This window comes from Pseudothermotoga sp. (assembly GCA_025060105.1).
Lineage (GTDB): Bacteria > Thermotogota > Thermotogae > Thermotogales > DSM-5069 > Pseudothermotoga_A.
In genome coordinates this window covers 42282-99952 of record JANXCS010000001.1, presented here as the reverse complement: position 1 = coordinate 99952, position 57671 = coordinate 42282, and the positions used below count along the sequence as shown (strand labels likewise).

At 44.0% G+C, this 57671-nt stretch carries 56 protein-coding genes, 2 tRNA genes and 1 pseudogene (1 of these 59 only partly in view); 37 read left to right on the top strand and 22 right to left on the bottom strand.

The features are described from left to right. A protein-coding gene (locus tag NZ875_00520; protein MCS7174224.1) for a VWA-like domain-containing protein crosses the window boundary here: on the bottom strand, window positions 1–684 show its 5' portion. Its footprint begins 492 nt before the window's first position; the window shows 684 of its 1176 coding nt (coding positions 1–684); the start codon lies at window positions 682–684; the stop codon falls past the left edge of the window. Beyond that, window positions 684–1751, bottom strand: coding sequence for a MoxR family ATPase (locus NZ875_00515; protein ID MCS7174223.1), 1068 nt, complete (start codon window positions 1749–1751; stop codon window positions 684–686). Before NZ875_00515 ends, NZ875_00520 begins: the two co-directional genes overlap by 1 nt. A 165-nt stretch (window positions 1752–1916) precedes the next feature. On the opposite strand from NZ875_00515, the gene rlmN reads away from it, so the two are divergent. The 8 genes from rlmN to ltaE are packed head-to-tail and all read left to right on the top strand — an operon-like array spanning window position 1917 to window position 10629. Beyond that, window positions 1917–2930 (top strand): 23S rRNA (adenine(2503)-C(2))-methyltransferase RlmN, encoded by a 1014-nt coding sequence (rlmN, locus tag NZ875_00510; protein ID MCS7174222.1) that lies wholly within the window; start codon window positions 1917–1919, stop codon window positions 2928–2930. 41 nt (window positions 2931–2971) lie between these two features. Next, the gene (locus NZ875_00505; protein MCS7174221.1) at window positions 2972–3409 is read left to right on the top strand and encodes a PASTA domain-containing protein; all 438 of its coding nucleotides are present in this window, start codon (window positions 2972–2974) and stop codon (window positions 3407–3409) included. Next, window positions 3384–4283: a ribosome small subunit-dependent GTPase A gene (gene rsgA / locus NZ875_00500; GenBank protein MCS7174220.1), complete on the top strand. Its 900-nt coding sequence runs from the start codon at window positions 3384–3386 to the stop codon at window positions 4281–4283. Before NZ875_00505 ends, rsgA begins: the two co-directional genes overlap by 26 nt. Beyond that, window positions 4280–4936, top strand: coding sequence for a ribulose-phosphate 3-epimerase (rpe, locus tag NZ875_00495; GenBank protein ID MCS7174219.1), 657 nt, complete (start codon window positions 4280–4282; stop codon window positions 4934–4936). Before rsgA ends, rpe begins: the two co-directional genes overlap by 4 nt. Further along, entirely contained in the window at window positions 4924–5508 is a 585-nt protein-coding gene (gene rdgB / locus NZ875_00490; protein MCS7174218.1) for an RdgB/HAM1 family non-canonical purine NTP pyrophosphatase, read from the top strand. The genes rpe and rdgB overlap by 13 nt, the downstream gene beginning before the upstream one ends. 14 nt (window positions 5509–5522) lie before the next feature. Next, on the top strand, window positions 5523–7970 hold the full coding sequence (gene leuS / locus NZ875_00485) for a leucine--tRNA ligase (protein MCS7174217.1): 2448 nt from the start codon (window positions 5523–5525) through the stop codon (window positions 7968–7970). Window positions 7971–8006: 36 nt separating this feature from the next. Then, window positions 8007–9587: a D-aminoacylase gene (locus NZ875_00480; protein ID MCS7174216.1), complete on the top strand. Its 1581-nt coding sequence runs from the start codon at window positions 8007–8009 to the stop codon at window positions 9585–9587. A gap of 7 nt (window positions 9588–9594) precedes the next feature. After that, window positions 9595–10629 (top strand): low-specificity L-threonine aldolase, encoded by a 1035-nt coding sequence (ltaE, locus tag NZ875_00475; GenBank protein ID MCS7174215.1) that lies wholly within the window; start codon window positions 9595–9597, stop codon window positions 10627–10629. Window positions 10630–11250: 621 nt separating this feature from the next. Here ltaE and NZ875_00470 read toward each other — a convergent pair. From NZ875_00470 to NZ875_00460, 3 genes are all read right to left on the bottom strand, one after another. Further along, window positions 11251–12021 (bottom strand): glucose 1-dehydrogenase, encoded by a 771-nt coding sequence (locus NZ875_00470; GenBank protein MCS7174214.1) that lies wholly within the window; start codon window positions 12019–12021, stop codon window positions 11251–11253. Next, window positions 12015–13106, bottom strand: coding sequence for an agmatine deiminase (gene aguA, locus NZ875_00465; GenBank protein ID MCS7174213.1), 1092 nt, complete (start codon window positions 13104–13106; stop codon window positions 12015–12017). The genes NZ875_00470 and aguA overlap by 7 nt, the downstream gene beginning before the upstream one ends. 167 nt (window positions 13107–13273) lie before the next feature. Further along, window positions 13274–13531, bottom strand: coding sequence for a cupin domain-containing protein (locus tag NZ875_00460; protein MCS7174212.1), 258 nt, complete (start codon window positions 13529–13531; stop codon window positions 13274–13276). Between the two features lie 141 nt (window positions 13532–13672). Between NZ875_00460 and NZ875_00455 the strand changes: the two genes are divergently transcribed. From NZ875_00455 to NZ875_00445, 3 genes are read left to right on the top strand one after another with little or no spacing between them, the layout of a single operon-like run. Beyond that, window positions 13673–14008: a cupin domain-containing protein gene (locus NZ875_00455; GenBank protein MCS7174211.1), complete on the top strand. Its 336-nt coding sequence runs from the start codon at window positions 13673–13675 to the stop codon at window positions 14006–14008. Beyond that, complete coding sequence (locus NZ875_00450; GenBank protein MCS7174210.1) at window positions 14005–14661, top strand: DUF429 domain-containing protein; 657 nt, start codon at window positions 14005–14007, stop codon at window positions 14659–14661. Before NZ875_00455 ends, NZ875_00450 begins: the two co-directional genes overlap by 4 nt. Window positions 14662–14699: 38 nt before the next feature. After that, window positions 14700–15674 (top strand): acetylxylan esterase, encoded by a 975-nt coding sequence (locus NZ875_00445; GenBank protein ID MCS7174209.1) that lies wholly within the window; start codon window positions 14700–14702, stop codon window positions 15672–15674. Window positions 15675–15722: 48 nt separating this feature from the next. Here NZ875_00445 and groL read toward each other — a convergent pair whose 3' ends face one another. Both groL and groES read right to left on the bottom strand, forming a co-directional pair. Then, a complete protein-coding gene (groL, locus tag NZ875_00440; protein ID MCS7174208.1) occupies window positions 15723–17342 on the bottom strand; it encodes a chaperonin GroEL in 1620 nt (539 codons plus the stop codon). 15 nt (window positions 17343–17357) lie between these two features. Further along, complete coding sequence (gene groES / locus NZ875_00435) at window positions 17358–17627, bottom strand: co-chaperone GroES (protein MCS7174207.1); 270 nt, start codon at window positions 17625–17627, stop codon at window positions 17358–17360. 186 nt (window positions 17628–17813) lie between these two features. On the opposite strand from groES, the gene NZ875_00430 reads away from it, so the two are divergent. Genes NZ875_00430 through NZ875_00415 form a run of 4 tightly spaced genes read left to right on the top strand, consistent with a single transcriptional unit; the run spans window position 17814 to window position 20641 of the window. Continuing rightward, on the top strand, window positions 17814–18704 hold the full coding sequence (locus tag NZ875_00430) for a YitT family protein (protein MCS7174206.1): 891 nt from the start codon (window positions 17814–17816) through the stop codon (window positions 18702–18704). 53 nt (window positions 18705–18757) lie between these two features. Continuing rightward, complete coding sequence (locus NZ875_00425; protein MCS7174205.1) at window positions 18758–18919, top strand: hypothetical protein; 162 nt, start codon at window positions 18758–18760, stop codon at window positions 18917–18919. Window positions 18920–18968: 49 nt separating this feature from the next. Then, window positions 18969–19979 (top strand): rod shape-determining protein, encoded by a 1011-nt coding sequence (locus NZ875_00420; GenBank protein ID MCS7174204.1) that lies wholly within the window; start codon window positions 18969–18971, stop codon window positions 19977–19979. Next, complete coding sequence (locus NZ875_00415; protein MCS7174203.1) at window positions 19979–20641, top strand: hypothetical protein; 663 nt, start codon at window positions 19979–19981, stop codon at window positions 20639–20641. Before NZ875_00420 ends, NZ875_00415 begins: the two co-directional genes overlap by 1 nt. On the opposite strand, the gene NZ875_00410 is transcribed toward NZ875_00415, so the two are convergent. Genes NZ875_00410 through NZ875_00380 form a run of 7 tightly spaced genes read right to left on the bottom strand, consistent with a single transcriptional unit; the run spans window position 20589 to window position 26885 of the window. Next, window positions 20589–21422 carry a tetratricopeptide repeat protein gene (locus NZ875_00410; GenBank protein ID MCS7174202.1) on the bottom strand — a complete coding sequence of 278 codons (834 nt, stop codon included), beginning with the start codon at window positions 21420–21422 and terminating at the stop codon, window positions 20589–20591. The two genes, NZ875_00415 and NZ875_00410, sit on opposite strands and share 53 nt — an antisense overlap. A gap of 11 nt (window positions 21423–21433) precedes the next feature. Then, complete coding sequence (locus NZ875_00405; protein ID MCS7174201.1) at window positions 21434–23800, bottom strand: alpha/beta hydrolase; 2367 nt, start codon at window positions 23798–23800, stop codon at window positions 21434–21436. Window positions 23801–23804: 4 nt separating this feature from the next. Continuing rightward, window positions 23805–24647 (bottom strand): polyprenyl synthetase family protein, encoded by an 843-nt coding sequence (locus tag NZ875_00400; GenBank protein MCS7174200.1) that lies wholly within the window; start codon window positions 24645–24647, stop codon window positions 23805–23807. Then, entirely contained in the window at window positions 24631–25182 is a 552-nt protein-coding gene (locus NZ875_00395) for a bifunctional nuclease family protein (protein MCS7174199.1), read from the bottom strand. Before NZ875_00395 ends, NZ875_00400 begins: the two co-directional genes overlap by 17 nt. Before the next feature lie 5 nt (window positions 25183–25187). After that, the gene (locus tag NZ875_00390; protein ID MCS7174198.1) at window positions 25188–25931 is read right to left on the bottom strand and encodes a 1-acyl-sn-glycerol-3-phosphate acyltransferase; all 744 of its coding nucleotides are present in this window, start codon (window positions 25929–25931) and stop codon (window positions 25188–25190) included. Beyond that, entirely contained in the window at window positions 25928–26596 is a 669-nt protein-coding gene (locus NZ875_00385; GenBank protein MCS7174197.1) for a HesA/MoeB/ThiF family protein, read from the bottom strand. The genes NZ875_00390 and NZ875_00385 overlap by 4 nt, the downstream gene beginning before the upstream one ends. A 1-nt stretch (window position 26597) precedes the next feature. Beyond that, window positions 26598–26885 (bottom strand): hypothetical protein, encoded by a 288-nt coding sequence (locus NZ875_00380; protein MCS7174196.1) that lies wholly within the window; start codon window positions 26883–26885, stop codon window positions 26598–26600. Between the two features lie 30 nt (window positions 26886–26915). Here NZ875_00380 and NZ875_00375 point away from each other — a divergent pair, with 30 nt between their 5' ends. From NZ875_00375 to NZ875_00345, 7 genes and pseudogenes are all read left to right on the top strand, one after another. Continuing rightward, a complete protein-coding gene (locus NZ875_00375) occupies window positions 26916–27716 on the top strand; it encodes a PfkB family carbohydrate kinase (protein ID MCS7174195.1) in 801 nt (266 codons plus the stop codon). A 177-nt stretch (window positions 27717–27893) separates the two neighbouring features. Continuing rightward, window positions 27894–29603 carry an NAD(P)/FAD-dependent oxidoreductase gene (locus NZ875_00370; protein MCS7174194.1) on the top strand — a complete coding sequence of 570 codons (1710 nt, stop codon included), beginning with the start codon at window positions 27894–27896 and terminating at the stop codon, window positions 29601–29603. Between the two features lie 11 nt (window positions 29604–29614). Beyond that, window positions 29615–30481 (top strand): annotated as a pseudogene (locus NZ875_00365) (NAD(P)/FAD-dependent oxidoreductase). Window positions 30482–30820: 339 nt separating this feature from the next. After that, window positions 30821–31228 (top strand): DUF1667 domain-containing protein, encoded by a 408-nt coding sequence (locus NZ875_00360; protein MCS7174193.1) that lies wholly within the window; start codon window positions 30821–30823, stop codon window positions 31226–31228. Next, complete coding sequence (locus NZ875_00355) at window positions 31218–32777, top strand: FGGY-family carbohydrate kinase (protein ID MCS7174192.1); 1560 nt, start codon at window positions 31218–31220, stop codon at window positions 32775–32777. The genes NZ875_00360 and NZ875_00355 overlap by 11 nt, the downstream gene beginning before the upstream one ends. Before the next feature lie 14 nt (window positions 32778–32791). Then, on the top strand, window positions 32792–34507 hold the full coding sequence (locus NZ875_00350) for an FAD-binding oxidoreductase (protein ID MCS7174191.1): 1716 nt from the start codon (window positions 32792–32794) through the stop codon (window positions 34505–34507). Between the two features lie 10 nt (window positions 34508–34517). Further along, window positions 34518–35231: a GntR family transcriptional regulator gene (locus NZ875_00345; protein ID MCS7174190.1), complete on the top strand. Its 714-nt coding sequence runs from the start codon at window positions 34518–34520 to the stop codon at window positions 35229–35231. Between the two features lie 5 nt (window positions 35232–35236). Here the strand turns inward: NZ875_00345 and NZ875_00340 are convergent, their stop codons facing one another. Genes NZ875_00340 through NZ875_00315 form a run of 6 tightly spaced genes read right to left on the bottom strand, consistent with a single transcriptional unit; the run spans window position 35237 to window position 39544 of the window. Beyond that, a complete protein-coding gene (locus NZ875_00340; protein ID MCS7174189.1) occupies window positions 35237–35728 on the bottom strand; it encodes a hypothetical protein in 492 nt (163 codons plus the stop codon). Between the two features lie 51 nt (window positions 35729–35779). Further along, a complete protein-coding gene (locus NZ875_00335) occupies window positions 35780–36346 on the bottom strand; it encodes a hypothetical protein (GenBank protein ID MCS7174188.1) in 567 nt (188 codons plus the stop codon). Between the two features lie 56 nt (window positions 36347–36402). Beyond that, window positions 36403–37026, bottom strand: coding sequence for an HAD family phosphatase (locus NZ875_00330; GenBank protein MCS7174187.1), 624 nt, complete (start codon window positions 37024–37026; stop codon window positions 36403–36405). A 6-nt stretch (window positions 37027–37032) separates the two neighbouring features. Next, complete coding sequence (gene uvsE, locus NZ875_00325; GenBank protein MCS7174186.1) at window positions 37033–37947, bottom strand: UV DNA damage repair endonuclease UvsE; 915 nt, start codon at window positions 37945–37947, stop codon at window positions 37033–37035. Then, the gene (locus NZ875_00320) at window positions 37944–38777 is read right to left on the bottom strand and encodes a methyl-accepting chemotaxis protein (GenBank protein ID MCS7174185.1); all 834 of its coding nucleotides are present in this window, start codon (window positions 38775–38777) and stop codon (window positions 37944–37946) included. Before NZ875_00320 ends, uvsE begins: the two co-directional genes overlap by 4 nt. Before the next feature lie 5 nt (window positions 38778–38782). Next, window positions 38783–39544 carry an FprA family A-type flavoprotein gene (locus tag NZ875_00315; GenBank protein MCS7174184.1) on the bottom strand — a complete coding sequence of 254 codons (762 nt, stop codon included), beginning with the start codon at window positions 39542–39544 and terminating at the stop codon, window positions 38783–38785. A gap of 131 nt (window positions 39545–39675) precedes the next feature. Here NZ875_00315 and cysE point away from each other — a divergent pair, with 131 nt between their 5' ends. The 9 genes from cysE (at window position 39676) to NZ875_00270 (ending at window position 49082) form a co-directional block, all read left to right on the top strand. Further along, window positions 39676–40275 carry a serine O-acetyltransferase gene (gene cysE, locus NZ875_00310; GenBank protein ID MCS7174183.1) on the top strand — a complete coding sequence of 200 codons (600 nt, stop codon included), beginning with the start codon at window positions 39676–39678 and terminating at the stop codon, window positions 40273–40275. Next, on the top strand, window positions 40205–41080 hold the full coding sequence (gene cysK, locus NZ875_00305) for a cysteine synthase A (protein MCS7174182.1): 876 nt from the start codon (window positions 40205–40207) through the stop codon (window positions 41078–41080). Before cysE ends, cysK begins: the two co-directional genes overlap by 71 nt. Beyond that, the gene (locus NZ875_00300; protein MCS7174181.1) at window positions 41077–41466 is read left to right on the top strand and encodes a DUF123 domain-containing protein; all 390 of its coding nucleotides are present in this window, start codon (window positions 41077–41079) and stop codon (window positions 41464–41466) included. The genes cysK and NZ875_00300 overlap by 4 nt, the downstream gene beginning before the upstream one ends. A gap of 15 nt (window positions 41467–41481) precedes the next feature. Continuing rightward, entirely contained in the window at window positions 41482–42615 is a 1134-nt protein-coding gene (locus tag NZ875_00295; protein ID MCS7174180.1) for an anhydro-N-acetylmuramic acid kinase, read from the top strand. A 3-nt stretch (window positions 42616–42618) separates the two neighbouring features. Beyond that, window positions 42619–43701: a radical SAM protein gene (locus NZ875_00290; protein ID MCS7174179.1), complete on the top strand. Its 1083-nt coding sequence runs from the start codon at window positions 42619–42621 to the stop codon at window positions 43699–43701. A gap of 84 nt (window positions 43702–43785) precedes the next feature. After that, the gene (gene ggt, locus NZ875_00285) at window positions 43786–45492 is read left to right on the top strand and encodes a gamma-glutamyltransferase (protein MCS7174178.1); all 1707 of its coding nucleotides are present in this window, start codon (window positions 43786–43788) and stop codon (window positions 45490–45492) included. A 114-nt stretch (window positions 45493–45606) separates the two neighbouring features. Then, window positions 45607–47292: a 2-oxoacid:acceptor oxidoreductase subunit alpha gene (locus tag NZ875_00280; GenBank protein ID MCS7174177.1), complete on the top strand. Its 1686-nt coding sequence runs from the start codon at window positions 45607–45609 to the stop codon at window positions 47290–47292. Next, window positions 47293–48123, top strand: coding sequence for a thiamine pyrophosphate-dependent enzyme (locus NZ875_00275; GenBank protein ID MCS7174176.1), 831 nt, complete (start codon window positions 47293–47295; stop codon window positions 48121–48123). Next, complete coding sequence (locus NZ875_00270) at window positions 48120–49082, top strand: nitroreductase family protein (GenBank protein MCS7174175.1); 963 nt, start codon at window positions 48120–48122, stop codon at window positions 49080–49082. Before NZ875_00275 ends, NZ875_00270 begins: the two co-directional genes overlap by 4 nt. Window positions 49083–49189: 107 nt before the next feature. On the opposite strand, the gene NZ875_00265 is transcribed toward NZ875_00270, so the two are convergent. Continuing rightward, on the bottom strand, window positions 49190–50401 hold the full coding sequence (locus NZ875_00265; GenBank protein ID MCS7174174.1) for a GGDEF domain-containing protein: 1212 nt from the start codon (window positions 50399–50401) through the stop codon (window positions 49190–49192). Between the two features lie 265 nt (window positions 50402–50666). Between NZ875_00265 and aglA the strand changes: the two genes are divergently transcribed. From aglA to NZ875_00245, 4 genes are all read left to right on the top strand, one after another. Further along, window positions 50667–52070, top strand: coding sequence for an alpha-glucosidase AglA (gene aglA / locus NZ875_00260; protein ID MCS7174173.1), 1404 nt, complete (start codon window positions 50667–50669; stop codon window positions 52068–52070). A gap of 74 nt (window positions 52071–52144) precedes the next feature. Beyond that, window positions 52145–52237: transfer RNA gene (locus NZ875_00255), tRNA-Ser, on the top strand. 4 nt (window positions 52238–52241) lie between these two features. Beyond that, window positions 52242–52318, top strand: a tRNA-Arg gene (locus NZ875_00250). 382 nt (window positions 52319–52700) lie between these two features. After that, complete coding sequence (locus NZ875_00245; GenBank protein MCS7174172.1) at window positions 52701–53051, top strand: hypothetical protein; 351 nt, start codon at window positions 52701–52703, stop codon at window positions 53049–53051. Between the two features lie 112 nt (window positions 53052–53163). Here NZ875_00245 and NZ875_00240 read toward each other — a convergent pair whose 3' ends face one another. Then, window positions 53164–54669, bottom strand: a complete 1506-nt coding sequence (locus NZ875_00240; protein MCS7174171.1) for a helix-turn-helix domain-containing protein — start codon at window positions 54667–54669, stop codon at window positions 53164–53166. 142 nt (window positions 54670–54811) lie between these two features. Between NZ875_00240 and NZ875_00235 the strand changes: the two genes are divergently transcribed. Continuing rightward, window positions 54812–55123, top strand: coding sequence for a hypothetical protein (locus NZ875_00235; protein ID MCS7174170.1), 312 nt, complete (start codon window positions 54812–54814; stop codon window positions 55121–55123). A gap of 323 nt (window positions 55124–55446) precedes the next feature. After that, a complete protein-coding gene (locus NZ875_00230; GenBank protein MCS7174169.1) occupies window positions 55447–56415 on the top strand; it encodes a hypothetical protein in 969 nt (322 codons plus the stop codon). Window positions 56416–57671: the final 1256 nt, after the last annotated feature.

The window sequence follows — 57671 nt, the reverse complement described above, 5'->3', positions numbered from 1 at the left end:
AAACCTTCTGAGAGTATCTTTCCAATTCAAGAAAGGCCTGAGAATGGAAAGTTCAACCATTCTGCGCACACCAGATGGGAGTTCACTTCCATAAAGGTTGAAAGCTTTTGAAATGAGACTCTGACTGAGTTCAAGGATCATGTCTGTATCATGCTCCGCAAACATTTCGCTGTGGGAATCGAATCTGTTCTCCCTCATTTTTGCTACAACTACAACATCGAATCGACCAAGTTTTTCCATCTCTTGCACGATCCACTCGTGGTACTCTTCAGCACTCTTATTGGGCATCCAATCAGGTGGAAGCACGAACAAATTCTCATTGTCCACACCGTGACCTTCTTCTACGAGCAAGTTTAATGGTACTCCAAACGCTGCCAGCTCAGGAATGTGTTGATTGATCGCTGCGTCCATGGCTAGATCCCATATCGCTCTATCGCGATCATCCTTCGGTTTAATGAGAAAATGAAGATTTATCAGATGCATGAGTTGATGGATCAAAAAAGCTTCAACGAACTGTTCTGGCTTTTGTTCGACCCATCTCGGATTGTACACAACAGTGAATTTGCCATTCTTCAAGGAAATATACAATTTCTCTGCTTCAAGCGAGGGACGTCTAGACATGTTCAAAAACAAGTACATGTAGAAAGGTGAACGTTTCGCCAGTTTAGCCAGTATCTTGTCCATCATAGATCCTTCAAAGCCGTCCTCGTGCTGTCAAAAGCAGAAAGTTTCTCCAGCAAAAGCTCGAAAAATTGTGAGTGGTGCTCACCATTGTTGGCTTTATCTGTTATGAACCTTATCAACGCGTAGAAGGAATCTCTAGGTAATATTGAGGATAACCTATCTATATTCTGAGCCACTCTTGTAACGTGCGATGATAAAAACTCTACTTCCTGATCGCTCAATTTTGAAAGATAATCTATCAATCTCACGACGAGCGAGTTTGATTTGTCCACATCCTCGATCGCATACGCCTTTTCCAAACCTTCCAATAGTACCTTGCGCGGCATGGGTATTGATTCTGAACCACTGAACTCGATGAACGCTTTCGCAGCTTCCGGTCCAACGATGGCTGACGCGAGAGTGTAACCATACCTAGCGATTTCCTCTTCCGAAAGCAGTCTCAAAACGTTGCTCAGTTTGTACCAGCTCCTCGGACTTGGCTTCAGTTCAACGCGTAATGACATTGGAGAATTCACATAAAGAAATTCAGGATAATTACCGATGAACTCTATAACGCATCGATCGACTCCATTGATCTTCGCCCATTCTTTCCATTCTTCCACCGTCGGGCTCACATGGAGAACGAAAAAACGAGATATGAACGCTGGATCTGTTATTAGATCTGCTTGGTCGTATTCTTCGTCTGGTGGATTCATCGTAGCCATGATCCAGACTCCCTCTGGGAGGATGTGGTTGTGTATACGACGGTCTATGAGCAATTGCATGATTGCATTTCTTATCGATCTGTGGGCACGGTTTATCTCGTCCAAGACGATGAGACATTCACCACTTTCTGGCCACCAATCTGGTTTCAGAAAGACTGTTCTATCCTCCTGGCGCGAAGGAAGGCCTATCAAGTCACCAGGTTCCATCTGCGAAAGGATGAGTATGATGATCTTTCTACCAGTTTCCATGGCGATTTGCTTTGCTATATCTGTTTTTCCTACACCGAAGTGCCCTACGAGCAGTGGAACTTCTCCAGCCTCCATGATCTTCTTGCAGAGAAATTTTGCTTCATTGATCGTCAAACGCATCACTCCCGACTGAAACATTATAGAACAATTCTTGCAAATTGTAGTGATCTCGATATCCAATGTGAGATTTTTGTTTAAAACATCTCGGATAAAATTTCATGGTGTGTTCTTCACAACAGTCTATAATTTGTTTGAGGTGATACGTTGAATTTACTCGACATGAGCTACGAAGAAGTTGTGGATGCTGTTATAAAAATGGGACTCGAGAAATACCGAGCTGACCAACTGCTCGATTGGATTTACAAAAAACGTGTTTTTGCATTCGAAGGTATGACGAATCTGTCAAGAGAGCACAGAGCTTTATTTCGAGAGAAGTTCGTTTTGAGATTACCAAAATTGCTCGAGAAAAAGGTTTCAAAAATAGACAAGACCACAAAATTTTTGTACGAGCTTGAAGATGGAAACACGATCGAATCGGTTCTATTGTTTCACGAAGGCTATGCTACTGCCTGCATCTCTACACAAGTGGGCTGTCCCTTGAGATGTTCTTTCTGTGCGACCGGACAAAGCGGTTTTGTAAGAAATTTGACGGTTGGGGAAATCGTTGGACAAGTTTTGGCAATAGAGAACGATTCTAAGAGGAATATCAGAAACGTAGTTTACATGGGTATGGGTGAGCCTTTCCTGAACTACGACAATGTTGTCAAAAGTTTGAGAATTCTTGTTCATCCAAAGATGAAGAATGTGGGCGTTCGAAGAATAACTGTGAGTACTGTGGGAATACCTGAAAAAATAGTTAAATTCGCAGACGAAGGACTCGAAGTCAGGCTTGCCATATCATTGCACGCAGCGAGCAACGAGAAAAGAGATGTGCTTGTTCCATTGAACAGGAAATACTCCATCGAAGAGATCCTTCAAGCAGCCAAAGTTTATCAAGAAAAAACGAATAGACGCGTCACCATCGAATACATTCTCATCAAAGAATTCAACGATTTCGATGAAGACGCTCGAAGACTCGCGAGAGCATTGAAGGATTTGAAAGCTTTCGTAAATTTAATCCCTGTGAATCCTACCAATGGCGAGTTTGAAAAACCCTCCCAATGGAAGATGAACAGATTCAAAGAAATTCTACTCGAAAATGGCATAGAAGCAGAGCTGAGACAAGAGAAAGGAGCGGACATTGAAGCGGCATGCGGGCAACTCAGACTGAAAAATTTGCGAGCAAAATCGTGAGAGGTGCTTTCAGCTTCATTGCTTTTTTCCTCCTTGGTTGCATGGCTGGTGCCCTAGTCTTCTTTTTCTACTTTTGGGTCAAACCAACCGAAGTTGTTGTCCCAGATGTGACGAGCATGGACATTGCTCAAGCTGAAGGCATACTTCGGGGTGCTGGTTTGAAAATTGGCCAGATCCATGGTGAAGGTCGTGTTAGCTTCACTGTTCCAGCTGCCAAAACTCGCGTGAAAAAAGGTAGGACCGTGAACGTGTTTTGTGAGGAACCACAGAATTTGAGCGTACCGAATCTAATTGGTTCACCCAGAGAAACGGCTGAAATCATTTTGCAGAATATGGGATTCAAAGTTAGAATAGTTCAAATGCCATTCAAAGGATCCGATGGTAGGGTTATGGGTGTTTATCCACCGCCAGGTACAGAAATGAAAAAAGGCGATGAAGTATCCATCTTGATCGATGTTGGCGAGCCAGGGAGGGATTGACATCAGAAACAGGGGTATAGTGGTCAAATTCATGTCGAATGCGTTGCTCATCGAAGACGTTAAGACTGGTGAGAGGATCAGGTGTGTACTCAGAGGCAGATTCAGATTGTCCAACCTTAAACCACTCGTTGGCGATGTGGTGGAATATGTGCGTGTGCACGATACGGGTGTTGTGGAGTCCATACTCAAGAGGAAGAACGAATTGGCCAAGCCTCGAATCGCGAATGTTGATCAAGCAGTGTGCGTTTACACCATCAAAAAACCCGAGGTGCCATTGTTAATACTGGATAAGTTGTTGGTACTCATCGAAGAGGCTGGGCTGAACGCACTCATCGTTTTGAACAAAATCGATCTATTAACTCAAGAAGATGAAGAGAAAAAGAAACAATTCTTAGAGACTTATTCCAAAATGTATCCTGTCTTAATGACGAGTGCTAAAACGAAGGAAGGCATAGATCAATTGATGGAACACTTCAAGGATAAAATCTCAGTTTTTGCCGGACCTTCTGGTGTTGGAAAAAGCAGCTTGCTGAACATCATCTGCCCCGGAGCGAACCTAAAAACGCAGGAGGTTTCCGAGAAGCTCGAACGTGGAAGACACACGACCACATCCGCCGAACTGTTGCACCTCCCTTTCGGTGGTCTTGTTGCCGACACTCCGGGCTTTTCGTTGATAGAAATAGATCACATAAAGCCTGACAAGTTGAAACTTTATTTCAAAGAAATCAGAGAGAATGGAGATTGCCTCTTCAAAGATTGCAAACATTTGGATGAACCAGGATGCAGGATAAAGGATCTCGTTCAAGCTGGTGAAATATCCAAGACACGTTACGAGAATTATCTAGAGATACTCAGGGAAGTGAGTACAGAATGAAATTGATCTCTGCTTCCATACTTGCCTGTGATCTTTCGAAGCTCGCTGAAGAGATCAAGAGAGTAGAATCTTACATAGACATGGTACATCTAGACGTGATGGATGGGATCTTTGTGCCAAACATCACGTTTGGCTTGCCTTTACTTGAAGCTGTTCGATCGTGTACCAATCTACCCGTAGATGTTCATTTGATGATCGTCGATGCTGACAGGTACGTGGAAAAATTCGCTCGAGCTGGTGCCTCGTGGATAGGTGTTCACTACGAAGCGTGTGTTCATCTCCATCGGACTGTTCAGAGAATAAAAGAGAATGGAGCCAAAGCTTACGCTGTTTTGAATCCCCATACTCCTGTGGAAGTTCTCAGCGACATCCTTGTTGAGCTCGATGCGGTGCTTCTGATGACTGTTAATCCTGGGTTCTCCGGCCAAAAATTCATAGATTGGACTGTTGGCAAGATTGAAAGACTCAGGCATATCATAAAAAATCGATCTTTGAATGTTAAAATCATGGTCGACGGTGGTGTGAACGAAGAGACGTTGAAAAAGGTTGTCTGCGCGGGTGCAGATATTCTCGTGATGGGTTATGGCATCTTTAAAAACCCTGATCCGGCATCGATCAGAAAAATGTTAGGAGAGATAGAATGCTCTTGTTAGCAACAAAGAATAAACACAAAATGGAGGAAATCAAGCGATTCGTCCCAAAAGATCTGAAGGTAGTTACACTGGACGATCTGGGGATCGATCAGGAAATAGAAGAAAACGGTGAAACCTTTATGGAAAATGCTTCGAAGAAAGCTGTTTTCTATGCGAATCTTTCCAGTTTACCAACAATTGCCGACGATTCGGGCTTAGTGATAGACGCTTTGAACGGTTTTCCAGGTATTCGCTCGGCTCGGTTCATGCCAGGTACCAGTTACAACGAAAAAATGCAGATGATTTTGAGAATGCTCGAAGGTAAGACAAACAGAAATGCGCGTTTCGTTTGTGCCGCTTCTTACTACGATCCAAAAGAAAAACTCCTTGTATGCGTCGAGGGAACTGTGGAAGGACACATATCCAAAGAGATTCGAGGCAACTTTGGTTTTGGTTACGATCCCATTTTCGTTCCCGTAGGTTTTTCAAAAACTTTCGGTGAACTTGGTGAAGAAAAGCACACCATGAGTCACAGATACAAGGCTTTTTCCAAACTTTTTTCTATTCTGAATGTTATAATTTTAGCCAAGTAATTGGAGGTGGTCTCGTGCTGAGATATGAACCGAGTGAGATAGAACCAAAATGGCAGAGATATTGGGAAGAGAGAGGCTTGTTCAAAACACCTCAACGCTCTGAAAAACCAAAATACTACATGCTCGTTATGTTCCCATATCCTTCTGGGACACTGCACGTAGGTCATGTGAAAAACTACGTCATAGGAGACGCCGTGGCGAGGTACAAACGCATGCGTGGTTACAACGTGCTTCATCCTTTTGGTTACGATGCCTTTGGACTTCCAGCAGAAAATGCTGCGATAGAAAGAAAGATCCACCCAAAAGACTGGACTCTAAACAACATCAATACTATCAGAAGGCAGATAAAACGTCTTGGGATCAGTTACGATTGGGACAGAGAAGTGATCACTTGTTTAGAACCTTACTACAAGTGGACAGAATGGGTCTTTCTCAAACTCTACGAAGCTGGGCTCGCTTACAAGAAAAAGGCTGCTGTGAATTGGTGCCCCAAGTGCATGACTTCGTTAGCGAACGAGCAGGTGAAGGATGGCCGGTGCGAGCGTTGTGGAACGTCCATCACGATTAAGCATTTGGAACAATGGTTTTTCAAGATAACCGATTACGCTGAAAGACTCTTGAAGGATCTGGATAAGCTCACTGGCTGGCCAGAACACGTGAAAATAATGCAAAGAAATTGGATCGGTGAAAGTAAAGGGGCGAAGTTGAAATTCAAAGTTGAAGATCTCGACTTAAGCATAGAGGTATTCACCACGAGGCCTGACACACTCTGGGGAGTAACCTTCATGGCACTTGCTCCCGAGTCTCCACTCGTTGAGCAGATAGTCCTTCCCGAGCTGAAGCACGATTTAGAAAAATTCCTCACGCACGTGAGTAAACAAGATAGACATCGAAGAAGTGCACTTGAAGCTGAAAAAGAAGGATTTTTCACAGGTAGATATGCAATAAACCCAGTCAACGACGAGAGAGTTCCTATCTATGTGGCTAACTACATCCTGATGGAGTACGGTACAGGCGCGATCATGGGTGTACCGGCGCACGATCAGAGGGATTATGAATTTGCAAAGAAGTATGGCATTAAGATAAAACAAGTCATACAGCCAGTTGAGCCTTTCAATGAGGATAAAGCCTATGACGGCCCAGGGGTGATGGTGAACAGTGGACCATTGAATGGAACGAAAGTTCCGGAAGAAATGGAAAAAGTGATCGAGTGGCTCGAAAACAAGAAAATTGGTACACGCTCCGTACAGTACAAACTCAGAGATTGGCTCATCTCGCGACAGAGATACTGGGGTGCTCCCATACCGATCGTGTATTGCGAAAAGTGTGGTATCGTTCCGGTACCGGAGAAAGACCTACCGGTAACACTGCCATACGATGTTGAGTTCCTCCCGACGGGTCAATCACCGCTCGCACTGAAAGAAGAGTTCAAAAGAACAACTTGCCCAAAGTGCGGTGGCCCAGCCACGCGTGAAGTTGACACGATGGACACTTTCGTCGACTCATCTTGGTACTTCCTCAGATATGTGAATCCTGATCTGAATGATGCGCCATTCAAAAAGGAAGATGTTGACTATTGGTTACCAGTTGATCAGTATGTTGGTGGCGTGGAGCATGCGATATTGCACCTGCTTTACTCGAGATTCATCACCAAGGTGTTACACGATCTTGGTTATCTCAGTTTCGATGAGCCTTTCACCAATTTGTTCACCCAGGGCATGATATACAAAGATGGCGCCAAGATGAGCAAAAGTAAAGGTAACGTGGTCTCACCGGATGACATGATAGAAGAATATGGAGCTGACACGCTGAGACTCTATATCTTGTTCATGGGACCACCCGAAAAGGATGCTGAATGGAGCGATGCCGGCATCGAGGGCGTACACAGGTTCATCAAGAGAGCGTGGAATTTACTTGATAAGATCATTTCCTTACCAGATTCGCCTTCTTCAGAACTTGGCTCGAGAGAAAGAGAACTCAGAAGAAAACTTCACACAGCCCTTTTGAAGATAACTCAAGACATGGAAGGCGGATTCAAATTCAACACTGCCATCAGTGGCTTAATGGAACTCGTCAACGACGTGTCTAGCTATCTTCAGGACGTTCCGGAAAAGGAATGGAACGTCAAATTGCTCAAGGAATTCGCAGAAAAGTTCGCTCTCATGATATCTCCTTTTGCACCGCATTTTGCAGAGGAACTCTGGCATGCTATGGGAAAGACAACATCGGTTATGGAAGAATCTTGGCCACTGTACGATCCAGAAGCTCTGAAGGTTGAAGAAATAGAAATCGCAGTGCAGGTGAACGGCAAACTGAGAGATAGGATAAAAGTTCCGATAGATGCAGGTAAAGAAGAGGCACTGAAAATAGCACTTCAAAGCGAAAAAATTAAAAAGTTTGTGAACGGTTCTCCAAAAGATGCCGTATATGTACCTAAAAGGCTGCTGAACATCATAGTGTGATCACGCGATCGCACATTTTTTAACTGAGGTGGTCTCATGTTCGACGTGCTTTTGATCAATGGCATGGTGGTGGATGGGACTGGTAGTCCTTGGTTTCACGCAGACGTAGCTGTAAAGAATGGAAAAATCGTCGAGATTGGCAATTTGAGAAGAAAAAAGGCAAGACTTGTTATCGATGCAAAAGGTATGTTTGTCTGCCCAGGTTTCATCGATATACACAGCCATTCTGATTTTTCACCGTTCGTAAATCCTTTCTGTGAAAGTAAGGTCAAACAAGGTGTAACCACGGAACTCGTGGGAAACTGCGGTTACTCATTGGCACCCTTACTCGGAGAAGCGCTCGAAGAAGCAAAAAAATACCACAAGGAAATGTATGGAATGGAAGCTGGCTGGCAAAGCGTTGAAGAGTACTTGGCTGCACTTGAAAACACTCGACCTGCCATAAATTACGCTATGCTCGTGGGCCACGGCACGATAAGAAAATCAGTTATGGGATATGAGAATAGGAAACCAACTCCCGTTGAGATGAGGTATATGAAAAAACTCGTCGATGACTCGATGAAACAAGGAGCGTTTGGGCTCAGTACGGGATTGATATACCCTCCTGGAAGTTACGCGAGTACGGAGGAGATTTTCGAATTGTGTAAAGTGGTTGCGAAACACAACGGCTTTTATGCGACTCACATGAGGAACGAAAGTTCAAAGCTCGTTGAATCCGTGGAAGAGGCGATAGAAATTGGAAAGAAAAGCGCCGTTGCTGTGCAAATATCTCATCACAAAGCTTGTGGTCAGAAATACTTCGGAAAGGTGAAAGAAACTCTCAAACTCATAGAAGAAACAAGATCAAAAGGTTATGACATCACCTGTGATGTGTATCCTTACATTGCCACTGCCACTGATCTCGACGCAATCTTGCCTGATTGGGTCCACGAAGGCGGCATTGAAAAGATGATCGAAAGACTCAAAAATGGAAATACAAGAAAGAAAATCGAACAACAAATCGATTCAGTCCAGAGGGACATGGGAGGTTACGAAAAGATATACATAACTTACGTTTCCAGTGAAAAGAACAGAGTTTTTCAAGGAAAAAGCTTGGCAGAGATAGCAAGATTTTTGAACAAAACCCCACTAGAGGTGGCCTTCGATTTGATCGTTGAAGAACGCGCGAAAGTTGGCATGATGCGATTTGCCATGGATGAAGAAGACGTGAAATTGGTCATCAAAAGTCCTTATTCCATGATAGGTTCAGACGGAAGTGCGCTTTCAACCTCTGGAATTCTGTCGAAAGGACATCCTCATCCAAGAAATTTCGGCACATTTCCAAGAGTTTTGGCGCACTACGTGCGAGAATCGAAACTCTTGAGTGTTGAGGAAGCTGTTCGGAAGATGACCAGTTTTCCCGCAAGCAGAATAGGGTTGCTTGATAGAGGGGTCTTGAGACCCGGAATGGTTGCAGATTTGGTCGTTTTCGACCTAGAGCATGTCCAAGATCTCGCCGATTTTGAAGATCCAAAATGCTATCCAAAGGGCATCGTTCATGTACTGGTGAACGGGATACCAGTTGTACGCGATGAACAACTCACTGGTGAAAGACCGGGAAAGGTTCTGAGAAAGTAGGGATAAAATGATAGATCTACGCTCGGACACCGTCACAAAGCCAACGGAAGAAATGCGACGAGCCATGGCTCAGGCCGAAGTTGGAGACGATGTCTATGGCGAGGATCCAACGGTTAATGAACTCGAAAGAATCTCGGCAGAGATGTTTGGTAAAGAGGCCGCCCTATTTGTTCCATCTGGAACAATGGGCAATCAAGTGAGTATAATGGCCCACACTCAGCGTGGGGACGAAGTGATCCTGGAAGCGGACAGTCACATCTTCTGGTACGAAGTGGGTGCTCTCTCGGTTCTTTCAGCCGTCATGCCTCATCCCATAAAAGGAAGAAACGGGGCGATGGATCCAGAGGATGTGAGGAAAGCTATCAGGCCAAAGAACATTCATTTTCCAAGAACATCTTTGATAGTGATTGAAAACACACACAACCGTTCCGGTGGAAAAGTAATCCCTATAGAGAACATAAAGGCTATACGCAACATCGCTAAGGAATACGATGTAAGTGTTCATATAGACGGAGCCAGAATATTCAATGCCTCTGTTGCTTCAGGTATACCGGTTAAGGAATATGCCAAGTACGCAGATTCTGTGATGTTTTGCTTATCGAAAGGACTCTGTGCACCTGTGGGATCCTTGGTCGTAGGAGAAAAACAGTTCATAGAGAAAGCCCGAAAGGCTCGAAAAATGCTCGGTGGGGGCATGAGGCAGGCAGGCATTTTGGCTGCCGCTGGTATTGTAGCTTTGACGAAGATGGTAGACCGTTTGAAAGAAGATCATGACAACGCTAAGTTCCTCGCCACGAAACTGAAAGAGATTGGTTACATGGTGAACCCAGAAGAAGTTGAAACGAACATGGTGATCTTGGAAACGAGTAATTTGAGTGTCGATGCATCTCGATTCGTGAAAATAATGGAGGAGAATGGAATACTTTCGAATACAATCTCTGAATCTTCAATAAGGCTCGTCACTCACAAGGATGTTTCGAGAAAAGACATAGAAGAGGCTCTGAACATATTCGAAAAACTCTTCAGAAAATTCAGCCGATGAACCTTTCGCTTCTGAATCGAACACTGCCGATTTGACAGTGATTCGCACATAACTTAACCTTTGTGCTCTATTTCAAGAGCGTTGTGATCAATGTGAAATTTTATCTTCTTCTTGGAAACCTTACTCGCGTTTGGAAAGTGGAAGGCCCATCTTCTATGATCGTCCCCGCGCACGACTCAGGATCGGAAGACAAAAATGAGTCCATAGATCTCAACAAACTTTTCAAAAGAATCGCTTGGAGTCTGGTAAATCGTGACATACACAAACAAATACGTCAAAGTTTATAACGAAAAACTTTGAGATGGGCAAGACATCCACAACGCTGGATGAAACAATAAAGATGTCATTGTGGCGATGGGGTCTTTTAAAAACCATTCCAGTGCAGCCTGAGAAAGGTCTTTTTGGTCGTTCACAATCTCGATGGAGCACTCACACCACGCATTGTAAAACATTCTAGGCGAATAACATTTGCTTGCGCTTGTTTAGAAGGGCTTCTCCATGGACGGAGAAGAAAAAATCAAAGATCAAAAGACTGAATCGAGTTAGGAATCGTGAGCTCGATGAGCTTGAATCACTTTTCGCCAAACGATGTGGGAACAATTGAAGATGTGAACCAAAAATCTATTCTGCATAGATCATTTTCACTGTCATGCCACCATCGACGATGATGTTGACACCAGTTATGAAACCTGCTTTTTCATTATCTGCGAGGAACAAACACAGATTGGCTATGTCCATCGGATCACCAACCCGACCAGCCGGATGTTGCTCATGGTCGATGGTTCTTAATTGTGGTTCTCTCCTGAGGGAGTCTTTTTTCCAATGGGAAGTTTCGATCCAACCTGGGCTTATGCAGACAACTCTTATTCGATATTTCGCCAAACTGATCGCGAGTGAATGCGTCAATGCAACGACACCACCTTTCGATGCAGAGTAAGGTTCTGTATCCGGCTCAGACATGAAAGCCCTTGTACTAGCAATATTGATTATCACACCTTCACTTCTTTTGATCATCTGTTCCGCACAGTAGCGAGAACACAAATAAGGGCCTGTCAAATTCACTCTGATGACCTTTTCCCACTCTTCCAGTGTTCTTTCGAAAATACTCTTTGTAGAGCTGATCGCCGCATTGTTCACCAGCACATCGATCCCACCGTACAACGAAACAGTTCGTTCAACCATGGATCTGACAGAAGACTCATCGGAAACATCGGTTTTTATGAAACTCACCTCGTAACCATTCCTCTTCAGCATCCTTTCACGCTCGCTTCCGGACTCCTCATCTATTTCAGCGATCACCACTTTCGCACCTACCTCCGCAAAAGACTGTGATATCGCGGCACCTATGCCTTGCCCACCACCCGTGACGATGACCACTTTATTTTTCAACATCTTTTCACCCCCAAAGGCTGTTGAAGTGTTATACAATGGATCGCTCCTCCTCCAAGCAAAATTTCTTTTGCATACACCCCAACGATCTTCCTTTCTGGAAAAATCTCCCGAAATTTCGCCAGAGCTTCCTCATCTTTCGGATCGTTGTAGATCGGAACAATCAACGCACCGTTCGCAAAGTAGAAATTCACGTAGGAAGCGGGTAATCTGTACCCAGGAGGCTTTCTGAGAGTTTTCTCTGCGAAATCTATTGTAGAAACATCTTCTTCCGTTAGATGAATCGGAGAAGGCTGATGAATCATATGAATCTTGAATTTTCTTCCCTTCGCGTCTGTTTCTTTCAAAAGTATTTCGTAGTTTTCTCTACTTATTTGGTACTGTGGATCGTTCTTGTCAAAGGTCCACGTCAGAACGACTTCGGCGGGTTTGACAAATCTACACAGATTGTCCACGTGCCCACTGGTTTCGTCGTTGTAAACCCCGCGTTTCAACCAGATGATTTTTTCAACACCGAGATAATCTTTCAACACCTGTTCTATCTGCTGTTTGGTAAAACCCGGGTTCCTGTTTGGATTGAGAAGACACTCTTCGGTGGTTATGAGCGTCCCTTCACCGTCGGTGTCTATGGAACCACCTTCGAGCACGATAGGTGCTTCATAGCAATCAATATTTTCAATATCTGCTATTTTCAACGCGATCAATTCATCCTTATCCCAAGGAAAATATATCCCACCCCAAGCGTTGAACTTCCATCGTACGGCACGAACCTCACCATCATCGTTCACAACGAAAGTTGGACCGACGTCCCTCATCCACGCATCGTTACTTGACATTTCAAGGACTCTAATTTGCGCAGGCAATTTCATCCTCGCGTTGAAATACTGATTGTGAGAAACACACATGGTGACTTTTTCAAATTGGCTTATAGATTCAGCAACCTTCACGAAAACTTCTTGAGCAAGTTTCGCTCCACAACGCCAGATATCCGTTCTCTCAGGCCAGATCATCCAACAACCTTTGTGTGGTTCAAACTCGGCGGGCATTCTAAAACCATCACACCTGGGCGTCCCCTTGAGGATGTTCACAGTGAGTCACCTTCCAGTTCACAACGAATTTACAAACGCAACCTGAACTCGCCAATAAACGTGAACGTCTAAGTTGTGGAACCAGGGCAAGACCCCCCACCCTCCTTTGACGACATAGATGCACGGATAAAAGTGTACTTGGGCGATCGAAAGATCGCCCATATTTTTCAACCCAACTTGTAATGTTTGAAGATGTCCCTTTTCACGTTCCAAACACACCTCGTTCCAGCCTTGAATCTCACCATGTCTCCTGATCCAAACTCAACCTTCGTACCATCGTCGAGTATGACTTCCACTTCACCTTCAACCACGTAGAACTGTTCATCCTCATCGTAGTACCAATCAAAAGTGCTTTTCTCTTTCGACCACGTAGGCCATTTTCTTGCTTCTTCTATCTCTTTCTTTGTGGGTTTCCAAACTCTCACTTTTTCCAAGATTTTCACCCCCTGTGAGTATTGTACTGTTTTTAACCCAATCTGTGATGGGTGTCAGATCACACCTTTCAAAATTTTTCTGACGCCGAAATCCAAACTTGCTCTTCTAAAATATCCTTGGGAGGGATCATTGTGAGGATTAAACATGTGAACGAAGTTGAAGTTCAAAAACTCATGAATGGTAAGGTCCTGAAAAGAGTTTTCATAAGCCCAACTGAGGCACCAAACTTTGTGCTCAGATTGTTCACATTACAGCCTAACGCAAGCACACCCTTTCACTCACACAGTTGGGAACATGAAGTGTTCGTCATCGAGGGCAAATTGAAAGTCGTTTCTCAAGACGGTGAGGTAACGGTAGAACCGGGACACTTCGTTTACGTAGCTCCCAACGAGCAACATCAGTTCATCAACGTTTCAAATGCCCCATCGTCTTTCATATGTGTCGTTCCAAAGGAAGGAGAATTTTGAGGAAGGATTTTTCCCACTTTTGTGGGATCGATCCATCTTGGACAGGTAAAAATCCAACGGCACTCGCGATCATAGACAAAAATTTCAACTTGATTGAATCGTTCTACGGTGATCAGCTGGAAGATATGATCAAGATATTGAAAACATATGAAAATGTCCTCATCGGTGTGGATGCACCTTTGATAGTCAAGAATGAATCAGGCCACAGAAAAAACGAAAAAGAATTTCTCAGATATTTCTCTAAATTTCGATTATCGTTGTATCCTGTCAATAAAAAAAGATATCCATTTTTCTTTCCTGAATTGATTTACCAACGTTTGAATCAGTGGGGATTTTCTTTCGAAGCTGGTAACATTTTCGAAGTTTATCCACACGCAACGATCATGGTCCTATTCAGTGGTATGAGAGTTTTCCAATACAAACGAATAGGGAAACTCAAAAAAATTGAGAGACTATCTTGGTTGGAAGAAAGAATAAAAAGCTTCGTTAAAATGTCAGAGTACTACATACCGAGGGGGAACGTGAAAGCGTACGAAGATTTCTTAGATTCGGTGATCTGCGCCCTCACTGTGAGATTGGCACTCGAAAAACCGTACATGATATTTGGTGACGAAAAAGATGGTATCCTGTTAACTTTAAAACCAGAAACTTGAATCTTGATTCATAAACTGCTATACAGGAGGGATCTTCTGTGGCTTACTTCGATATGCCGCTTGAGAAACTTTTAAACTATCTTCCTGAAAGGAGCGAAGAAAAGGATTTTGACGAATTTTGGAGAGAAACTCTTGAAGAGTCGAAGATCTATCCACTGAACCCTGTGTTCGAAAAGGCCGACTATTTTTTGAAAAGCGTTGAAGTTTACGATGTTACTTATTCGGGCTACAAAGGTCAGAGAATCAAAGGTTGGCTTCTGGTCCCTACCCAGAGAGACTTTGAAAAACTACCGTGCGTGATTCGGTATGTCGGTTATGGTGGTGGTAGGGGATTCCCGTACGACTGGCTCGTTCATTGCTGCGCAGGCTATGCATATTTCGTTATGGATACGCGTGGACAGGGAACTGGAAGAACGAAAGGTGATACACCAGATTACTGCGAGGAACCGATCAACCCGCAGTTTCCAGGTTTCATGACACGCGGTATACTTAATCCAAAGGAATATTACTATAGACGAGTGTTCGTAGATGCCGTTCGGGCTGTGGAAGTTGTCGAGGGCTTCCCACTTGTTGATCCAAATAAGATAGTCGTGTCCGGTACCAGTCAAGGTGGGGGAATCGCACTGGCCGTTGCTGGATTATCCAGTAAAATAAAAGCGCTTCTGTGTAATGTGCCTTTCTTGTGCCACTATAAAAGAGCGATTGAGATAACTGACAACCAACCTTATTTCGAACTGACACAGTTTTTGCGAACACATCGAGATAAAGTTGATACGGTATTCAGAACGCTCTCATATTTCGATGGTGTAAACTTTGCAGCCAGAGCGAAAGTACCAGCACTGTTTTCGGTTGGATTGATGGATAAAACATGTCCTCCATCCACCGTCTTCGCTGCTTACAATCACTACGCTGGTCCAAAGAGGATAAAAATCTATCCCTACAACGACCATGAGGGAGGAGAATCTTTCCACACTTATGAAGAGCTGAAATTCTTGAACGAGATTCTCGCTTAAAGAAAAGAGGAGGGCGGGCGGCCCTCCTCTCATTTTCGTTGTTCGGTATCAGTATTCAGGTGGGACGTGAGGCGTCGTTTCTTTCTTCTCTTCAGGTTTCTCAACCACAAGCACTTCGGTTGTCAGAAGCATTCCGGCGATGGATGCAGCATTCTGCAGGGCACTCCTTGTGACTTTGGCTGGGTCTATGATTCCAGCTTTGAACATATCGACGTATTCACCTTTGAGCGCATCGAAACCGTAACTGAAGTCTTTAGAGTTGGCTATGCGCTCCACGATGACTGCTCCGTCGTAACCAGCGTTCTCAGCGATCTGTCTTATGGGTGCCTCGAGCGCTTTGTAAACGATAGAAGCACCAATCTTCTCGTCACCTTCAAGTTTGTTCATGAGTTCTTCCACAACTTTTTTGGCCCTCAACAGCGTTACTCCACCACCTGGAACTATTCCTTCTTCAACGGCAGCCCTCGTTGCACTCAGAGCATCTTCGATCCTGTGTTTCTTCTCTTTCAATTCTGTTTCGGTAGCGGCTCCGACTTTTATGACAGCAACTCCACCAGCAAGCTTTGCCATCCTTTCTTGCAACGTTTCTTTTTCGTATTCGGATGTGGTCTGCTCGATTTGTGATTTGATCTGAGCGATCCTCTTCTTGATCTCCTCGGGCTTACCCTTGCCACCTATGATGATAGTGTCATCCTTCTTAACTCTGACAAGGTCGGCTCTTCCAAGATCTTCAAGGGTGACATCTTCAAGATTTATACCCAACTCATCACTGATCACAGTTCCACCGGTGAGTATCGCGATGTCCTGCAACATAGCTTTCCTTCTATCGCCAAAACCAGGAGCTTTCACAGCACAAGCCATCAAGGTACCTTTAAGTTTGTTCAAAACGAGAGTGGTCAACGCTTCTCCTTCAACGTCTTCTGCTATGACAAGTATTGGCCTACCTGTCTGTGCTACTTTCTCAAGTATGGGTATCAACGGCCTCACAGCACTCAGCTTCTTGTCGGTGATGAGTATGAACGGTTCTTTGAGCTCGACTTCCATTTTTTCGGCGTCCGTTACGAAATATGGCGAGATATAGCCCCTATCGAACTGCATACCTTCAGTGAACTCTACATAGGTTTCGAGCGTTTTGGAATCTTCAACAGTGATGACGCCATCTTCACCAACTTTGTCCATGGCCTCTGCGATCAATTCTCCAATGTCAGGATTGTTTGCGCTTATTGCGGCAACGTGAGCTATATCTTCTCTACCGGAAAGTTTTTTCGAGTGCTCTTTGATGAATTTGGCAACAGCTTCTGTAGCCTTGTCAATACCACGCTTGAGCAATATTGGATTAGCACCAGCAGCGACATTCTTCAAACCCTCTTTGATCATCGTTTGTGCGAGCACTGTAGCAGTTGTCGTGCCGTCACCAGCGACATCGTTAGTCTTAGACGCAACTTCTTTTACGAGCTGAGCTCCCAGGTTTTCAAATTTGTCCTCCAGTTCTATCTCTTTGGCAATTGAGACACCATCGTTAGTGATGGTTGGAGAACCCCAGCTCTTCTCGATGACCACATTTCTACCCTTTGGTCCAAGCGTGATTCTGACAGCATCGGCAACTTTGTTTACACCTCTTTCAAGCGCTCTGCGGGCTTCTTCGTTGAACTTCAACAGTTTGGGCATAACTCATCCCTCCTCTCAGTTCTCGATTTTCGCCAGAATATCATTGGCATCAATTATGATGTACTCAACTTCATCGATCTTAATTTCAGTACCAGCGTATTTGGAGTAAATGACCTTGTCTCCCGGTTTCACATCGATGTTTTCAACCTTTTCCCCAACAGCGATGACTTCTGCTTTCATGGGTTTCTCTTTTGCTGAATCTGGCAGAACTATACCACCTTCCGTCTTCTTTTCTTCCTTGATGGGTTTAATCAAGAGCCTTTCACCGAGTGGTATAACCTTCACAGCCGCGACCTCCTTTCAGATTTTTATCACTCTTTATTGTCGAGTGCTAACTATAGCATACACCACTTTTCACGGCAAATCAAGATGTGATTTTTAAAACTTAATCAGAAATAACGGCGTTTATGACCGTTTATCTCGAAATAAGTCCCATTTTTGCTTCTTTTTCTCACGAAGACTAACAATTTGATGGTAGAATTTGACTCATGTGGAGGTGAGATTGTGAGTCGCAAGTACATCTTCAAAGAGTACGTACTAGCAACGTTGGGAGTGATCGTCACTTCGATAGGTGTGGTCTCGTTTTTGATACCTAACGCCATCGCTGCTGGAGGGGCGAGTGGACTCGCCATTGTTCTGAACAAGCTCATCGGTCTTCCCGTAGGCGTGTGGATGTATATCGTCAACGGACTACTTTTTCTTGTTGGATTCATCGTTGTAGGACGTGACTTCAGTATAAAGACGATCTACTGCACCTTTTTACTCAACTTCTTGGTAGATTTCTTTGATAGAATTGTGCCAATTCCAAAATATACGGAAGATCTCATCATTGCTGTTCTTTTTGGAGATATCATAACGGCTGTCGGTATGGCCCTCACGTTCACTCAGAACGCCTCCACTGGTGGTACAGATATCGTTGCCAGGATTTTCAATAGATTCTTTGCTTCACCGATGGGAACCACGTTGCTCATAGCCGATCTTTCCATCGCCATATTCGCAGGTGTAATAATGGGAGCCAAACTTGGTATGTACGCCATCTTGGCGATAATCATCAATGGTATGATGATAGACTTCGTCTTGAAGGGTATTGAGTCGTCAACCCAAGTGATAGTGATATCGGATAAACATGAAGAGATTGCCAAGTTTGTCTTGAATGAACTCGAAAGGGGTGCCACATACATAGAGGGGAAGGGTGCCTACACAGGAAAGAACAGAAAAATCTTGCTCGTTGTGCTGAGGAGAAGAGAACTCGGCGAATTGATATCTTTCATCAGGAAACTGGACAAGAGCGCATTCATAATTATTAGTGAAGCCAGACATGTGATTGGCGAGGGTTTTCAAAGCATAGGTAATGTGTTTTGAAGGGAGTGAGGAACTTGAGAACCCTTTCCAATGTTTTATTCTATGTAGGTTCCGTGATTTTTCTTTTTGCCATAATAAGCTTTGAACTTGGCTTGAAAGCGATGAAAAATCGAGAGGATGAGAAAATGAGGGGACACAACAGAAGAGGATGGAGAGCGCTTTTTTTAACTGCTGTTTTGTATGGGCTTTCTTTTCTCACAGCATACTTAGCTTGAATCATCGTGATAAAATCGAACTAGTGTTGGAAAAGGACGGTGCGCATCCGTGGTGAGGAAGGATTTAGGAATAGACCTTGGTACTGCGAACACCCTTGTTTATGTACGTGGTAAAGGTATCGTCATAAATGAACCATCGGTCGTCGCTATGAATGCCGATACAGGTGAGGTGATCAAAGTCGGATTGGAAGCAAAGATGATGCTCGGTAAAACACCGGCTTCCATCATCGCAGTGAGACCACTTCGAGATGGTGTGATAGCAGATTACGACGTGGCACTGGCTATGCTGAAATATTTCATAGGTAAAACGAAGACATCCTTCGCGTTTTTCAAGCCCAGAGTAGTCATAGGTGTTCCCATAGGAATCACCGACGTGGAGAAAAGGGCAATACTCGAAGCAGGGTTAGAGGCTGGAGCTGCTCGCGTGTTTCTCATAGATGAACCCATGGCGAGTGCTATAGGTCTTGGTCTCGATGTTGAAGAACCCAACGGGAACATGATCGTCGATATAGGTGGTGGAACAACTGAGGTAGCCGTCATTTCACTGGGAAGCATCGTGGTTTGGGAATCGATAAGAATAGCCGGAGATGAGATGGACGAAGCGATCGTTCAGTACGTACGTGAGACTTACAGGGTGGCCATCGGAGAAAGAACTGGCGAAAGGATAAAGATCGAGATAGGTAACGTTTTTCCATCGCCAGAATATGACACCTTAGAAACGATAGTCACCGGTATAGATCTATCGACAGGTCTACCTAGAAAGATCACCATAAAGGGAGGAGAAGTGAGAGAAGCACTGATGGTACCAGTCAGCGCTATCGTGGATGCGATCAAATCAACTTTGGAAAGAACCCCACCTGAACTCGTTACGGACATCGTTGAAAGAGGTATTGTAGCCACCGGTGGTGGTTCACTCACGAGAGGCATCGAAAAACTCATAGAGAAAGAAACTGGCATCAAGGTTGTTCGAGCTGAGGATCCTCTCAGTTGTGTGGCGGTGGGGGCAGGAAAGGTTCTAGACAAAGTCGATATTTTGAAGAAACTACAGCAGGTAGATTGATGAGCTATCGTCAGGTAAACCTCTTCGTTGCTTATTTTGTGATATTCTCTTTGATTTTTACTCTGAACGTTGCCTTCCATGGGAAGCCGGCAAAGATTTTGTTTTACCTTGTTCGGCCCATCGTGTATCCCGCAGACGTAACACGACACTTTTTGCACAACCTCAGTCAGGCGATATCTACGATTTACCATGGCGGCAAACCAGTGGACACAGTTAGAATCAACGACGTCATCTTCGAACAATCACAGGTCGTTTTAGGTTACAGACAGTATTACCTAGTTGCAACGGGACAAGCCAAGGTTGGTGACGTAGCCATCGATCCAGAGAACAAACGCTTCGTTGGTGTAGTCAGACAAGTCAATGCTCATCTGTGCTGGATTGAGAGATGGGATTCTCCGACTTTCTCCATGCCAGTAAAAGTTGAAGCAAATCAAATCAGCTTAGAAGGCGAACTGCTTGGTGGAACAAGGTTGAGGATCTATGAAGAAATCGATGTGACAGGATTCGTAGTAAAAATTTCCGAACATTTCACCAACGGTACTTTGTTAAGAAAGATGGAATGTGATCTTCTTGGAACGGTCGTCGGCAGACACGGTGAATTTTTCCTCGTCAAGATCGATCCTGTTCGTCCGTCTCGCTTGGTTTATCTGTCGGGGTATTGACGAGTTGCTGCATGATTTGTGACAAAAGTTTGGCGTCTTCTTCGCTGTATTTCTCTTTCTCTTCCATCCTCTTCAATATGTCGAACGGATCTTCTCCCACAATGATTTCGTTTTCTTTCTTCTCGCCTTCTTTCGAGATTATTTCCCGAACTATGTTATCTATCTGTGCCTCTAATTTCTGCAACTCCTCGTCAGTTTCGAAATCAACCGTTCTCGCACCCTGTTCTACACTTTTGGAAACCATCCCAATCTCTTCGAGTTGACGTTCAAGCTTTTCTTCAACCGTGAGCTCCCTCTCCTCAAGAGATTTTTTCTTCCTCATCAGGATCTTAATCACCAAAAAAGTCACGCTGAAACTCGCAGTGAACACTCCTAAGATGAGCAACACAGGCGCTCGCTTTTGACTCGTTTGAGTTTGAATTGGAGGAGATGTCGGTATCCTCGATCTAAGCCACACCATCCATTCTTCCGTAACTTTTTTCCCTTCACGTATAACTTTAAGAATGCTTGCGGCAACCGCGTTGTTCGACTCGTACTGCTCTAAGTATGCTTTAGCTTTCGCATGGTCGTTGATCATGAATGCACATACACCCATTTTCAGCTTCACGAGTGGATCATAAGATTCGATTTTCGGCTCGAGTCTCAAAGCTGTTTCGAACCATTCGAGTGCACGCTTATAGTCACCTTGAACATATGCATTCAAGGCAGAATTGTAATATTCAACGGCATTCGCAAGAACAACACTCGATAAAAAGATCAGAACGACAACAGCTTTAACCATGAGCTATCCCCTCACCTGAATTTATACACCTCCACACGCGATTCTGAAAGCACGTAAATTTTTTCATCAATTGCGATGAGTCTATCGACCTTTGTCGGGAAACTGTGATAAACAGCTCTCAAGCTCAGCTTGGAAAGATCGAAAACGAACAGGGTAGAGGTACCTTGAATCAATACCATGTCATTTAAAAGAATGAATCTTTCTGGCTCAATCCAACCTTCTGCTCCCCAGGCATAAGCACCACTCTTCAGATCGTAAACAACGAGACTGTAACTTCTCAATCCTACGAACAAGAGATCTGAAACGAGCAAGCAACTTTTGAAATCTACAGATCGCCCGTCAATCTTAAGTTGTGATGCATCGAGAATCTTTTTCAAACCGCCTTCAGAAATCTCATAGATTTCTCTGTTTGTTATCAACAAAGGATTTGAGCCATCGATGAACTTTCCATAAACACCCGAAAGATTTAGAATCTCTTTCCAATTGTTCTCCCATCGTGCGAATATCAAACTTTCTTTTCCTCTCAGCAGAGCAAAGATCGCATTATCAGTGGCGATAACATCCTCCACGTTCATCAAGCTTATCCTGCCAAGGTTCGTCACTTTTATGCCGTTGAAGAAATACACTTTATCGTCGATTACGAAACTCATACCAGACTTGATCGCATGAACATACCGAAGATTACCTGCTTGGATTCTTTTATTATCAGTGTACAGACCATCGTTGAGGACATAGTAGAGTTTTCTCCCGACGGGATACACACCTATGACGTTTCCCAAGCTTAGGGTTTCGAGCTTTACCAAAAGCTGAGAACGTTCAAATCTGCTCGGTATAATCACGCGTCTCTGTGTGACTGCTCGTTCACTCTGCTGGGTTTGAGTTTGTGTTGGCTGTCTTGTTTCCATCTGCGGTTTGACTATCTTTTCGGTCTGCTGCGCTTGATACGATCTCTCTGGATAGGTTTCTTCTTTATACTTTGGTATCTCCACCAAAGCTTGAGCGAGGAACTTCTTGAGAATCTCGTGGAAATTGGGATCGAGATAACAATCGAAGAAAGATCCTTTCAAAACAACCTTTTGAGTTCCTTCCAAAAAAGCACTATCTTGACTCACTACCCCATCACCTTTTCCAGCAACCAGTTCTGGATAGAACAACTCCAGTTGGGTTCGTCCAACATCGATGGAAGCCGGAGGAGAACTACCCACAGCAATGAGATATCTCACGTCTTTCCTAACGGTACCGTCGAGCTTTTTCAGCAAATCCGAACCAACCAAGATCTCTTTGTAGATAGGCCCCAACGCTTCAAGGTAATATAGCAGATGAGATTTCATAGCATCAACAACGAATCGATCAAGGCCGAAGTTGCTCGCCACCATTTGCGAATCTTTCCTGTAAAGTAATGCTCCATAATAGAGGGGGTTCACCACGTTCGTTCCTCTGTTTGGGGGACTCACCAGTACCAAACTTCGAACATTCTTTATCTCCGGATGGAGCTCTACAGCGAGCCTTGCAATGATGGCACCGATGCCATGTGCAACGATATCGAACTCAAAATTCTTCAGCCGCATGAGTTCCAAAGCAAGTTTCTCAGCTTCAAACAAGATGAAACTTGACATATTTTTCTGAGAAAAGCTACGGAATGAATCCATGTAAGATTTGGATCGTGTACCTGACACGGGATACTCATAATACATGATCGTTCTGTTTGGAAAAAGTTCCATCCAGAAATTGGGCCCTTGTCGGGTGGAATTCACAAAGCCAAGAAAGCCTTTGTCCACGTCTGGAACGAGCAAGAGTACCGGTTCGATGCTCTTCGTTCTCTCGACCAAAAGTTGTAATCCCAGTTTTTGTTTTTCAGGAACGTCCGCTATCAAACCAACGACAGACGTGTGAAAAGCTTGCACTTCGACGTAAGGTCCTTTTTGATCTAAACCCATCGTTGCTCCGCCAAAGATCCTGTACAAGGGTTGGGTGATATCTGGTATGTAAGCTATCCTCACATTTGCATAATCATCACCCAGATAGAGATCTCTCGTCAATCTGTAAGTTATCGTGATGGGTTTCATCGAAAATTCGTCGATACCATCGGAAGGTGATACTTCAAACAAATCTCCAACGAACATGCTTGCCAGTGAAGCTGGTAAGCTATCGCGTGATATGCGTCTCACTAGGAACGATTTTTTCACACTGTAAGCCCCATCTGGTATCGTTATGGAGATAGGAATTGCGTTTTCTTCAGCTTTCTTACCCACCAATACCTTCTTGTTTGAATAAAACTTCAAAATCACAAAAACCGTGGCAAAGCACAACACTGTTAAAATCAATATGAACAGTAATCTTCTTTTGAATATCGACAGGAAAAACTCGGCAAATTTCATTTTTTCACCTTTTCGCTAAATTTTCAAGCAAGCGGCACGTGAGAATCAGTTCGAAGTCCTCCAAACGGTGTACGACGGACTTCAATAGTTTATCGGCGAAGATTTTGCTCTTTTCAAGGCCAAGGATCTTAGTAACGGTGGGTTTACCGAGGGCCACATCCTTGCCTACGGGTTTTCCAAGTTTACTTTCATCGCCGCAGGTATCTTTCACATCATCTAGAATTTGAAACCAAATTCCAAATACTTCACCAAGTTTGGAGAATCGCTCAACGAACTCAAATTTCTCGCTCATTATCGGCCCACACGCAAAACAAAAAGAAAACAACGCACCTGTTTTTTTGGCGTACATGTTCAGCACTTCTCCGAGGCTTGGATCTCCACCAGTGTACTGAACATCGAGTGCTTCTCCAACAAGTACCTGATAAGTTGTTCGCGAAAAGCATCGAAAAAGTTGCTCTTTAACAACTGGATTTGCGGGAGATTCACTTAAAACTCGGAACGCTCTGAGCATGAGACCGTCTCCAGCGAGTATAGCTGTATCGTTGCCAAAAACAATGTGACACGATGGTTTTCCCCTTCTCAAAGGAGAGTCATCGATTTGTGGTAAATCGTCGTGAACCAAGGAACCTGTGTGGAAAAGTTCCACAGCCAAGGCAGGATGCCAGACGTACTCGCTGGAAACATTCATGTCGGTACAGATGGACCAAATCAGAAGCGGACGTAACCTCTTACCGGGCGTTAAAACACTGTAGGCCATGGCCTCTTCCACTTTGCACTTTGTTTCGCTCATTTCTTGACTGAGGAGTTCCTCAAATTCTTTTAAAAACTCATCACTTGTCTTCTTCATCTTCCTCTTTTGGTTCATCTCTGAGCATCTTTTTGAAAGTGTCGATGTCGAGATTTTCAACGAACTTTTTGAATTCTTCATCGCTCGTTTCTTCTGACATCTCGAGGTCTATCGCGTGTTCATCTACGATTTCGTTGCTGACGTAAATGGGTATACCCTTTTTTACCGCAAGCACTATGGAATCCGATGGACGAGCATCCATTTCTATAATCGCGTGCTCTTCAGATTCTTCATCTTCACCTTCAATAGCTGCAAGGTCTCTGATCACCAAGGTTGCATAATAAACGTTGTCCTTCACACTGTGTATGACAGCTCTCTCTAACCTCGCGTCCAGTGCTTCCAGCAAATTGAGTATCAAATCGTGTGTCAAAGGTCTGGGAAATTCGAAACCTTCCAAGCTCATAGCCAGCGCGTTGGCCTCGCAGGCACCGATCCATATGGGTAGGACTTTGTTTGTACCTTCAATACCCAAGATGACGACTGGAGAATTGTGCACTTTATCCAAGACGAGCGCCTTGACCCAAGCCTTCCTCACAGATATCACCCCCTGTGGTAACTCTTGAGCTCCTCAACGCCTGCTTTGACAATGCCCTCAACGGTTCTTGCCAGTTCCTCTTCGCTTCCGAACCGGGTGGGATCGATCGGTGGATGAACTTTCATGAGCACCGTACCTGGATTGAGAAACAAACTCTTTTTTGGTACTAAGAACATTGTACCCCAAATGGAAATTGGAAGTACCTTCACTCCAAGTTTTCTGGCAACCTTGAATGGAGCCACTTTGAATTCACGTACTGAACCGTCGTCAGTTCGAGTACCTTCGGGGAAAACCAAGAATGATTCACCTTCACTCAAAAGCTTCATCATCCTTTTTATGACTTGTGCTCCTTCAGCTGGGTTTTTTCTATCAAGAAAGATACCTTTCAAGTAACGAACATACCAGTTCACACCAGGTATCCAAGCTAGTTCTTTTTTAGCAACCATCGGCATGGGGTCAATGTAACCTAATATGAGAGGTATGTCCATCAAGCTTTGATGATTCGGCGTGACCAGATAATTCACATTGGAACTGTAATTCTCTAATCCATACGTGATTACACGACAAAACATGAGCTTGAATGTGTTCTTACCAAACAACTTCACTTGGTTGAGAACGAACCTTCTGGCTCTCTTTTCTCCCACAAACAGTTTCAACATCCAACCTATCGCTAGCGCGATCGCACCCATTACAACGACATAGAGCACCGCCATGATGAGAAAATAGATGGTCACGAACATCTTTTTCATTGTTTCACGCCCTCTAATTTTATGACTTCAAATCTCATAGATGAAAGATCGACAAGGAAAATTTTTCCAACCAAGTTAGGTTCTTCATCGCACAACAGTTTTATTACCTCATGTACTTGTAGAGAGGCGATCAAGCTGACCAGTGGTGGATAAACCTGTCTGATTGCCTCCTCTTTCGGTGCTGTTTTGAACAATCTTTTCAATCTCACTGAGCCTGGAAGAATCGTGCTCACTTGGCCGCAAAAACCCTGTACGCCTGCATGAACCAATGGAACTCCTTTTCTTTCACACAGCGAATCTAAAACGAACTTAGCTTCAAAGCTGTCTAAGCAATCGACCACCACATCTACATTCGGAAGACAAAAATCAAAATCGAGGTTGAGATCAAGATCGAAGATCTTCGCGTGCGAACCCAATCTGGAAAGTTTCTCCTTCGCCACCACAACTTTTTTCTTTCCCAAGTCGAACTCGTCGTAGAGAATTTGTCTGTTCAAATCTGGCTCGTCTACAACACCCTTATCGAGAAGATGAATCTGACCAACACCCATCCGAACGAGAAGGGAAGATACCGTGCAACCCAATCCTCCAACACCTGCGACGAGCACTTTGGCTTGAAAGAGCTTCTCCAAACAAGTGCCCAGCAATTGGGCGTGTCTTTCGAACACCTCAACCACCACTGACAGGGACAAATATCACCAGTTCACCGTCCCAAATCTTCGACGGAGAAAGATCGACCACGTTGATCCCATTCAACAAAGCTATGACCCAGCTCTTTCTCACAGTACCGTTTTCTTCAACAATTAGATATGCACTGTCATCGTACAAATCGAGCCTCACTTTCTTACCCAAAACTTTAGATACCTGCTCAAAAACTTCTTCGATCTTTCCGGGATTCACTTCTATTTCTTTGATACCTACCATCGTATCGGCTATGTTGGAAAACTTCACTTTCACAGTCTCACCTTCCGATTTATTATATATTCTGTGAAGAGAAGAAAGATCGCAGTCGTTGGTGGCATATTTATTGATGTGTACATATACGGAGATGAGCCCCACAGATGTGAGATTTTTGAAGATTGCGGTGGTTCTGGTTTGAATGTGGCGGTTGCTTTGCAACGATTGGGATTCGACGTTTTCTTCTTCTCCAACGTTGGTGAGGATTATAAGAAAAATTTTGTTTTGAATAAATTGAGAGAGCTCAATTTCAATGAAACTTTCATCAAGGCAAGGAGTGGGGAAACCGGATTACACATCTCCATGAACGAAAGAACCATCGCTGTTCGGCGTGGCGTGAACGATATGGAAATCGACATCGATCAAGAGATCCTTTCAGAATGCGAATGTGCCTTTCTCAACACGGAAGTGCCAAAAAGCACTATCGAGAAATTTCTGAACATTTTTCGAGGAAAGATTTTTCTAGACGTAGGTCCTAGAAAAATTCTCAATGAAGATGTGAAATCTCTGTCTAAAGATCTCATTTTGATAGGCAATGAATCACAATGTAAAAGGCTGAACTGCGACGTTGTGAAAATGGGACCGCAAGGTGGTAGGTGGGGAGAAATCTATGTCTCTGGTGATGGAATTGATCATCCTTATACAACTGGTTGCGGTGATATCTTTGATGCGGTTCTCATCTTTTCCCTGCTCCATGGGGATAGCAGAAACAGTGCTCTCGAAAAAGCAGTGAAAACCTCACAAGAAGCTTCGAAAACGATCAAGGGAGCATTCAGAAAAGCCATCATGGTTAAAGATTTGCTCGTAAAAGTTTGTGGTCTTCACTTCTGATTGAGCATCTTTCGTACCGTTCGAGAAGAACTCTTCGACGAATCGATGTTCAAAAACTTAAATCATCAGGCGGAATCGTTTGAGGTTGAATTTGTAAACACATGCATCTTGACATTCATTAGGTTTTTTTTGTACAATCATGATGTACGGACATCCTGATGATAGGATGGTGACATCGTGTCTAGACTAAAAAGACTCAAATCAGTTTTTGAGAGAAAGTTCAAAAACAAAGTTGAAGTGAGAGAGAAAGATGATTGCGTCATTCTCGAGGGGCTTTTGAACGATTGGCAAGATGTGGTCAAGGCGGGAAAAATTGCCACGAAGTTCGGCTTCAAAGGTGTGGTCAACCTGATAGAATGCCGCGGTTTACAAAAAGAAAAACCTTCAAGACCAACTTTTCGTGACGCAAAGCTTGAGGGTGAAAAAGTCGATGTACTCATCATCGGTGCTGGAGTGGTGGGTTGCAGTGTGGCGAGGGAACTTTCGAAATGGAGGCTGAAAATACTCGTCGTTGACAAAGAACCAGATGTGGCAAGGCATCAGAGTAGTAGGAATGCAGGTATGATACATCCACCAATCGCGCCGAAACCTGGCACCAAGAAGGCGATCTACAACAAAAGAGGACTCGATCTTCTGCCGCGGCTGTCACAAGAACTCAACTTCCCTTTGCAAATGAATGGTCTTTCCATCCTCTCAGATAGCTACCTTGCAGTTCTTGCATATCCTTTCATCCAAGTTCGTGCAAAGAAAAACGGTGTAGAGAGAATCACGCTGATGAGCAAAGAAAGGTTGAAAGACCTTGAGCCCAACGTTTTCGACGGTTTCTCTTGGGCCTATGTGATCTCAACGTCCGGCATTGTTGACCCATTCAAGATGACACTCGCCTTCGCAGAAAACGCAGTTCAGAACGGTGCAAAATTTTGCTTCGAAACTTTTGTGGAAAGCATGGATCTCGAGGAGAACAAGATAGTATGTGTGCATACCAACAGGGGAAGGATCTTTCCAAAAGTTGTCGTCAATGCTTCGGGTTTGTGGTCAGACTACATTGCCGAACTTGCTAACGATCGATTTTTCTCCATCCATCCAAGAAAAGGTGAAATGGCCATAATAGACAAAAAGAAAGCGAATCTGTTGAAAATGACCCTCTCAAAACCCGTGCTCTCTCAAGCTATGTCTGTGACGAAAGGTGGAGGACTGATTCCAACCGTACATGGAAACCTTCTACTCGGTCCAACCGCAAAAGAAGTTCCATACAGGGAAGATTACTCCACCAGCGAGGAAGGAATGAACGAGTTGATAAGAAAACATATGATTCTTCTCAAAGGATTATCACCGAGTGATATCATCACATATTTTGCTGGGACGAGAGCAGCAACCTATGAAGAAGACTTCATTGTTGAAAAATCGTCAAAAATAGAGAATCTAGTCCACGCTGCCGGCATTCAATCACCAGGCTTGACGAGCGCTCCAGCCATAGCCGAGGACGTTGCCAAATTCTGTATTGAGATACTTTCCAAAACCATGAATGTTGTACCAAACGAGAAATTCAATCCTCGAAGAGTCTCAGAGCCGCAGTTCAATAAATTATCGATTGAGGAGAAGCAAAAACTCATCTCTGAAAATCCTAACTACGGCGTCGTTGTATGCAGATGTGAAACTGTCACGAAACAGGAAGTTATCAACGCGCTGAAAGGATTTCTCCCTGCGAGAACCCTCGACGGCATCAAATGGAGAACGCGTTGTGGGATGGGAAGGTGTCAAGGAAGTTTCTGTACCCCGAACATCGTTGGAATAATCAGTGAAATCGGCATCGATCCGTTATCCATGAGAAAGAACAGTGAAGGTTCAGAATTGTTCATCGCGCGGACCAGAGGTGTGAAGCTATGAATAGATTTTACGATGTTGTGGTGATAGGTGGTGGCCCAGCGGGACTCGCAGCTGCGATCTCCGCACACGATGAGGGAGCCTCAGTTCTTTTGATTGAACGTGAAGGACAACTTGGAGGCATTCTAAAGCAATGTATCCACGAAGGCTTTGGTTTGATCGAGTTCAAAAAACGCTTAACGGGGCCTGAGTATGCTGAGCAGTTCATAGAGGAACTAGAAAAGCGCAACATTCATTCGATGCTCAGCAGCTTTGTCCTCGAAATTAGAAAGGGTGAACATTTCGAACTTTTTGTTCAGAACGCGTTGGGCATTTCAAAGGTTGGGGCTCGTTCTATAGTACTTGCCACGGGCTGTCGTGAAAGAACGGACAAGCAAGCACTCATTCACGGTGACAGAGTCGCCGGTGTTTACACGGCCGGAACTGTACAGAAGTTTGTTAACATGATGGGGCTTCTTCCGGGAAGACGCTGCTTGATACTCGGTAGCGGGGATATAGGTCTCATCGTGGCACGGAGATTGACTCTGGAAGGAGCAAAAGTGCTGGGCGTGTTCGAAATAAAGGATACGCCATCTGGTCTTGAAAGGAACATTGTTCAATGTCTTGAGGACTTCAACATACCACTACATCTGTCGAGCACAGTTAGGAGAATTTTTGGTAAAGTGAGGATAGAGCGCGTCGAGGTTGTCAAAGTTGATTCTTCAATGAAACCTGTTCCTGGAACCGATACGGTGCTTGATTGTGATAGTCTGATCTTGGCCGTTGGTTTAATCCCAGAAAATGAGCTAGCCGAGACTTTGAACATTCCGATGGATGAAAGAACCAAAGGACCAATGGTTGATCAAACTTTCATGACGAACGTTGATGGTGTCTTCGCTTGCGGCAATAGTCTCCACGTGCACGACCTCGTTGATCATGTAACTCGTACAGGGCGCATCGCTGGCTATTGGGCTGCAATCTATGCTAACAGACTCACTCGAAGAAACTTGATTCGAGTTGAAATCTCAAACGAATTTCTTTACAGTGTGCCTCAGTTTGTTGACATAACACAAGAAGGCAGATTTGAGATGTATTTTCGCGTCAAGAGAGAGCTCCACAATGCGATCGTTTCTCTACAGACAAACCTTGGGAGTTTTGAAAAGCATTTTAAAAGGTTGACGCCTCAGAAATTGGAAACGATAGAATTCCACGTTTCGAGTGGAACACGATGGATTAAGTTGATGATCCTTAAAGCGGATGAGAAAAAAGCTGACGAAACTGTTGTTAAAAAAATCGTGTGCGTTGTGTGCCCCAAAGGTTGTGAAATAGACGTAATCGGAGGTTTGGAAAAACCTGTCTTTGTTGGATATGGATGTGACAAAGGTTTGAAGTTTGCAAAGATCGATTTGATCGATCCTTCGCGCGTTCTTTGCACAACAGTTTTGACCAACCAAGGCCGATTGATACCTGTCAAGAGTGACAGGGAGGTACCGCTTCGAGATTTTGAAAAGATCATGAACAAGATCAAGAACACGATCGTTGAAGAGCCTGTTAAACGAGGCCAACGAGTCTTGGAGAACGTCTCAAGTAATGGTGCTAACATGATCGCAACTTTGAGCAGTGAGAGGGTGGTTCGGTGTGTCTTCTGATCTGGTTCTTTCTATCGATTGTGGTACACAGAGTTTGAGAGCGATTCTTTTCGACTCGAATGGTAACTTGATCTCTGCACACAAAGAGGAATATCCACAAGCTTATATCTCTCCAAAACCAGGATGGGCTGAACAACCACTCGAAGTGTATGAAAGATCACTCGCGATAGCTTGCCGATCTCTTCGAGAAAAAGTTCAAAAACTTTGGAACGAGATACGCGCGGTGTGTGTAACAACGCAGAGAGACACATGCGTTTTCCTAGACGAGAAAGGTCGTCCTCTGAGAAATGCCATAGTTTGGTTGGATCAGCGTATGGCACGCTACGATGTGAAGCTTCCATGGTTCTACGAAATCGGCTTCAAAATCGTTGGCATGGACAAAGCTGCAAAGATCTCGGCGAAGAAGTGTAAATACAGCTGGGTCAAGCAAAATGAACCAGAGATATGGCGAAAGACACACAAGTTTTTGCTTCTCTCAGGTTGGTTGAACTACTTGCTAACGGGTAAATTTGTCGACTCCATCGCAAATCAAATAGGCCACATTCCGTTCAATTACAAGAAACTCAGCTGGGCCAGTTCACCGTTAGACTATCACAGAATGCTGTTTCCAGTTGAAGAAAGTAAGCTGGTCGAACTTGTACAACCTACGAGTGTGATAAGTGGTGTTAGGAAGGAAGCATCCAACTTAACAGGAATATTGGAAGGCACACCCGTGATAGCAGCTGGTTCAGACAAAGGTTGCGAAACAGTCGGGCTTGGTTGTTTGGAACCATCAAGAGCTTGTGTCAGCTTGGGAACCACTGTGACAGTGCAGATCACCTCCGACAGATACCTCGAACCGATAAAATTCATGCCTTCATATCCTGCCGTCATCCCTGGGAAATACAATCCCGAAGTTGAGATATTCAGAGGTTTTTGGATGGTGAGCTGGTTCAAAAAGGAGTTTGCAGATTACGAAATGAAGCTCGCCGAACAAAGGGCGGTGAGCGTTGAGGAAATCTTCGATGAACTTTTGAAATGTACTGAACCAGGTTGTTTAGGTTTGATGCTTCAACCCTACTGGGGTGCCGCCCTAAAAATGCCGGAAGCTAGGGGAGCAATCTTAGGATTTGGAGACATCCACAACAAAGCCTATCTTTACAGATCGATCATAGAGGGGCTCGCTTACGCCGCACGTGAAGGTGTTGAGAAAATAGAGAAAGTTTCGAAAGTACCGATAAAAGAAGTTGTTGTGAGTGGGGGAGGTTCCAGATCTGATTTTGTCTGCCAGATCTTCGCTGATGTTTTGAATAGAAGACTCTACAGAGGTGAAAGCCACGAGGGATCTGGATTAGGTGCGGCGATGGCTGGTTTTGTGGGTCTCGGCGTTTATAAAACTTTCGAAGAAGCGGCACAACACATGGTCAGATACAGCCGTTGTTTTGAACCAAATCAAAAACGATCAGAACTTTACGAGCAACTTTACACCAGAGTGTACAAAAAGATTTATCCGAAACTCAAGCCGCTGTATGTTGAGCTTCAAAAGATCACACGTTACCCGGAGTGCTGAAGGGGGTTACGAATGTGAGTTTTAAACCGAACTGGATCGAACAGATTGCTCCGAACAATTCTTATCGTTCGATTTTTAAATGGGGAGACCCAGGTTATTTCAAACACCCCAACGAGAAACTGTACGAATTGATGAAAGAAACGTTTGAACTTACAGACGAGCATTTCAAAGAACCGATCAACCCAGGCTTCGAAGAGGTGAAAGTTGATGTGCCCATCAAACTTGAATCCAGACACATAGAAGTTTTCCAGAAAATGCTCGGACCTGAAAACGTTCGTTTCGATGACTATTCGAGGGTCAAGGCGAGCTTTGGCAAGACGATGTTCGATTTGATGAGGCTCAGAGAAAAAAGGATAGAGAACCTACCAGATTTAGTATTGTTTCCAAAGGATAGGGAGGATGTTGTAAAGATCGTCAAGTATTGCAACGACCACTGTATAGCGATATATCCACGCGGTGGCGGCTCAACTGTAACCAGAGGTACTGAGTGTGTGAAGGGCGGTGTCTGTGTCGACTTCACCAAACATATGAACAGAATCTTGAAATTGAACGAGATCAATCACACCGTCACAGTTGAACCTGGTATCTACGGTCCAAAGTTGGAGCAAGCTTTGAACGAAGCACCAAAGATCTTTGGAACGAAACACAGATACACTTGCGGACATTTACCACAATCTTTCGAATATTCGACCGTTGGAGGTTGGGTTGTGACGCGTGGAGCTGGTCAAAATTCTACCTACTACGGAAAGATAGAAGACCTTGTGGTATGTCAAGAATATATCACACCGATCGGTGAGATCAAAACTAAAGAATATCCAAGAGCTGCACTTGGACCTTCCATAGATCAGATGATGATAGGCAGCGAGGGAGCTTACGGACTTTTAGTCTCAGTCACGTTGAAGATATTCAGATACATGCCACAGAACGATCAGCGATTCAGCTTCATCTTTCCAAGCTTCCACAGTGCCATCGAAGCGTGTCGGGAGATAACTCAAGCTGGTTTTGGCTTTCCCGCCGTCATGAGACTCTCGGATCCGGAAGAAACGGAGATTGCCTTCAGACTTTATGGTGTAAAAGATACCATTCTGGACAGGCTGATCTCTTTGAGAGGCATGAAGAGTATGGAAAGATGCCTCTTACTTGGGATTGCGCAGGGGGAGAAAAACTACGCAAAGAATGTAAAAAGACAGATCATGAAGATCGCACGTTCATTCGGAGCCATCTATACCACTGGATACGTCGCTAAAAGATGGGAAAAAGGTAGATTCACCGATCCGTACCTCAGGGACGATCTGCACGATTTTGGAATAATCATAGACACGCTCGAATGTGCCGTAGCTTGGGATCAGGTCGAACATGTCTATAAAATGGTTCGGGAGTACTGCAAGAAACGACCCAAAACTGTGGTGATGAGTCATTGTTCTCATTTTTACCCGCAGGGTACGAACCTTTACTTCATCTTCATCGGCATGTTCAAAGACATAGAAGAGTTCGTTGAGTATCAATCTGGGATATTGGACAACATAGTCAAAAGTGGGGCAGCGTTGAGCCATCACCACGGCGTTGGAAAACTCTTCGCACCTTGGTTCGAAGCTTGTATAGGTCGTAACCAACTCGAGGTACTCAGAGCCTTGAAAAAACATTTCGATCCGAACAACATCATGAATCCGGGTGGAACACTCGCGTTGGATCTTCCAGAGGAGAAAAAGAGGATGATACAATTGGCTTAGGTGAGAGCGGTTGCTGGACAAAACGAGCGTGATACCTCTCTACGCGCAATTGGCCCATGAATTGAAACAGAAAATCCTCAAAGGCGATTGGAAAGAAGGCCAGAAAATCCCAGCCGAATTTGAGCTGATGGAGACGTACAAGGTGAGCAGAGCAACAGTACGCGCGGCCATAGACGAGTTGGTCGCTCAGGGATTCTTGGTCAAAAAACATGGTATCGGCACATTCGTAAAAAAGTTGAGACCATCGTTCAGCTTTGAACCACTCATCAGTTTGAGCTATGCATTAGAAACTTTCGGCATCGCTTCCAAAAACTACGTGATTGACAAAAGGCATATCCAAATCGACAGGGAAATCGCTGAACAAGCACGATGGCAGAACGTTTCAACATGCCTTTACATAAAAAGATTACGCTATTTTGACGAAATCCCCATCCTCGTTGAAGAATCGTTCCTGCATCCTGCTATAAGTCACGCTTTTGAAGGAAAAGATCTCACTGGATCGATTGCAAAGATTTTTCTGAGCGAAACGAACGCTGAAATCACGAAGATAGAACAAATCATAGAACCTTGCGATCGTGCACGCGTTGAGCACCACGTGCTTAGCCTGATAGATTCAGACAGCTTTCTCTGTATGAAAAGATGGATCTACACGAAAGACTTAACTGAAACTGCCTACTATCTCATACTCTTCATGAGGGGTGATCTGGACAAGATCCGCGCCTGAGTCGATCAATACATCACTGTGAAAACTGTGACGAAGTGAAGAACTTTCATTGGTTCATCCAAAACGCTCAACAATCCGACACCGAAATGTTTGTACCTATCAGGTATGTCCACTCCTAGTAATTTCTCCAACAGGGCAATCAAGGCGCCGGGTTTTTCTATCGTACCAGCCTCTGTGGGAACTAGATCCCAAACCACGGTCACTTTCAAAGAAGCTCCCTGAAGAGGAGGCAATGGATTTGGAACGTCAGAAGCGTCGACTTTCAAAAATCTTGAGCTTGCTCCCAAACTCCATCTCAAAGGATTGTTGCCAAAGTTGTAGAGTAACACCTTCTTCTCCTGCGGTAAACCAGAGAAGAAAACCAAAATCTGGGGAGTGATAGAGAGCCTCGATAAGTTCGGCTGAGGAGGTACGATGGGATTCTGCGGTTGTAAAGGCTGAGGCTGTGCCAATGTCGCAATAGAAACTGCTAAAAACAACAGTATGAGCAATCTCATTGAATATCCCCCCTTCAGCTGAACTTATACACCTTGGCAATTAGAAAATCATTAAAAAGAATATCCCATCCTTAAAATAACGCAGGGGATACACCCTTTGAAGCTCTTAGAGTTGTTCACGCTTTCCATCGAAAGATATTTCATTCCTCCTCCAACTGCAACAGAAAGGTTTTCACTCAAATATTTCTCAAAAACGGCTTTCCCAGAAAAGATGTGACCATTGAAATCGTTCTGGTTCATCTTTCCTTCTCCATATACGAACGAAGTCAGAACGAAATGCAACTCGGCAGAAATCTGCAAAACGAGTTCAAAAAAATCCATAGCAAAAAGTCCTTCAACACCCAAGCATAAAAGACCGAAGTTCAAACTTTCAGATTCAAAAGCTAAAGAAACGTTCTGTGAAGATGCTGTGACACCCAATCTCAAACCGTCATGTAAACCATAATCGATACTCAGCTGTAGCCCATAGTTGGAAACCATACCAATTTGCTTTTCTTCTCCATCGAGAAGAAGTTTACCTGCAGAACCAATTCCAAAAAAAGAGTCCAAGTTGATGAATACACCGGCAAAACCAACTAAAGCTATCATCATCACGATCATGAAGAAAAACTTTCTCATTCTATCACCCCCACAAATATTTTGAAAACCTTCAGCTGTACGGCCGACTGTTTCGTTCAATCTTTAAGTTCATCCACAAAGTTTTCACCAAGCAAATCCTTAAGCTTTTCTGTGAGATTTCTATGGTCCGTCAAATGTATGCACTCGAAACCCAACATCCGTGCAGTTTGAATGTTCTCAAGCTTGTCATCTATAAAGAGACTGTCCTTTGGGACCAAGTTGTATCTTTTGATCAGCTCCAGATAAATCTCTTTTTCGGGTTTGGCGAGCTTCACATGCGAAGAAATGACCATACCATCGAAAAATTTGAAAAAGTCGTACTTGGAATAGACCAACTCGAAATTTTTCTCGCTGAAATTCGACAACACGTACAACTTGAAACCCTTTTGTTTGAGTTTAGGCAAAATCTTCACATTCTCCTCGATTGGAATCAAAAGTTGCGGCACTTTTTCTTTCATGTGCACTATGTACTCACTCAGATGAGGGAGTTCTTTGAGTTTCTTCTCCCACAGCTGTTCTTCAGAGAATATCCCTTTGTCCATCAACCACCAATCTTTACTTTCAAAAATCTTTTCGTTGATCTCATCTGCAACACTTTTTGGAAAAACTTTGAGCATGTACTCGTAAGGTTCCCAATCCAACAACACTCTTCCAAGATCGAAGACAAAATTTCTTATCAAAACTCTTCACCCCTTCATTAAAGATCGCGCAGAAAGGACAACACCATTATCCTGAGCCAGTTCTATGAGCCTTTCTATAGCTTTCTCCTTTTTCTTGGCCTCCAGTATCACATCTATTCTTTCACCTTTGAACAGATTCTCTAAAGAAAGTACATCTTCGATCTCTATCCAGTCCCCGTGCTCGTTGAACTTCTTCGAAACCGTTGGGAAGGATGAAAGATGAAACTCTGGAATTCTACCATCCCAACTACTCAGAACCATTTTTGAATCGAAATCCGAAGGGTTAATCGTGTGATGGTAATAGTCGAACACAACTGGAAGGTTCAACCTCTCGCAGAGCCACAACACATCCTCTAAGTTATAGAATCTTTCATCGTTCTCAATGGCCAACCTTTCTTTCAACCACGAACTTTCCCTTACAACGAAGATGAAGCGCTTCAAAGCTTCTTTTTTATCCCCATAAACACCCCCGACGTGTACCACCACAACGCCGTCATTTCCAACACCCAAACAATCGAGGAGCCAAAAATGATATTCAAGTTCTCTTAGAGAAGCATCCAAAACTTCTTTCCTCGGTGAGCTGAGGATCACGTGTTGACCTGGGTGCATCGTGATGCGAACGCCATACTTTCGAATTGCTTCTGATGCACTTTTCAAATCTTTTTCGATCATTTTTAACCAACTTTTGTCCAAATTCGAATGTGAAGCGAATGGTACCATGTTTGACCCCAATCTGAAGATGCTCAGATTCATTCTCTTCGAAATTTCCAGCAACACGACGAAGTCGGATAGGTTCTGATAAAAAACATTCAGAAACTTCGACAGAGTGAGGTTCGAAAGCTTGAACTTCCTGTTCGTGGTGATTCTATTATCGCTCGTAGAACAAAAGAAGCCAAGTCCAAGATGGCGTAGATCTTTCACAGCTTCAAATCCTTGAGCTTCTGCTGAGCTTTAACAACGGAGTTGATGACCCTGAGCATAGCTTCGAATTTTTCTTCAGCGCTCTTTAAAACTTCGTAGGTTTCTTTTATCACAGCTTGCTGCTGAGATAAACTTTCACTGGTTTGATCGAAAGTGACGCTCGTTTTGGAAATCAATTCGGCGTTCTGTTGCAAAAAAGAAAGCATTCGCTCTGTAGAGTTTTTGAAGATGTTGAACAAATCGGCAACGATCTTCAAACCTTCTATGGAACTTTGAACCATCTCGCTGAGATGTTTCACTTTTTGTGTGATTTCTTGCGTGGTTCTGTTCGACTCTCCAGCCAGCTTTTGAATTTCAGAAGCCACGATGGCAAAACCTCTACCGTGTTCGCCTGCCCTCGCCGCTTCTATGGATGCATTCAACGCGAGCAAATTCGTTTGCTTGGCTATCCTCACGATCTGTTCGATCATACGCTCAATTTCTCCGAAACTTTCCAAAGTGCGTGAAGTTTTATCGAGGATATCTTTGAATTTTTCACTCACCTGATCCAAACTGGCCCCAGATTTTGAAAGCTGAGATTGCATTTCAGAGCTGACGCGTCGTAATGTTTCGAAAGCATTTTTCAATTCCTCACTGTTTGTGGAAAACTTCTCTTGAATCTTGGAGATTTGATCTTTTGTTCCTTCAAATCTGTTCATAGCTTCATCTATGCGATGTCTGAGATTCAAGACCCTTGAAACGAGTGCTTCATCCAGTTGGCTCATGAAACTCGTCATTAAGTTTTCAGCAAAGAAAGCTGATGAGATCTTTTCAAAAGTTTTTTTGTCCATGCGCTTCACTTCCCGTAGAATTGGTCGATGAGATCGATACCACATTTCAAATCTCTCAGCCAATTGAAGAATTTTTTGACACATTCTCCTCTCATTATCGCTCCATGCTGTGGGGCTATTACGTCGATCTGTTTCTTTGAAACCGTATCCACCCATTTACGACATGCCATGTTGGAAGCCATGTATCTTTTGTGAAAAGCTTCCATGTTCTTAACGTGCGATTCGAAATCTACCGCCTCGCGGTATCTCTTTCCAGCTGGAAACACACACGTTCCTACGTCTCCTGAAAACAGTATCTTAGCCACAGGATCGTAGAGATTGAAGTTACCAGTGGAATGCAAATAATGTGCTGGTATCAATTCCAAGGTATTTCCACTTTTCAACTTTATCGTGTCACCATGATCTGGAATCCCAACGACCCGGCGTTGATCATAAACACCAAAATGTGGCAAGAAACGAACCCAAAGGTTTGAGATATGAACCTTGCTGCTTTCTGCTATGGAAAGCCAAAGGATGATACCGCTAGTCACGTCTGGATCTTGGTGGGTGTAGAACAGGTGTGTTATTTTGGAAGGTTCAATGATCTCGGAAACGTTCGCAAGAACACGTGGAAAAACGTGAGCTCCTCCAGGATCTAAAAGGACAGCCTCATCGCCATCAACGATGAGGTATTGATTGGTTTGAACTATCTCCTCTTCTTTCTCTTCCCAGCCAAGAAAATAGAACTTGTGAAACCCGTTATCGAAGATCGCTTCATTTTGATACATCGAAGTTCCTCCTTTCAAAACAATTATATTTTCAAAAAAGACGTTTGAATGAACCTCGTTTTGGAAAAAACATGCTAAACTGGTTGATGAATGAAGATCAAAAGTAGGAGGTGTTTTTCCATGCTTGTGGGGTGCGAAATTTCTTACACGCTGTTCGAAAGGACGTGAGAGCGTACCTTCGCCTAGATCCTGCCACTTCTAACGTTTTTCAGTTGATTTTCTTCAACGCTTCTTTTCACGGTTTACTCCTCTATAGAATCTCCCACCTTTTCTACGAATGGAAACTTTACCCCCTGGCTTATATTTTCTATTACCTCAAACGCGTTCTGTTCTCCATGGACATCCATCCAGCTGCCAAGATTGAGCCTGGTGTAGTGATAGACCACGGCATTGGTGTCGTGATAGGCTCGACTGCAAGCGTGGGAAGCAATACTGTGATCTACCAGGGAGTCACGCTCGGAGCTAAAAAAATTTGTACTGGAAAGAGACATCCTGATATAGGAAGAAACGTTTTGATCGGGGCAGGTGCCAAAATCCTTGGACCCATAAAGGTTGGGGACAATTCAGTCATAGGAGCCAACGCCGTTGTCTTGCAAGATGTGCCACCGAATAGCTTGGCAGTTGGTGTACCCGCAAGAATACTGAGGAGGGATAGCCGAGATGCTGAATTTAGTAGGCAATACCCCCATGGTGAGGTTGAAGACAGAGTCGAGGGTGTTTGTGAAACTTGAGAGGAACAATCCTTGGGGTAGCGTGAAAGATAGACCCGCGTTGTTCATGATCGAAGCAGCCGAGTCTCAAGGCTTAATCAAAAACGGTGTGATCGTGGAGCCCACCAGCGGTAACACAGGTGTGGCACTGGCTGCGATTGGAACTTTGAAAGGCTATAGGGTCATACTCACGATGCCTGAGAGCGTGAGTGTGGAAAGAGTCAAACTGCTCAGAAGTTATGGAGCTGAAGTGATCTTGACACCCGCAGAGCAAGGGATGAACGGAGCGATAAAAAAAGCCTTGGAATTGGTTCAAGAATTGGACGCTTACATGCCGAACCAATTTGAAAATCTTTACAATCCACTCTCACACGAGCTGACCACCGCTCACGAAATCCTCGCACAGATGAACTACAAATTGGACGTGTTTGTTGCTGGAATCGGTACCGGCGGAACTATCACGGGTGTCGGCAGAGTGCTGAAGAAACTTTATGGGGCTAAAGTAAAGATAGTAGCAGTTGAACCAGCTACTTCACCAACGATTTCGAAAGGTTTTGCATCAAGGCACAGGATTCAAGGTATAGGTGCTGGCTTTGTTCCTAAGATTTTGGATATCTCGTTGATCGATAGAATAGAACTGGTCGAAGATGAGGAAGCCATAGACATGATGAAATTTCTGATGAAAAAAGAAGCTTTACCTGTGGGTATCTCAAGTGGTGCAAACATAGCTGTAGCGGTGAGAATCGCGAAAGATCTTCCAGAAAATGCACGCGTGGTCACGATCGCTCCGGACGGTTTCGATAGATACCTCAGTTTGGTAGAATGAAAGGTACGTACCTGCTCCTCATCCAATTGGACCACAAAGCTACCATTAAAAACCGATGGGTCCTTGAAGCGGGATTGTATGTGTATGTTGGTTCTGCGATGAATGGATTACTTCAAAGAATCGGTAGACATTTAAAGAAAGGGAAGAAAAACCACTGGCATATTGATCATTTACTGCAACATGGAAAGATACTGAGCGTGATCATGTTGCCTTGTGAAGAGAAGCTGGAAGAAAACGTATCTAACATGTTGGCCGAAAAATTCGGTGGACCGAAAGGTTTTGGCTCGAGTGATTTGAAAGTGAGGACGAACCTTTACAAAGTAGACGATATGAATGCATTCTGCTCATTACTTGGGAGATTGATCGAAAAGTTTACAAAAAGCTGAATTGGGGGGATAACCTTGGATCAGTTCGTTCAACTGGGTGATTGGCGAGAACTTCTCAAACTTTTTGAGAAAAAACAGCACACGGTGTTGGGTTTGATGTCCGGCACATCCGCAGACGGATTGGATATAGCTCAGGTGAAATTCTCCTGGGACAAACAGCTGAATTTTGATTTGATGAATGCGGTAACAGTGAGTTATGAGATTTCGTTCAAAGAAAAGATCACAAAGGCTTACGACAAGAATTTTTCCAACGTTGAGTACGTAACACTACTCAACTACGAGATCGCAAGAAAACATGCAGAAATTGTGAAAAAATTTGACTTTCAGTGCGATTTTGTGGCTTACCATGGTCAAACAGTTTGGCACACACCCACACAGAGAGCGACGCTTCAACTCGGTGAAGCAGACGTGCTTGCAGTTGAACTGAAAAAGCCCGTCATTCACGGTTTTAGAACTAAAGATGTTGCGTTGGATGGTGAAGGAGCGCCGATCACCGCGTATTTCGACTGGGCTTTTTTGATGGGTTCAGACGTTTCTACCGCCGTTTTGAACGTTGGAGGCATAGCTAACATCACAGCGATCGGTGTGAATGGCGAACTGATCGCTTTCGATACTGGACCGGGTAATTGCTTGATGGACATTGTAGTTCGAAATTTTTTTGCAAAAGAATTCGACGAGGGAGGTAGTCTTTCGAGGACTGGAAAGGCCAATCCAGATTTGCTACAGAAGATGATCGAGCACGAAAGGAAGTACATCGAAAAGAAACCGCCCAAGACAACAGGTAGAGAAGTTTATAACCTTTCCTTCCTTGAAGAAGTTGGTGCGCTCAAACCGCTACAACCTGCCGATCTTTTGCGAACCATCGTTATGTTCACAGCTCGTATGGTCAAAGAGAACGTCACGCTTCATCTTCCACACGTGAAAAAATTCATCGTGACAGGTGGGGGAGCTTACAACCAAACGTTGTTGGAAGATCTTGAACAAGCTGGTTTTGAGATCAAACTTTTAGAAAAAAGGTTGATAGACTTTCGTGAAGCTATAGCGATCGCTTTTCTCGGTGAAATGTTCGTGAAGAGTTTGGCTCCCGCCAAAACCGTGACTGGTGCGAAGAGAAGCTGTGTCATGGGTAAGCTTTCTTTACCGTGGTGAGACATGTTTGAAGAGTTTTCCAAGAAGAAATGTGTTCTGTGCGGTTTCGAATCTATCGAGATCAGCTCATCCGTAAGAGTATGCGTCAACTGCTTGAGAGAAAGACCGGAGAAAGCCTTGATTTTCTCCAGAAAAACGCACGAAAAATGGCGCTGCTCGATCGGCTTTCCTGCCCAAGTGTCTCAAGAGGGCTCAAGATGTTCTCTCTGCATCAATCGATGCAAGATTTTTCCAAGCAGCTTTGGTCACTGTGGAGTTATGAAGAATATCGGTGGAAAACTGATCCCAATAACTGAAGATTTCGACAAAGCCTACCTTCGCTGGTACTTGGATCCTCACCCAACGAACTGTGTTGCCTTACCAGTTTGTCCTGAAAAGAACCACCTTGGCTTCAACAACTTAGCTGTGTTTTTCACTGGTTGCAACCTAGATTGTCTTTTCTGTCAGAATATAGATCACAAGTACATGTTGTCGAATGGAGAAATGAAAGAAGGTGAATTCATCTCAATCGATGAGCTTGCCAAACTTGCCAATCAAAGGCACGTTAGTTGCGTTTGCTATTTCGGTGGGGATCCACTGCCTTGGTCAGATTTCACACTGAAAGCTTCACAAAAGATGAACAAGAGGATTTGTTGGGAGACCAATGGGCTCATGAACGAAACGATAGCCAAACAAATGGCTCTGGTCAGCTTGAAATCTGGGGGCATCATCAAGATAGATTGGAAAGCTTTCACCCCATCTGTGTATGAATCGCTCTGTGGTGTGAACGGTGAAAAAGCTGTGGATAGACTGAAAAATAACATCAAACTCATTTCTTCTCTGGATGACAGAAAAGAACCGCCTTTGCTCGTCGTGAGCACTCTGGTAGTTCCACACTATGTCGATGAAGTTGAGGTCGGAAACATCGCTCGTTTTCTCGCACAAATTGACGAAAATATACCTTACATTCTCTTGGCTTTTGCACCACAACATCTCATGCACGATGTTCCAACTACGAGCAAAAAACAGATGCAAGAGGTTTTCAACGCAGCCACTTCCAGCGGATTGAAAAGAGTCTTCGTTGAAAATGTCTGGTTACTGAGATGATTCGTTGTCTCTGTACTTTCGTTCAAACAATCCCTCAAAACAGTTCAAACAAATGATACAATATTTTTGAAAGGGGGGAGTACCATGAAAAAAATCTTCGTTACACGCACCGTGGTTTTGCTGTTACTCGCAGTGTTTGTCCAACTGATCTTCGCTTCCCAAGATCAACCATTCCAAGGGGTAGTTTCGACCGCGCATCCACTCGCTTCACTAGTTGGTGCAAGAATACTCCAACAAGGTGGAAACGCGATCGACGCAGCCATAGCGGTGCAGTTCGCCTTGAACGTTGTTGAACCGATGATGTCTGGTATCGGTGGCGGCGGTTTCATGATGATCTATCTGGCCGACAAAAATGAAGTAGTGATCATCGACAGCAGAGAACAAGCTCCGGCTGGTGCCAAGCCTACGATGTTTTTGAACGCCGAAGGAAAGCCACTACCTTTCACGGAGGCGATCAAGACTGGACATGCCATCGGTGTACCTGGCACGCTGAAAGGCCTGATCACGGCACACAAACTTTATGGTAGCAAGCCTTTCGCGGAGCTCATCGATCCTGCGATCGAACTCGCCGAGAAGGGTGTGAGAGTGAACAAAGTTTTGGCTGAGTACATTCAACCCAGCATGTACAAGTTCAACGATGAAGCGAAGAAAATCTTCGCCCCGAACGGTCAACCGTTGCCCGAAGGGGCGCTATTAGTTCAACCAGACCTTGCAAAAACTTTCCGCTTGATAAGAGACAAAGGACCAGAAGTGTTCTATGAAGGTGAAATCGCGGAAGCGATCGTTAAAGCCGTGCAGGAACGCGGTGGAACTATGACTCTAGAAGATTTGAAAAACTACGATGTGAAGTTTCGCCAGCCGATCGTTGGTACATACCGTGGCTATAAAATCGTTTCCATGCCACCTCCAAGTTCCGGTGGGTTGACCTTACTCCAGATGCTCAAAATGTTGGAAGCTTACGATATCAAAGCACTCGGCCATAATACAACTCAAACACTCCATTTGATGATCGAAGCGATGCATTTGGCCTATGCAGACCGTGGAAAATACCTCGCAGACGGTGATTTTGTGAAGATACCCTACACGGGCTATCTACATCCAGCCTACATTGCAGAGAGAGGATCACTCATAGACTTTCAAAAAGCCAATCCGAACGTCACACCTGGTGATCCTTGGAAATACGAATCTGCTGATCAAACTTGTTGCGCCAAACCCTTCTGGTGTGAAGAAAACCCAAGCTCTCAAACGACGCACTTCACCGTGCGTGATAAATGGGGAAACCTCGTGGTTTATACCACGACGATAGAGGATGTCTTTGGTTCCGGTGTTATGGTACCAGGTTATGGTTTTCTGCTCAACAACGAAATGACGGATTTTGATTTCGTACCAGGTGGAGTGAACCAAGTCGAGCCAGGGAAGCGCCCAAGGAGTAGCATGACACCAACGATAGTCTTCAAAAACGAAAAACCTTGGTTCACCGTTGGCTCGCCAGGTGGTGCGACCATCATAACGAGCGTGATGCAAGTGATCATGAACATCATCGATCACGGCATGGATGTTCAATCAGCGATAAACGCGCCACGCATTTTCAGCTCATCTTATCCGACGGTTCGCTGGGAACAAGGTATAGCCGAGCACGTTCGCAGGGAACTAGAGCTGAGAGGCCACAAATTGGAGCCAACTCCCCGCATCATAGGCAGTGTTCAGTGCATACTCATTGACCATGAAACGGGAAAGGTGTACGGAGGAGCAGATCCGAGGCGTGAAGGTACTGTGATCATGGTTTACTGAGATTCACTCGAATTTGAAAGGCCAGCCGTTCGGCTGGCCTTTTTGTTTCGAAGGGCAATTTTGGTTAAATTTGTGATAAACTTTAAATTGAATCAAGTTTGTGGAGGTGCAACCGTGGAAAAAAAGAAAGAAATCAGCGTTGTATTGAGTGGAGCTGCTGGGCAAGGCATTCAAACAGTTGAAGAGATACTGGTTCGAGTGATTAAAGATTCGGACTTGTACGTCTTTGCAACGAAGGAATACATGTCTCGCATTCGTGGTGGAAACAATTCTACGACGCTGAGGATCTCTTGCGAACCTGTTCACGCCAACATCGATCGGATCGATTTACTCGTTGTACTCAACGAAAACGCCATAGACAGACTCAGATGGCGAATGAACGATTCAACGATCGTGCTTGGTGAGGAAAAATTCGTAAGGAACGAACCAAATCACGTTATCATCGATTTTTCAAAGATTGCGGAGAGTTTTGGCAACCGTATCTACGCGAACTCTGTAGCTACAGGTGTACTCGCAGGCATCATGAACCTCAACGTTGAGGCTCTGAAAAAGAACATCGAAGAACACTTCTCAACTAGATCGAAAGAGATCATAGGAGCGAACGTTTCCGCAGCATTGAAAGGTTACGAGATAGGAAGATCTTTGAACTTGAAGCTAGAATTGACTAGGTGCGAAGAGGTCAAACATAAACGTTTGCTCAGCGGTTCAAAAGCCGTCGCGCTCGGTGCGGTCGCAGCCGGTTGCAATTTCGTTTCTTCTTATCCCATGTCGCCTTCCACAGTCGTGTTCACAGAACTTGCGAAGATGGCGAAAAGTCATGGGATCTTGGTCGAGCAAGCCGAGGACGAGATCGCCGCAGCGAACATGGTCATCGCGGCTTGGTACGCCGGAGCACGTGGTTTAGTGACGACGTCCGGCGGAGGTTTTGCTCTCATGTGCGAAGCGATCAGCTTGGCTGGAATGATCGAAACACCCATCGTCGTACACTTAGGTCAGAGACCCGGTCCTGCAACTGGACTTCCAACGAGAACAGAACAAGCAGATCTCAACCTCGTGCTCTACGCTGGTCATGGAGAATTTCCACGCGTTGTTTATGCACCAGGAAGCATAGAAGAAGCGTATGAACTCACCGCACGCGCGTTCAACGTGGCCGACAAGTTTCAAATACCTGTTTTCATTCTGACCGATCAGTACCTTTTGGATTCTTACTATCTTGTAGACCAACTACCCGAGGTTTCCATCGAGAGGCACATCGTTAAAACGAACCAGAACTATCGCCGCTACGAGATCACCGAGGATGGTATTTCACCGAGGGGCATACCTGGTTACGGGGATGGCCTGGTACGAGTGGACAGCGACGAACACGACGAGTTCGGGCACATCACTGAAAGTGCCTCCGTGAGAAAGATGATGGTGGAAAAACGTTTGAAAAAGTTCAAGAGAATAGTTGAAGAGTCTTTGACGCCCAGATTCTTCGGCTCAGAGAATTACGAATTACTCCTGGTGAGCTGGGGTTCAACCTTTTTGATCGTTCGAGAAGCTCTAAGATCACTCGGTAACGATAAAATCGCTCACTTGCATTTTCCACAAGTTTATCCTGTTCCTCCCACAGCCAAGAGGTTCTTTGAAAAAGCTAAAAAGATCATTTTCATTGAGCAGAACGCTACTGGGCAGTTCGCCAATCTCATCAAACAAACTTTCTGCATGGACACATCGAACAGGATACTCAAATACGATGGTTTTCCATACTCAGTTGAGCAAGTTTTGAGAGCAGTTCGAGAAAAACTGGAGGTGGAATGAATGTTTCAGCCCAACGATTACGATATACCGAACGCTGACATCGCGTGGTGTCCAGGCTGTGGTAACTTTGGTATCATGAGAGCTTTGAAAACGGCTCTTGCACAGCTCAACTTATCACCGCAGAACGTCGTCATAGTTTCTGGGATAGGCCAAGCTGCGAAGATGCCACAATACGTTAAAGCACACATGTTCAACGGTTTACATGGAAGGTCTCTACCCGCTGCGGTCGCAATAAAAATGGCCAATCCAGAACTGGTAGTGATCGCTGAAAGTGGAGATGGATGTAGCTACGGAGAAGGGGGAAATCACTTCATTCATACGATCAGGAAGAATCCAGACATAACGAACATAGTTCATAACAATCAGATATACGGTTTAACGAAGGGGCAAGCTTCACCGACGACCATGCGTGGTCAGATCACCACGCTCCAAATCGATGGCGTTTACGTGGATCCGTTCAACCCCATCGCTGTGGCTGTCGCTCTGGACGCGTCCTTTGTGGCTCGAACTTTCTCAGGTTATCTCGATCTGACGGTGGAAATCTTCAAGCAAGCGATCCAACACAAAGGTTATGCCTTGGTCGATGTCTTTCAACCGTGTGTCTCGTTCAACAAGCTGAACACCTACGAATGGTACAAAGAAAACACCTATATCCTGCCAGACAGTTACGATCCAACTGATAGAGTTCAAGCGTTCAGAATCGCGACAGAGACGAAAAAATTCGCACTGGGTGTGATATACAAAAATCCAAGCAAACCAGTTTTTGAAGAACAGTTGATCGCGTACAAAACCAATAAAACTCCCATCGCTTATAGGGGGTTGATCGCATGAAAAAGCTTCCTACAACGATCTTAAAAGATGAGAATGGTCGGGATTTCGCACTGACAAATTTATTGGGAGACTATTGGGTACTTCATTTCTATCCAAAGATCGGCACATCGACATCTACAATGCAAGCAGAACGATTCAACGAACTGTTCGAAGAATTCGATGAGCGCATCGTGGCAATCTCACTAGATCTACCAGAGGTTATTGCCCTTTTCAAAACGAAACACAGACTCAAATTTAAATTGCTTTCGGACGTGAAGATGGAACTGGCAAGTCAACTAGGAATCGTCAAAAATGGTAGACTTTCAAGATCAACTTTCATTACTGATCCATGGGGTAGAATCAGAAAAGAATGGTTCAACGTGAAAGCTTCAACCCACGCCAAACAAGTGCTTGAAGAGTTCAAAAAAACGATTGAAGAAGATTTGTCGATCAATCCCTCCATCTTCCAAAGGAGAGCCTTTCGTGGTTTGAGATCTGAACCGATCGAAGATGAGAAGCTTTTAAGGCTCATCGAAGCGGCTCATCTTGCTCCCTCTTGTGCTAACAAGCAACCGTGGCGGTTCATTGTAGTGAGGAGCAGAGAATACCTTGGAAAGCTGCACGAAGCTCTTTCTGGGGGGAACTACTGGATGAAGTACGCACCTGCAATCGTCGTTGTCTATACAAAAGACGAATTTGATTGTCAGCTGAGCGAAAATAGAAACTACGCGCTGTTCGATACAGGCCTAGCGGTGGGATTTTTACTGATCCAGGCAACTCAGATGGGACTGATTGCACACCCTGTGGCCGGATACGATCCTGTAAAAGTGAAAGAGCTTTTTGACATAGATGGTAACGTCATAACGCTGATAGCCATCGGTAAATGGGGAAAGTTTGATCAATTGAACGAAAAGCATCTCGAAGCAGAAAAGAGTGCAAGGAACAGACAAGAACTTTCGCAAATAATGAAGATAGTGTAACGTTAAACGTGGAACATAGATCATTTTTTGTTTCTGCCAGCATTCGAAGTATATAACGCAAGCAAATGTACTCGAATCTCAACGATGAAGAGTGAGCAAGAAAATTGCTAAGAAGCCTTCTTTTTGGACTTTTTCATGGCATACATGGCCTCATCGGCTTTTTGAAGAGTTTTCATGTAGTCTTGGCCCGAATCGAGTTGTGCCACACCGTAGCTGATATCCACACCAAAGCCGAGTTCTTTGGAGTTTCTGATTTTTTCTCTTATTCTCTCAGCGATCTGCAACGCTTGTTGCTCAGTTGTGTTATAGAAGGCAACTATGAATTCATCTCCACCGTAGCGCGCGGCTATGTCTGAAGCGCGGATTGAACTGGCTATGTTGCGTGCTATGAACCTGAGCACTTCATCGCCCACTAAATGGCCAAAGGTATCGTTTGTTTGCTTAAAATCATCCACGTCGATCATGAGAAATGAAAGAGGAACTATCTGTCGCAAAGCAGTCGAAACTTGCTTCTGGATCAATTCGTTGAAAAAATTTCTACTGTACAACCCCGTGAGATGATCTTTATGAGCCATTTGTTGGAGTTTTTCTTTTTCTTCGTCGAGCTCGATCAGCAGAGCTTTAACAGGCTTTCTCAGAGAATCAACTATAACACCAATCAAAATCACCAGATAAGAGATGAATCTGAACACATGTCCGAGGAAGTTGAAAAAGCCATATACATCAGTGTAGAGAGTGAAAGACAACTCCCCCAACATAGTGAAGACGATAGCCAAAATCACAGATTTTCGGAAAGGTGATATCGATGAATCGCTACATTTAAAAACCCTCAATAAAGTAACGAACAAAATACCTATCATCACATATTCCATGGTTATTTTGAAAGGAGTCAAACCAGAACCTTCGATGAAGCAATCTGGGAAAAAGCCAAACCAGATAGTGAAGATGAATAGAGCACTCAACGCACCACACGAAACGAAAATAATTCGTTCTTTTAATTTTGGAAAAAACAAAATGAGAAAAAATCCGATCGTTTCTAACAACCTTCCGGCGATCCAAAACTGCGTTGGATGGTTCGCAGTCCAACCACGAAAAACACCCATACCTTTGTACGCGAGGGTGTGTAAAAAGTCTATCACCGCTACAAAAAAATACAGAATGCCAAATTTTATGAAGATCTTGTTTTGAGTGAGTCCGCGAGTTGCTGCTGAAATCAACGTGATTGATAAACCTGTGAAGATGGCAAAAAATTCAATGATTGTATGATAGAAAACATAGTTATAACGTGCGATGAAAAACAATGTTGAGAAGATCAACAAATAAAAAAGGATACGAACATATCTACTTGAAAAACCCATCGTAACATCTCACTCCATTTTCAAATGGCGTACTTTTGTATTTGTATGTTACCATAAGTTTCAAGATTGTGTCAAGTGTTTTTTGAGTTTGTGAAAAATCAATCATCAGTTGAAAATAATAATCTCACAATTGATACTGAGGCTTCAATAGAACGGATGAAACATTTTCACTTGAAGCCCTAATTGGACTTGAAAGACGTAGTACAATGTTTGGATGGTGATGCACATGGTGAACATCGTTTTCGTAGGAGCAGGCAGTGTTCGTTACACACTGAAACTTGCTGGGGATCTTTCGACTCAGAAGAATCTCTATGGTTCAAAGTTGACACTCATGGACGTGGACGAAGAAAGATTGCAAGCCACCTATATTCTCGTCAGAAAGTATTTGAGTGAGCTCAATGCACAATTTGAGATCGAAAGTACAACACAACTTGAAAGGGCTCTCGAAGGTGCTGATTTCGTCATAAACACTGCTCTCGCGAGAGCCGAAGGTCACGAAGATGGATACGTGCAGTATGAGATTGTCAGGAATGTTGGAGAGAAGCACGGCTACTATAGGGGTATCGACAACGATGGACTCAACATGGTCTCAGACTACTATACGATTTCAAACTACAATCAATTGAAGCTGAGTCTCGATATCGCAAAGGCTGTTGAAAAGTTTGCGCCCGATGCGTGGATATTGCAAACCGCCAATCCAGTCTTCGAGATCACTCAGTTGGTCAAAAGACTCACTGAAGCGAAAATCGTTGGTTTCTGCCATGGTTATGCCCACGTGTTCAACTTGGCCAGAACGATAGGGCTAGACATCGAAAAGCTAGACTGGCAAGTCGCTGGTGTCAATCATGCGATATGGTTGAACAGGTTCAAGTGTGATGGAAAAGACGCCTATCCACTACTGAACGAATGGATCGAAAAACACTCCAAGGATTGGAAACCTAAAGATCCCTGGGACCTAGATTTTTCACCAGCCGCAATAGATCTGTACAGATTCTACGGTATGTATCCGATAGGAGATACTGTCAGATCGGGTGGTTGGAAATACCATTTCGATCTACAAACGAAGAGAAAGTGGTACGGCGAGTACGGTGGAATAGACAACGAAGTTGAAAGGTTGAAGTTCTACGAACAGTTGAGGCGAACTAGAAAAAAATTGTTGCAGCTAGCCAAGGAAGTGGAAAAAGATCCTTCAATCGAACTCACGAAGGTCTGGCCAGAAGTGTTTCGAAGCGCAGATAGTAGTATAGAACAGCACATTCCTTTCATAAACGCGATCGTTAACGGAGAGAAATCAAGGTTAGTTTTGAACGTTGAAAACAACGGTGCCATTCCAGACATCCCTAACGATATCGTTGTTGAGATCCCAGTGATAGTTGATAAAGATGGCCTGCATCCGGAAAAGATTGACCCACCGTTGACGAACAGGATCGTGAAATTTTACTTGCTTCCAAGAATTTTGAGAATGGAATGGGCCCTTGAAGCTTTCATTTCTGCGGACAGAAGAGTTCTCGAGGAGATCCTTTTGAGAGATCCTAGAACTAGGTCCTACGATCAAGTGCAGAAAGTGATCGACGAAATATTGAGCCTATCTTTCAATGAAAAAATGAAGGAACATTACTTAAAGAAGTGAGAGAGCTCTTCACAGAGGCTTTTACGATGAATATTTGCATTTTCAGTGAGTTGTATTATAATGAAGGTTGGCCCGGAGAGGTGGCCGAGAGGTCGAAGGCGCTTGCCTGCTAAGCAAGTGTGGAGGGAATTCCTCCACCGAGGGTTCGAATCCCTCCCTCTCCGCCAGTGCGTGCCCGTAGCTCAGCTGGATAGAGCGCCAGACTGCGGATCTGGAGGCCGGGAGTTCAAATCTCCCCGGGCACGCCAAGGTCTCTCTATCTTTCCCCTTTCAATCATACTTGCGAGGGTGTGTCTGAAACCTTTCGTTGAAACTCTGATCGGTCCAAATTTTGCTACAGCCATCGCTACTACACATCCGGCCACGATCGTTTTCTCTCTGCCAACTGGAATGATCCCCCAGCCGCGTACTTCTCCGTAACTTTTACCTTTCAATAATTTCAACGAGAATTCAACATCCGAAGCGTTCAGGATCAAGCCGTTCAGAAGCTTCAAATCCCACCTTCCCAACTTCATCGCGGCGATGGTAACGAACGATCCGCCCACACCCACAGGATTTTTGATGAAAGGAATCTTCTCCTCAACGTATCTGACAGCCTCACTGAACTGCTCCATATGAGGGAGAGACAAGTTGAACAAGCTGTTCAAAACGTGCGTCCCAACGGGCAAACTTTTGAACCAATCCTTCGTCACTATTTCCAAACTTCCCCCACCGAGATCGAGCACCGTTATGTCCTGCTCAAAGTTTGGATCCACACTCATGTACGTGAAGTACGCTTCGTCCTCCTCGGACAAGATCTCCCCCTTCAAATTGAAGGTTTTGATTATCTTTTCAAACAGCGCTGGTCTTTCCCTGAAAACGGCTGTCCCGAATGCATACATGATTGTATCTCCGATTTTCTTTTTCATCTGTAGAATCGTCTCACTCGCCGTTTCAAAAGCTTTTTCTTCATCCGAAATCGACTTCAAGCCGACTTCATAGACTTCTTCCAATATCACTTCGCCGTTGTGCTGAACGAGTAAAATGAAAGAATTTGATCCAAGATCGAGTACTGCCACCATCACCTTCACCTCAAATCCTACTTGACCTATCTTCAAAGCAGCTCTTTAAGGACCGATTCGAGCTGTTCTATGACGTACGATCTATCTTTGCACTGCTGGGGTAATCTGTGAATGAAATCTTCGGCATAGCAATAGAAAGCGTTGGTCATATCAGGTTGATTGATTGCAAACAACCGAATAGGTGAGTCTTTCTTGATCACGATTACGCCTGTTTGGTCTTTCACAGAAACGAGCACGTTGCTGGTGACATTCCTTTGAGACAAATAAAAACTGTAGTTTTCGTATTTCTTGATGAATTCAATCGTGCTGGCCAAGTGTTCAACATACTCATCCTCATCGTAGTGCAATTCGAAACTGGACTCTGGAAGCTCCACGATCATTTTTCCAGATCTCACCTTTTCCAAATCTGGCATAGTGCAAACGTGAACTTGATGGCACGATTTGAGATTTTTTTCAAAGGAAGCCGATCTCTTTCGCCAGTGAGAGAATATTCGATCAGGTTCGATGCGATTTCTCTTCAAAATTTTTTCTAGCACAGAGCCGGGCATCGTGACGAGTGGTAAGCCATCGCTGATGATGTATCCAGCCATGGGCTGTTCTTCGAACCCTTCGAGCAGCGAGAACATTTCTTCAGAGCCTATCTGAGGAATTATCATCAGAGGTTGACACGATTTCAAAAATCTTTCGTACTCCATAGCCATCAGATCGATTATCTGCTGCTCTGTGAAAAGAAAACTTGGGGTTTCCTTCTGACTTTCTTCAAACGTTGTACACAAAAAAGCGGCCACTTTTGGTGCCACGAAAAGCGTCCTTCTGAAATAATGTTCTCGATATCTTGGATTGTAATAGGGAACCACAGAACCTGTCATGTACAAAGGCAACCAGAACTCGATCGCTTTCATCATCTCGGAAACGTCTCTACTCACTGTGTGGACCATGTTAACTTTCCATCCAAGCTTCGCCAGCGAAATCACAGTGTTGGCCAGTTGAAGCATGTAAGTCTTGTCCTCAGTGAACCACGAAATGTGCTCATCGCTGTAAAGAAAAAGTTCTCCAGGGAATTTGCATTCTGCAACGAGAAAGAAAAATTTCAACGCACCTTTTCTCTTGCCTTCGATCGAATAAAAGACTTCGCAGTTGATCTTTTGTCCAGCCAGAATCGGATCTGTTTTCTCAAAAGTTCGCTGAGGAGATTTGAATATTTCTATTTTGCTCAAAAGATCCTCGACAAGTTTTGCGTTCGAAACGAGTGGTTCAACGAGCCAACTTTTTAATATCTGTGAAAATTCATCTTCAGATAAATTTTCCAGCTTGACACCAATCAAACTACAAATGGCATTCTTTTGAAAATCCAACTTTGCGTGGTGAGACACATAATGAGCTATTCGATCCAAATATGGACTATCCTTGGAAGGTGTGCGTGCTCCTGTACGCCATCGGCTGATCAAAGAAGGATCAACTGACAAGGCTTTAGCGAGCACACTGTTGGATATTTCAAGGAGGTTCATCAACAGGTTGAGCCTTTGGGCAAAATTCAAAATGATCTCTCCTTGAAATTAGTTTACACCACGAACTAGATCGTGTCACAAATAATGACAAAAAACGTCAATGACAAAAACCGTTTGGTGTATCTTGCTCGAACATTTTCACCTAAACTTTAAACCACATTGGGGTGATTGCGTGGCTGGAAAGAAAATACCATCGTTCAACATTAGCCTTCGAAAAGGTTTCTTCAAGAACGAGCTTTTCAAAATGTGTCTTTCGAACGATGATGTCATCTTCGAATGTCTTCAAGATAAAAGTAAAAACTTCACGACACCGCTCGAAAAAGTCACAAAGATCACCATTTATGAAGGAAAATCCAGAGAAATTGAGATTCGCACGAAAGATGAAGTGATCTTTGGGAATTTCAATTCAACGAGGACCTTGAATAGGGCCATTAACATTTTTGGTTCTTTTTTTAGTGAGAAATTTTCACATGTCTGTCTTTGAGAGCACCATTCTTCCCGCCAGTACAAAGTTTGAATTTTCTCAAGAAGTGTTCTAACTCAATCCAGTAAACTTTGGTCAAGGCTTGCTCACCAAGGCATGTAGTACCAGTGGAAAACTGTTCATACAAAATAGTTCACCCTGCTTGGTGAAGGTGTTTTTTGCATCGAGTATAGTTTAAAATCCGCTTCAAATTCCTCTCGGAAATTTCATCAGTGTTGTGGGACAAAGTAAAGAGCTTGATCTTGGGCGCAAAAACCTTGGAACAAGGTCTTGTCCAATTTTTCTTTCGTTAGGAGTCATTTGCACATTCGGAGAAGAATTTGTTGGGAGGATCAACTCTGGCGGAGAAAGAAAAGAAAAAGAAAAGATTTGCGGCGTTCATGAAAGCGCTCGCTATAGTTTTATTCCTTGGTTTCACCGTGCTCGTGTACGGGTATTTTGTCTTTGAATTTCAGCGACTGCAAGGTATAGGTGTTAAACCTTTGGAAGATTGGCGAAGTTACATTTCATTCTTACTCTCCAAGATACCCTACGTGAACAGATACGTCAAGTACGAACCGCTGCAGATACTCACACCTTCGCAATACTTCGAGAGAATGGCAACGGCCACAACCGAAAGGACCCAACAGATCTTGCAACAGATCAAACAAGAAAGAGAGCAACTCACGAGAGACAGACAAAAACTCGAAGCTGAGCGTAGACTGATCCTTGAGATGAGAAAAACTTGGGAAGAAAAGAATCTTCAATTGGAAACAGCACTCAGAAAGCTTCAAATTCCAGAGGACGTCGAGAAGGTCTCACAAACCATCGCCAGCGCTGATCCTGCCGCAATAGCGCCGATCCTTGCGAGTGAAAAGTATTCGGTCGAATCTATCGCTTTTGCCGTCGCCAAATTGGATGCCACAACACGTGCGGATGTGATATCCGAACTTGGAAAACTGAATCCAAACAAAGCAGCAGAAATCATGAACAAGATCGCCAGTGTGGAACAGATAAGCAAAGATCTATCAACTTTGAAGCAAGAACTTGAGAAAAAAGAAAAACAGATCAATTCACAGCTTTCCTCGTTGATTGAGGCAAGTTTGATTCAAATTCTCTCGGTGGAACTTCTAAGGCAAATGAACGATGAAGAGATACTCAGTATGATAGATACGCTCTCGCTCGATGAATCATCCGTCATGGTTCTTTTTTCAAAACTTCAATCTGAGAGAGTCAAGGAATTGATGAAAAAACTCAAAGATCGCAACAACGTTCTTTTCCAAAAACTCGTCCTTCGGGGGGTGAGTTTATAAAACCCCAGCCTGTAGGTGAGCAGAATCAACCGGTCGTTCAAAAACAAAACTTCGTCAAACAAGGCTCAATTTCCTTCATCGATGTGCTCAAGCTCGTTCAGCAAAAAGTTTTGAGCCAACAGTTGGGACAATTCGTAACGTTGAAAAACAACGTAGACCCCAGCGTGCAACAAGTGCCAACGAACGTTGTGCAAGATACTCTGAAACTCTCACAGAACGAAAAGATGAATGTAGAACTGGTTGATCCAAATATTTTGGAAAGTGAAAGTAAAAAACAAGATGATCGAACAAGCTTGATCGAGGAAAAAACTGAAGATGCAGAATCAAAATTCGAAACGAAGCTTCAAGAAACTGCACTTTCTTTAAAAAACGTTCCAAAAGAGTTCAACCCAGCCAGTGAGAACGAGCAAAAGAAAATTTTGTCGAATCAATCTGAAAAGCAACAATATTCAAACAGCCCGAGCAAATCCATCGACTCACATTCCATACAAAATGCTTCAAACACACAGAAGGAGCAAAGCTCAAAATTGAATGCCAGTCAGACCATCGAAAGTTTACAGACTGATCAGGAGAAAATGATCAATTTGACGCAAGAGCTCGATCAAGCAAAAGTGGTGTATGAAGGCAAAACTGTCCAAAGATTTTCTCAGCAATCAAGCCAAACCGATGTTGAATCAACATCACACATCAAGGTTGAACGATCCTATCAACAACGCATCATGCAATCAAACGATGGCTCAAAACAAATTTCTACTGATCTTGCCTTCTCAAACTCGCAAACGTCTGAACCATCGAACGATCAACTCCAGAAAGATATCCTGCAAACCAAAATGAAAACAACCACCTTCAACACCGAAAATCACACAACAAATGAAACTGTCACACAACAACACACTGCTCAAAAGCTCAATCATGTCGACGACAGTTCATCACACACCAAAGCTGAACAAGTAAAACAACACACTACAAAGCTCGAAGCACAGTTGACCAACAATCCAAAGCAGATCGTTATCGATCTTGCCCCTTCAAATTCAGTGAATCAATCGAACCAACCGCCCTTCACCTCAAAAACCTTTGAACAATCAACAAAGGTCAATCAAGTTCCTATCTCGAAAGAACCTTCGAAGTTATTCAAACAAACGTCTGAACCATCGAACGATCAACTCCAGAAAGATATCCTGCAAACCAAAATGAAAACAACCACCTTCAACACCGAAAATCACACAACAAATGAAACTGTCACACAACAACACACT

Bases quoted from the DNA above. Each gene is read 5' to 3' on its own strand.
- rlmN (MCS7174222.1), top strand. From the start codon at position 1,917: ATGAGCTACGAAGAAGTTGTGGATGCTGTTATAAAAATGGGACTCGAG.
- NZ875_00505 (MCS7174221.1), top strand. From the start codon at position 2,972: ATGGCTGGTGCCCTAGTCTTCTTTTTCTACTTTTGGGTCAAACCAACC.
- rsgA (MCS7174220.1), top strand. From the start codon at position 3,384: ATGTTGGCGAGCCAGGGAGGGATTGACATCAGAAACAGGGGTATAGTG.
- rpe (MCS7174219.1), top strand. From the start codon at position 4,280: ATGAAATTGATCTCTGCTTCCATACTTGCCTGTGATCTTTCGAAGCTC.
- rdgB (MCS7174218.1), top strand. From the start codon at position 4,924: ATGCTCTTGTTAGCAACAAAGAATAAACACAAAATGGAGGAAATCAAG.
- NZ875_00480 (MCS7174216.1), top strand. From the start codon at position 8,007: ATGTTCGACGTGCTTTTGATCAATGGCATGGTGGTGGATGGGACTGGT.
- ltaE (MCS7174215.1), top strand. From the start codon at position 9,595: ATGATAGATCTACGCTCGGACACCGTCACAAAGCCAACGGAAGAAATG.
- NZ875_00470 (MCS7174214.1), bottom strand. From the start codon at position 12,021: ATGTTGAAAAATAAAGTGGTCATCGTCACGGGTGGTGGGCAAGGCATA.
- groL (MCS7174208.1), bottom strand. From the start codon at position 17,342: ATGCCCAAACTGTTGAAGTTCAACGAAGAAGCCCGCAGAGCGCTTGAA.
- NZ875_00430 (MCS7174206.1), top strand. From the start codon at position 17,814: ATGGTAGAATTTGACTCATGTGGAGGTGAGATTGTGAGTCGCAAGTAC.
- NZ875_00415 (MCS7174203.1), top strand. From the start codon at position 19,979: ATGAGCTATCGTCAGGTAAACCTCTTCGTTGCTTATTTTGTGATATTC.
- NZ875_00410 (MCS7174202.1), bottom strand. From the start codon at position 21,422: ATGGTTAAAGCTGTTGTCGTTCTGATCTTTTTATCGAGTGTTGTTCTT.
- NZ875_00405 (MCS7174201.1), bottom strand. From the start codon at position 23,800: ATGAAATTTGCCGAGTTTTTCCTGTCGATATTCAAAAGAAGATTACTG.
- NZ875_00400 (MCS7174200.1), bottom strand. From the start codon at position 24,647: ATGAAGAAGACAAGTGATGAGTTTTTAAAAGAATTTGAGGAACTCCTC.
- NZ875_00390 (MCS7174198.1), bottom strand. From the start codon at position 25,931: ATGAAAAAGATGTTCGTGACCATCTATTTTCTCATCATGGCGGTGCTC.
- NZ875_00360 (MCS7174193.1), top strand. From the start codon at position 30,821: ATGATCCTTAAAGCGGATGAGAAAAAAGCTGACGAAACTGTTGTTAAA.
- NZ875_00340 (MCS7174189.1), bottom strand. From the start codon at position 35,728: ATGAGATTGCTCATACTGTTGTTTTTAGCAGTTTCTATTGCGACATTG.
- NZ875_00335 (MCS7174188.1), bottom strand. From the start codon at position 36,346: ATGAGAAAGTTTTTCTTCATGATCGTGATGATGATAGCTTTAGTTGGT.
- NZ875_00320 (MCS7174185.1), bottom strand. From the start codon at position 38,777: ATGGACAAAAAAACTTTTGAAAAGATCTCATCAGCTTTCTTTGCTGAA.
- NZ875_00315 (MCS7174184.1), bottom strand. From the start codon at position 39,544: ATGTATCAAAATGAAGCGATCTTCGATAACGGGTTTCACAAGTTCTAT.
- cysK (MCS7174182.1), top strand. From the start codon at position 40,205: ATGCTGAATTTAGTAGGCAATACCCCCATGGTGAGGTTGAAGACAGAG.
- NZ875_00300 (MCS7174181.1), top strand. From the start codon at position 41,077: ATGAAAGGTACGTACCTGCTCCTCATCCAATTGGACCACAAAGCTACC.
- NZ875_00290 (MCS7174179.1), top strand. From the start codon at position 42,619: ATGTTTGAAGAGTTTTCCAAGAAGAAATGTGTTCTGTGCGGTTTCGAA.
- ggt (MCS7174178.1), top strand. From the start codon at position 43,786: ATGAAAAAAATCTTCGTTACACGCACCGTGGTTTTGCTGTTACTCGCA.
- NZ875_00275 (MCS7174176.1), top strand. From the start codon at position 47,293: ATGTTTCAGCCCAACGATTACGATATACCGAACGCTGACATCGCGTGG.
- NZ875_00270 (MCS7174175.1), top strand. From the start codon at position 48,120: ATGAAAAAGCTTCCTACAACGATCTTAAAAGATGAGAATGGTCGGGAT.
- aglA (MCS7174173.1), top strand. From the start codon at position 50,667: ATGGTGAACATCGTTTTCGTAGGAGCAGGCAGTGTTCGTTACACACTG.